Origin of the sequence: Pseudomonas sp. LG1E9, from assembly GCF_003290225.1 — a bacterium.
GTDB lineage: Bacteria > Pseudomonadota > Gammaproteobacteria > Pseudomonadales > Pseudomonadaceae > Aquipseudomonas > Aquipseudomonas cyclaminis.
Genome location: NZ_CP029983.1, coordinates 1,597,997 through 1,654,965, shown reverse-complemented (window position 1 = coordinate 1,654,965; position 56,969 = coordinate 1,597,997). Strand labels below are relative to the sequence as shown.

Here is a 56,969-nt window from a genome sequence, read left to right as displayed (position 1 = left end):
CACCCAGGCGCTGCTGTCGGCCACCCCGACCATTCATCCGGATCCGAACAAACCGAAGATCAAAATCGTCGGCGAGTTGCCCAACCCACTGAACCCGCCGTCGGGTTGCGCATTCCACAAGCGCTGCCCGTATGCGACGGCACGCTGCAGCACTGAGGAGCCGCAGTTGCGCGCCTTGGATAACCGGCAGGTGGCGTGCCACTACGCGGAGCAGTTCGTCGCTTGAGTAACCCCCGTAGACGTCACCGGACAAGCGCAAGTTTTGGTTCGTAGCAGCTGCCGAGCCTTGGCGAGGCTGCGTAGCGGACGCATTGACACCCTGCGATCTGCGGGGCGCCAACGCAGCCTCGCTTGCGCTCGGCAGCTGCTACAACCCGAAAATTGCAGTTGCCCGGTGAGAGTCAAGACGGTATCTACCGGGGGCATTACATTGGAGTGATAACGCGTTCTACAGCCCTTCCCGCCAGGTTGCGCATCAGCCTGGCAGGAGGGGTTTTCTTTTTTTCGACTCAGGTGTCACCGTCGTCGTAGGTGTCGCTGGCTTCGCCCTCGTTGAGGGGGTTTTCCGGATCTTGCTCGTCCGTGGGCTGCGGTTGCGGCTGCCAACTGCCGGAGTTGACCTCGTTCTGTTTTTTCTTGGTGACCGGGCCGGTGTCTTTCCATTGGGGGGAGCCTGAGCCCGCCACTACCGGAAGAGCCGTCAGTCCCAAGGCTACGAGCAACACCAGGGGGATGGCGCGTTGAGCGTTTCGCACGGTGGTCTCCTTCTATAGTCGGTGCGTAAACGCTAGACCCGATGCAGGGTTCTCGCCAATTCCCCAGTCTTATGCAAAAAAAAGTGTGGGAGGGGGCAAGCCCCTCCCACACTTTTTCTGCGACGCTCAGGAATTAATGGTGCTCGCGCGTCGCACGGAATTTCACATCCGGCCAACGCTCTTCCATCAGCGCCAGGTTCACCCGTGTCGGCGCCAGGTAGGTCAGGTGACCGCCGCCGTCGACTGCCAGGTTTTCCACAGCCTTGTTGGAGAACTCTTCCAACTTCTTCTTATCGCTGCAATCGATCCAGCGCGCGGAGTACACGGTGATCGGCTCATACGAGCATTCGACCTTGTATTCCTCTTTCAGGCGGCTGGCCACCACATCGAACTGCAGCACACCCACGGCGCCGAGGATGATGTCGTTGCTGCGCTCGGGGAAGAACACCTGGGTGGCGCCCTCTTCCGCCAACTGCTGCAAGCCCTGGCGCAGTTGCTTGGATTTGAGCGGGTCGCGCAGGCGTACGCGGCGGAACAGTTCCGGGGCGAAGTGCGGGATGCCGGTGAAACCCAGCGCTTCGCCTTCGGTGAAGGTGTCGCCGATCTGGATGGTGCCGTGGTTGTGCAGGCCGATGATGTCGCCGGCGTAGGCTTCTTCGAGCTGTTCACGCTCGGAGGAGAAGAACGTCAGGGCGTCGCCGATGCGCACGTCCTTGCCGGTGCGCACGTGGCGCATCTTCATGCCTTTTTCGTATTTGCCGGAGCAGATACGCATGAAGGCGATACGGTCGCGGTGCTTGGGGTCCATGTTCGCCTGGATCTTGAACACGAAGCCGGTGAATTTCTCTTCGACCGGCTCAACCGTACGCTCGTTGGCCACACGGGCCAGGGGCTTTGGCGCCCAGTTCACGACGGCGTCAAGTACGTGGTCGACACCGAAGTTGCCCAGCGCGGTCCCGAAGAACACCGGGGTCAGTTGGCCGTCGAGGAATTCCTGCTGGTTGAACTCATGGCAGGCGCCCTGCACCAGTTCAAGCTGATCGACAAAACGGTCGTACTCGTCACCCAAGTGGGCGCGGGCTTCGTCCGAGTCGAGCTTCTCGATGATTTTCACATCGGTGCGTTCGTGACCGTGGCCGGCGGTGTAGACAATGATGTAGTCCTCGGCCAGGTGGTACACGCCCTTGAAATCGCGATAGCAACCAATCGGCCAGGTGATCGGCGCGGCCTTGATCTTCAGGACCGCTTCGATTTCATCCAGCAACTCGATGGGGTCGCGGATGTCGCGGTCGAGTTTGTTGATGAAGCTCACGATCGGCGTGTCACGCAGGCGGCACACGTCCATCAGCGCGATGGTCCGTGGCTCGACGCCTTTACCGCCGTCGAGGACCATCAAGGCCGAGTCCACCGCCGTCAGGGTGCGATAGGTGTCTTCGGAGAAGTCTTCGTGGCCCGGGGTGTCGAGCAGGTTGACCATATGGTCGCGATACGGGAACTGCATGACCGACGTGGTAATGGAAATACCCCGTTGCTTCTCCATCTCCATCCAGTCGGATGTGGCATGGCGGTCGGATTTGCGGGATTTCACCGTGCCGGCCACCGCGATTGCCTTGCCCATCAGCAGGAGCTTCTCGGTGATGGTGGTTTTACCGGCATCGGGGTGGGAAATAATGGCGAAAGTGCGGCGTTTCGCGACTTCGGCGGCCTGGTGGGTCATGGGAAATCGCCTGGCAGGTGAGTCAAAAAAGGGCGGCGAGTATAGCGCAAACCCCGGGGGCCGGACCACCGTTCACCCGATTGGGGGTGGCTAAATGCTGCCAAGTATGGAACCTTTTAAAAGGTAGAGACGTCCACTCCCCTGCTACCGCACTCGGAACAGGGGCTGATAAATCAGCAAGTTAGCCTGACGAGGCTGCGCTCATGGCTCGATTTGATACCGCGTTGCCGGTATTGGCGAGCTGCTTTTCGCGACCACATTTGCCGACAGCCAGGAATGGCATTGCCGCTCGGAAATGTGTTCGCCGACAAAAGAAAAAAGGAGTCCGCCTGTGGCTATTCGCTATGGCAAAGGGCTGATAGGAGGCGTGGTTGTCGTCGCGCTCCTGGCCCTGCTGGTCCACTGGATCGGCATCAACACGATCGAACTGTACCGCGACGATTTGTTGTTTTACCTGCAAGCACACCTGATCCTCGTTCTAGTCTCCATGCTGGCGGCCCTCGTTGTGGGCATCCCTGCCGGTATCCTGCTCAGCCGACCAAACATGGTCGGGCGTGCAGAACGCTTCATGCAGATCTTCAACATCGGCAACACCGTCCCGCCCCTGGCCGTACTGGCCATCGCCCTCGGCGTCCTCGGCATCGGCAGCGGCCCGGCCATCTTCGCGCTGTTCCTCGCCTCCCTCCTGCCCATCGTGCGCAACACCTACGAGGGCCTCAAAAACGTTCAAGGCTCACTCAAGGAAGCCGCCACCGGCATCGGCATGACGCCGCGCCAGGTGCTGTTTCGTGTGGAATTGCCCAACGCCGTGCCAATCATCATCGGCGGTGTGCGCGTGGCCCTGGCGATCAACGTGGGTACTGCACCGCTGGCGTTCCTGATCGGCGCCAACAGCCTGGGCAGCCTGATCTTCCCCGGCATCGCCCTGAACAATCAGCCGCAATTGCTGCTCGGCGCCGCGTGCACCGCGTTGCTGGCATTGCTGCTCGACGGTCTGGTGACCATGGCCAGCCGCCTCTGGCTGGAACGCGGGTTGCGTCCGTCTTAAGGCCTGGCAAAGGAATTCACATGAAAAAACTGACATTGATATTGAGCTGCGTCCTGCTGTTCGCAGGTTTTGCGCAAGCCGCCGAGAAACCGGTGATCCGCATCGGCGCCCGAGTGTTCACCGAGCAGACCCTGCTCGCCGAAATCACGTCCCAGTACCTGCGCGCCAAGGGCTACGACACCCAGGTGACCGGCGGCCTGGGCAGCAACCTGGCGCGCAGTGCCCAGGAAAGCGGGCAACTGGATCTGATCTGGGAGTACACCGGCGTGTCCCTGGTGGCTTACAACCATGTGGACGAGAAGCTCGACAGCGAACAGTCCTACGCTCGGGTGAAAGAACTCGACGCGAAAAAAGGCCTGGTCTGGCTCTCGCCGTCGCGCTTCAGCAACACCTACGCCCTGGCATTGCCGGAGAAGGTCGCCGAAGAACATCCTGACATCAACAGCATCAGCGACCTCACCAAAGCCATGGCCCAGGAGACCAAAGAGCATCGCCTGGTCGCCCTGGACACCGAGTTCGCCAACCGCTCCGACGGCCTGGCCGGCATGGTCAAGCTGTACGACATGAACCTCACGCGCAAAAACACTCGGCAGATGGACGCGGGCCTGGTCTACACCGCCTTGCGCAATGGCCAGGTGTTTGCCGGCCTGGTCTACACCACCGACGGTCGCCTCAACGCCTTCAAGCTCAAGCTGCTGGCGGATGACATGCACTACTTCCCGGACTACACCGCAGCACCCGTGGTGCGTCAGGAATACCTCGACAAGCATCCGCAACTGGCTGCCGAACTCAAGCCACTGGCCACGCTGTTCGACGACGAAACCATGCGCCAGCTGAATGCGCGGGTCGACGTCGACCATGAGAGCCCGTCCGCTGTTGCCGCCGATTTCCTGCGCCAACATCCGATCAACTAAAGAAGGAGAAGACATGGAATTCCTGAACGCCTTTTCCCATCTTGATTGGGCACAAGTCCTGCACCTGACCTGGCAGCACATCACCCTGGTTGGCATTGCCGTGATCCTGGCGATTGTCGTGGGCGTGCCCCTCGGCGTGCTGATGACGCGCTTTCCGACCTTGGCCGGCCCGCTGCAAGCCAGCGCCACGGTGCTGCTGACCGTGCCGTCCATCGCCCTGTTCGGCCTGCTGCTGCCGTTCTACTCCAAATTCGGCCAGGGCCTGGGCCCGATGCCGGCGATCACCGCCGTGTTCCTCTACTCCCTGTTGCCGATCATGCGTAACACCTACCTCGCCCTGACCGGCGTTGAACCGGGCATTCGCGAGGCCGCCAAAGGCATCGGCATGACTTTCGGCCAGCGCCTGCGCATGGTCGAACTGCCGATTGCGGTGCCGGTGATCCTCGCCGGTGTGCGCACCGCCGTGGTGATGAACATTGGTGTGATGACCATCGCCGCCACCATCGGTGCCGGTGGCCTGGGTGTACTTATTCTGGCTTCCATCAGCCGCAGCGACATGTCGATGCTGATTGTTGGCGCCGTGCTGGTCAGTCTCCTGGCCATCTTCGCCGACCTGCTTCTGCAATGGCTGCAACGCTCGCTGACTCCAAAAGGATTGCTCAAATGATCGAACTTCAAAACCTGTCCAAGACCTTTCAAAGCAACGGCAAGACCATTACTGCCGTCAACGATGTCAGCCTGACCGTCAATGAAGGCGAGATTTGCGTGTTCCTCGGCCCGTCGGGCTGCGGCAAAAGCACCACGCTGAAGATGATCAACCGCCTGATCAAGCCTTCCTCGGGCAAGATCCTGATCAACGGCGAAGACACCACCGACCTGGATGAAGTGACCCTGCGTCGCAACATCGGCTACGTGATCCAGCAGATCGGCCTGTTCCCCAACATGACCATCGAGGAAAACATCGTGGTCGTGCCCAAGCTGCTGGGCTGGGACAAACAGAAATGCCACGACCGCGCCCGCGAGTTGATGAGCATGATCAAGCTGGAACCCAAGCAGTACCTGCATCGCTACCCCCGTGAGTTGTCCGGTGGCCAGCAGCAGCGGATCGGCGTGATCCGCGCACTGGCGGCCGATGCGCCGTTGCTACTGATGGATGAGCCGTTCGGCGCGGTCGACCCGATCAACCGCGAGATGATCCAGAACGAGTTCTTCGAGATGCAGCGCGCGCTGAACAAGACCGTGATCATGGTCAGCCACGACATCGACGAAGCCATCAAGCTGGGTGACAAAATCGCGATCTTCCGCGGCGGCAAGCTGCTGCAGATCGACCATCCAGACACGCTTTTGGCGCACCCGGCTGACGAGTTCGTCAGCAACTTCGTGGGCCAGGACAGCACCCTCAAGCGCCTGCTGCTGGTGAAGGCCGAAGACGCGGCAGACAACGCCCCGTCGGTGAGCCCGGAAACCCCGGTGGCCGATGCCCTGGAACTGATGGACGAAACCGACCGTCGCTATGTGGTGGTCACCTGTGCCGAGAACAAGGCACTGGGGTATGTACGACGTCGCGACCTGCACCGTCAGACCGGTACCTGCGGCCAATACCTGCGCGAGTTCAACGCCACGGCGGCGTATGACGAGCATTTGCGCATCCTGTTGTCGCGCATGTACGAATTCAACCGCTCGTGGCTGCCGGTGATGGATGCGGAGCGGGTGTTCCTGGGGGAAGTGACGCAGGAGTCGATTGCCGAATACCTGAGCTCCGGCAAGTCCCGTGGCGGCAAGACCAGCATCGTGTCGCCTGCCGAGACCGCACTGGCGTGATGAGAGCTGTCGCCGCCGCACGACCGGCGGCGACAGTCCTTAGGTTACGTCCTGATATTGACGCTATTGGGGTTGCACCGACTGTCCCCCTCCAGCTTCATGATCACGTCATGAGCCACATACGGACGTGCAGGCTCAAGGCTCCAGGTCTCTTTGTTCGCGGCAATGAACGGAGAGTCCAAATGGCATGCCAGTTGGCGACGCATGCTGCTGCCCATATTGTCGAAGTTCCAGGGTTTACTCATGTCGTGGGCTGCCAGATTGGCCAACTCCGCGTACACCACATCGGTTTTACCGACGCCGGCCTTCCTGCCGCATTCAGTAGGGGTGACTTTGAGTGATGCGATGGTGCCCAACACGGGTTCTACGTAATTGTCCGTCCATTCGACGCTTTCGATGTACTTATCACATGACCGTGGATCGTCCGGCTCGGGGGCCTCTGGAGACTGGTCATCGCTAATGTAGATAAACGTGGCGTCCTCTCCTGTGTTTTTAGGCATTTCCTGATGGATGACCGGCTTCCAGGTATTCCCTTGCGCCAGCCACCTGCGCTGATCATCCCGGGCAAGCTCTCGAGCCTCAAACACCCTGCCATCGGAATGAATAACCCCCACCCAACTGACGTAGATAAAGGCCATGATCGGCAGTTGCTTATAGGTTTTATTGACCTCCAGCGACGGATTAAGAGGCGCATCAAACTGAGGTCGGGTTGCCGCCCAATCGCGGTTCCAATACTTATTATCGGGCCAAGTCAACAGGCGCAACTCTGTTTGCGTCACTTGTGCATCAACCTTGTCAGCAGCCTCATTGGCCAATAACTTTCGAGCCTCGACAAATGTATTAAAAGCATCCGCCTTATTATAAGTACCAAAATAGTCATTCACCGTATCAAAGCCACACTGATACTGATGAGATTTAAGACTCGGCTGAGTGGGCTGACGATGAAAGTGCTCCAACCACGCACTGGCATTGCTGATACCCAATTTTTGGCAATAGTCTTCGACAGCCTCAAGTGTATTAAGATTTTCCTGATAGTCCGCGCACCCGGCGTCAGTCCGATTACCCGTCCATGAGTCAATTGGAAAGGCACACAGCACTTTTAGTTTAAATTCAGTCTTAGTGTCGACAAAGTCATTTGGCTTCAAGGCAAACCCGTTGAATTTGTTAAGACCGAGGCCGTCATAGCTGGTATCCGTCCTCAGATAGGAAACCGACACCCCTCTGTTCGAGAGATTGGGCGGCCCTAAGCCGCCGGCTTCGAGACTATGGGAGTAAGGGCTTGGGTCCCATGGAAGATAACTTTGCTTGCTGGCGATTCCTCGCAACATGATGCCAGAACATTCCGATGCCAACCTGCCGCTACCACAATCGCGGGCGGTAAAGTTGTATAAATACTTCATCATTTTCGCCGCATCAGTGCCTGGACTCGCATACACATAAGTCGAACTCATTGACAAACCACAGACCAGCCACAATATGACGGTGGTTCTTTTTCCTTTGTTGTTCATGGCCAATACCTCGCCGTTAATGGATGAGATACCAGCCTTAAAACAAAAAAACACTACTATTGCGCGCACATTTTCACACACGCACATAACCACGATTCGTAAAAAACCTGCTTTAGGACCGGCTACTTTCACAGTCGACTAACTGCAAACTCAGTATTCACTGGGTATGCAAATCTGGCTACTGTCATACCTTACAGGTCACCGTCATTACTTATATTTTTTCTGGATAACCGAAGGATCCTCCATCGCGCCAATGACTATGCCCACTGCACCGCCAGTGCAAGCTACGCAACGATCATTTCGCGGCCCCATGCCTGAGGAGGGGAACATCTGCCTGTCATGAGGGTCGGTTAAAACGTACCTCAGCCACGCACCGCGACGAACGCGTGCAAAAACGCGACATTTTTAGTTGATCTCAAGCCCCTCACGCCCTAAAGTTCGCGCCGAACGTCCATGCTGGAAACGATCCATCCGGCTCAAGTACTGACGACGAGACAGCAAGGCCAAGGGAAGCGTCTATTCCCATGGCCTTTTTGCTTTCGGCGACATGCCTTGGGAAGTAGGCGAACCAAAGTGGGGATACGGAGGACGTTCATTTGCACCCATTGCTAATTTCAGTTTGCCCTTAGGAGTCCCCAGCATGTCGATCAACGTCGAAGATTATTTCGCGCGCGCCACTTTTGACAAAATGAAGGCGTTCGCCGACAAGCAAGAAACCCCGTTCGTGGTGATCGACACCGCGATGATCAGCCAGGCCTACGACGACCTGCGCGCCGGTTTCGAATTCGCCAAGGTGTATTACGCCGTCAAGGCCAACCCAGCCGTCGAGATCATCGACCTGTTGAAAGACAAGGGGTCGAGCTTCGACATCGCGTCGATCTACGAGCTGGACAAGGTCATGGACCGTGGCGTCAGCGCCGACCGTATCAGCTACGGCAACACCATCAAGAAATCCAAGGACATCCGCTACTTCTACGAGAAGGGCGTGCGTCTGTTCTCGACCGACTCCGAAGCCGACCTGCGCAACATCGCCAAGGCTGCGCCGGGTTCGAAAGTGTATGTGCGTATCCTCACCGAAGGCTCGACCACGGCTGACTGGCCTTTGTCGCGCAAATTCGGCTGCCAGACCGACATGGCCATGGACCTGCTGATCCTGGCGCGCGACCTGGGCCTGGTGCCTTACGGCATCTCGTTCCACGTGGGTTCGCAGCAGCGCGACATCAGCGTGTGGGACGCGGCGATCGCCAAGGTCAAAGTGATCTTCGAACGCCTGAAAGAAGAAGACAACATCCATCTCAAGCTGATCAACATGGGCGGCGGCTTCCCGGCCAACTACATCACCCGCACCAACAGCCTGGAAACCTACGCTGAAGAAATCATCCGTTTCCTCAAGGAAGACTTCGGCGACGACCTGCCGGAAATCATCCTGGAGCCGGGCCGTTCGTTGATCGCCAACGCCGGTATCCTGGTCAGTGAAGTGGTGTTGGTCGCACGTAAATCCCGTACCGCCGTCGAGCGTTGGGTGTACACAGACGTGGGTAAATTCTCCGGCTTGATCGAAACCATGGACGAAGCCATCAAGTTCCCGATCTGGACCGAAAAGAAAGGCGAGATGGAAGAAGTGGTTATCGCCGGCCCAACCTGCGACAGCGCCGACATCATGTACGAGAACTACAAGTACGGCCTGCCGCTGAACCTGGCCATCGGTGACCGTTTGTACTGGCTGTCGACCGGCGCCTACACCACCAGCTACAGCGCGGTTGAGTTCAATGGCTTCCCGCCGTTGAAGTCGTTTTATGTTTAACAGCAGCCGCAAGTTTTAAGCTGCAAACCGCAAGAAAAACCCATGACGTGTCATGGGTTTTTTTATGCCTCCGGAAGGCTGGCGGCGCGTTGTCGGTAGGCCTCGGCCATCGCGCGAATCGGCGGGTCGTTGGCCGCCGCCAGCGCCTTGTGGGCCACCCGCAAAAACTTCAGATTGCCGCCGGCAAGCGCTTTGTGCAGCCACTCCAGCGCCGTCTCGACCTGGCCTCTATCCGCCAGCACCGCCGCATAACTGAACTGCCCACGGAAATCCCCGCCTTCGGCTGAGCGGCGATACCAGTCCACAGCGGCCTGCGGGTCCCTCGGGCAATACTGACCGTCTTCCAGGTAGCGCCCCAGCAGGTTCATCGACTTGGCGTGGCCCTGCTCCGCCGCCCGACGATAGAAGGACAATGCTTGCGGCTGATCCTCAGCAACACCGCGACCGGTCGCCAGCAGGTTTGCGTAGTTGTATTGCCCCCAATCCAGCCCCGCCTCGGCGGCCAGACGGTATTGCTGCGCCGCCGCGGCCGCATCCGCCGGGCAGCCCCAGCCATGCTCCAGGCAACGCCCGGCCATATTGCGCGCCATCAGATGACCGCCCTGCGCCACGATGCGGAACCAGCGCAACGCCAGCGCTTCATCGCGGGCAATGCCGCGCCCTTCCAGCAGGATTTGCCCGAGCAGGGCCTGGGCATCCACCACGCCCTCCTTGGCCGCGATCAGGATCGCTTGGGCGGCGCGCACTGGCGCGTCGTCGAGCATGTTCTGCAATTGTTCGACATTGAGCACTTCCTGGCGGCGTAACAAAAAGCCCATCTCAGACCTCGACCCAGCGACGCAACAGGTTGTGGTAAGTGCCGGTGAGCTGGATCAACGCGGGGTGGTCGGGTACATCCGCGGTCAGTTGCCGGATCGCGCCGTCCATCTCGAACAGCAACGTGCGCTGGCTGTCTTCGCGCACCAGGCTTTGGGTCCAGAAGAATGAGGCATAACGCGCGCCACGGGTCACGGCGTTGACTTTGTGCAGGCTGGAGCCGGGGTACAGCACCATGTCGCCGGCGGGCAACTTGACCCGTTGCACGCCAAAGGTGTCCTGGATCTCCAGTTCGCCGCCGTCGTACTCATCCGGATCGCTGAAGAACAGGGTGGACGACAGGTCCGTACGCACCCGTTCGTGGCTGCCTTTGGGCTGGCGCACGGCGTTGTCGATATGGAAGTCGAAACTGCCGCCTGCGGTGTAGCAGTTGAGCAACGGCGGGAACACCTTGTGGGGTAACGCCGCTGACATAAACAGCGGGTTCTGCCACAACCGTTCGAGCATCGCCGCACCGATTTCCTTGGCCAACGGGTGGCCTTCGGGCAATTGCAGATTGTGTTTGGCTTTGGCGGATTGATGCCCGGCGGTGAGTTTGCCGTCGGCCCAATCGGCGTCTTCCAGGGCTTGGCGGATGCGCTGCACTTCCTCGCGAGAGAACAGGCCGGGAATGTGCAGCAACATGAGGCAATACCTGTAGGCAAGGAGGCGCTAATGGTATTGATTCTTATCCGACCTGTAAAACGCCGTGACGGACGAGTTCGTAAAAACCGTAAGCAAAAAGTGTAAAGAATGTAAATTCAGTGCAATTAGCAATGTATCGCAATTGATATGAAGTCTTGTTCACCCTATATTCCGCGGCCTCACATCCTTGGGGAAAGGACACGTCATGTCGCGCACCATTATAAAAACATCTGCCAGTTCACCGCGTTTGCTGGCCTCGGCCATCGGCGTGGCCCTCGGTGCCAGCTCCGTCGCCCATCTGGCGCAAGCGGCCGAAGACACCGAACAGAAAGGCCAGCGCGACAGCATCTCCCTGGGTGCCACCAGCATCACCGGGGAAGAACAGGACGCCACGTCCTACCAAGTCGAAAAAGCCTCTTCGCAGAAATACACCGCGCCGCTGGTGGACACGCCGCGCTCGGTCACCGTCGTGCCGCAACAAGTGCTCAAAGACACCGCCGCTACCTCGTTGCAGGATGCCCTGCGCACCGTACCGGGGATTACCTTCGGCGCCGGCGAAGGCGGCAACCCCCAGGGCGACCGACCGTTCATCCGGGGTTTCGACGCCCAGGGCGACACTTACCTGGACGGCGTGCGCGACACTGGCGGCCAGAGTCGTGAGATTTTCGACATCGAGTCCATCGAAGTCAGCAAAGGCCCGAACTCCTCGTTTGGCGGTCGCGGTTCGGCCGGTGGCAGCCTCAACCTGGTGAGCAAGACGCCGCAAGCCCGAGACTTCACCAACGGCGGCTTCACCTACGGTTCCGACCAGACCCGTCGCTACGTGCTCGACGTGAACCGCCAGTTCCTCGACGACAGCGCCGCGTTCCGCCTGAACCTCATGACCCACGAGCAGAACGTGGCCGGCCGTGACGCCGTCAATTACGACCGTTGGGGCGTGGCGCCATCGCTGACCTTTGGCCTGGGCACCCCAACCCGCGTCAACCTCAGCTACTACCACATGGAAAGCAACGACCTGCCGGACTCGGGCATTCCCTACGGCTACAGCTCGTCGACCGCCACCACCCACGGGCACGACAAACCCAATGACGGCGGCGACAGCAACAACTTCTACGGCCTTAAAGATCGGGATTTCCGCAAGACCCGCGCCGATATCAGCACCGTCTCCATCGAGCACGACCTGAACGACAGCATGACGCTGAAAAACACCCTGCGTCATGGCAGCACCGGGCAGGACTACATCCTGACCCAGCCGGATGACAGCAAGCTCAACGTCAACCGTTTCGGCACCGTATGGCGTCGCGCCAACAGCCGCGTCTCCACAACGACGACGACCACCAACCAGACCGATCTGTTTGGCAGTTTCCAGGCACTGGGCTTCAAGCACAGCTACTCCACCGGCCTGGAATTCACGGGTGAAGAAACCCGCGTGAGCAGCTACACCATCAGCCCGAACGCCAACCCCACCGGCGGCTGCACCGTGGCCGGCGGCAGCCAAGGCGGCCAGTGCACCTCGCTGAGCAACCCGAACCCGGATGACGCCTGGAACGGCAGCATCGCGCGCAACTACAACGGCACCAATACCAAGGCCACCAGCCGCGCCGCCTATGTGTTCGACACCATCGAACTGGACCCGAAATGGCTGCTGAACGTCGGCCTGCGCTACGACACCTTTGACACCGAAGCCAACACCAACGCCGTCCCTAGCGCGACCGTGAAGGCGCGGAGCAAGATCAAGGAAGACAGTCAGTTCTTCAACTGGCAGGCCGGCCTGGTCTGGAAGCCGGTGGAAAACGCCAGCGTCTATGCCTCGTACGCCACCTCGGCCACCCCTGCCGGCGGCCTGGTCGGCGAAGGCTCCGATGGCAACCCGCTGTCCGCTGGCGCGGCCAGCAGCGATCTGCAACCGGAAGAAACCGTCAACTACGAACTGGGCACCAAGTGGGATCTGTTCCACGACCGCCTCTCGCTGACCGCTGCAGTGTTCCGTACCGAGAAGAAAAACACGCGCATCCTGGTGGACGCCCTCACCTACCAGAACGCCGGTGAATCCCAGGTAGACGGTATCGAGTTGTCCGCCAGCGGCAAAATCACTGATCAGTGGCAAGTGTTCGCGGGCTACAGCTACCTGGACAGCGAGCTGGTCAAAGCGGGCCGTAACGGGCGCAACGGTGTCATCAGCGCCGGTTCCAACGAAGGCAACCAGATGCCCAACACGCCGAAGAACAGCTTCAGCCTGTGGACCACCTACGCCATCACACCCAAGCTGACCATCGGTGGCGGCGCGTTCTACGTCGATGACGTCTACGGCGATGTGGGTAACACGGTCTACGTGCCGTCCTATACCCGCTACGACGCCATGGCCAGCTACAAGCTGACCAAAAACATCGACCTGCAATTGAACGTGCAAAATCTCACGGACAAGACCTATTACGACAAAGCGTTCTCAACGCACTTCGCCAACCAGGCGGCTGGGCGCACGGCGCTGGTGTCCACCAGCTTCCACTTCTAGACACCGCTTCACGTAGCACAAAGCCCCACGCATCGGATGCGTGGGGCTTTTGCGTGTAAAACAGAATGTTTCTCGAAAAGCCACGGCATAATGCGCGCCGTGCCCTACATACCCAGATAGACGAGGCGGTCAGACGTGTTGAAGAAAACCCTGTTCCAGTTGCACTGGTTCTTCGGCATCACTGCCGGGCTGGTGCTGGCCTTGATGGGGATCACCGGGGCTGCGGTCTCGTTTCAGGATGAACTACTGCGGGCACTCAACCCCAACGTACTGAGCGTTGAAAAACGCGAAGCCGGTGTGCTGCCGCCCGCCGAACTGGTGCGCAAGCTCGAAGCCTGCGAAGGCAAGACCGTCGCCATGCTGTTCGTGGAAAGCGAAAGCGGCAATGCCGCACGCGTGTTCTTCACCCCGCCGCCGGGTGAGCGACGCGGCCAACTGCGCTACTTCGATCCCTACACCGGCGATTACATGGGCGATGTGGTCGGCCAGGACTTTTTCGGCTTTATCCTGCAACTGCACCGCTTCCTCGCCATGGGCGAAACCGGGCGCAACATCACCGGCGCGTGCACGCTGATCCTGGTGTTTTTCTGCCTGTCCGGTTTGTACCTGCGCTGGCCGCGCCAGGTGGCAAGTTGGCGTGTGTGGCTGACCCTGGACTGGCGCAAAAAGGGCCGCAGTTTCAACTGGGACCTGCACTCGGTGTTTGGCACCTGGTGCCTGCTGGCTTACTTGTTGGCGGCGCTGACCGGGCTGTCCTGGTCATACGACTGGTACAGCCAGGGCTTGACCAAACTGCTGTCCGACGCGCCGCAAAATGAACGCATGCGCAAGCGCGGCCCGCCGCCGGCAGGCCCGGCGCTGGTGGCCAACTATCACGCAATCTGGAGCAGCATCTACAGCAACGCAGGCCCGGGATTGAGCGCCTACAACATCCGCATGCCGGCCGTCGCCGGGCAACCGGCGACCGTCTACTACCTGTTGAAAGACTCACCCCATGACCGCGCCCTGAACCAGATCAACCTGGACCCGGCCACCGGCGAGGTCAAATCCCATGATCAATACGCGAGCAAAAGCTTCAAGGCGCAGCTACTGACCAGCCTCTACGCGCTGCACACCGGCAGTTACTTCGGCCTCGCCGGGCGGATCATCCTCACCGTCAGCTCATTGCTGATGCCGCTGTTCTTCATCACTGGCTGGTTGCTGTACCTGGACCGTCGCCGCAAAAAACGCCAGGTGCGCGACGCCCGTAAAAGCCTCGGCGCCAACCACAGCAATGCCCCGGCCTGGCTGATCGGCTTTGCCAGCCAGAGCGGTTTTGCCGAGCAACTGGCCTGGCAGACCGCCGGGCAATTGCAGGCGGCCGGCCTGCCGGTGAAGGTGCAGTCCTTGGGTAGCGTCAGCCAGGACGATTTGCTCCAGTCAGAAAATGCGCTGTTTGTGGTCAGCACTTTCGGCGACGGCGAAGCCCCCGACAGCGCCCGTGGCTTTGAACGCGCAGTGCTCGGCCAGGACCTGTCCCTCAAAGGCCTGAATTACTCGGTGCTGGCCCTGGGTGATCGTCAATACGAACACTTCTGCGGCTTTGCCCGGCGCCTGCATTTCTGGCTGACCAACCAGGGCGGCAACCCACTGTTTGCTCCGGTGGAAGTGGACAGCGGCGACACGGCCGCGCTGCTGCATTGGCAACAACAGCTTGGGCAGTTGACCGGTCAGGCACCGGCCGTGGCATGGCCTACCGCCCAGTACGAAACCTGGACGCTCAGCCAGCGCCACCTGCTCAACCGCCACAGCGCGGGCTCGAACGTTTACCTGCTCGGCCTCACCCCGGCTTCGCCACACACCTGGCAAGCCGGCGACCTGGCGGAAGTGTTGCCCCGCAATTGCCCATGGGCCATCGAGCACTTCCTGAGCGGCCTGGGCCTGACCGGCACCGACGGCGTGTTGATCGACGGTTTGGCCACCCCCCTCAACCAAGCCCTGGCGACTCGCCAACTGCCGGAAAACCGCGCCCATCTGGTGGGCATGCATGCCCAGGCATTGGTGGACGCACTGGCGCCCTTGGGCATGCGCGAATACTCCATCGCCTCGGTTGCCAGCGACGGCGTGCTGGAGTTGATCGTGCGCCAGGAACGCCACCCAGATGGCAGCCTGGGCCTGGGCTCGGGTTGGCTCACCGAACACGCGGCCTTGGGCGCAGGCATCAGCCTGCGGCTGCGTCGCAACAGCGCCTTCCACCTGCCGCAAGCGCCTGTGCCATTGATCCTGCTGGGCAACGGCACCGGCCTCGCGGGCCTGCGCAGCTTGCTCAAAGCGCGGATTGCCGATGGCCAGCAGCGCAATTGGCTGTTGTTCGGCGAACGCAATATCGCCCACGACTACCTGTGCCAGGACGAGCTGCAAGGCTGGCTGGCCAGCGGTGATCTGGCCTTGCTGGACCTGGCGTTTTCGCGGGATCAGGAAGAGAAGATCTACGTGCAGGACCGCCTGCGTGAATCGGCCGATGTGCTGCGTAAATGGCTCGCAGACGGCGCGGCGATTTATGTGTGTGGGAGCTTGCAGGGGATGGCGGCGGGGGTGGATCAGGTGCTGCACGACGTGCTGGGCAGCGAGGCGGTGGAGCGTTTGATCGAACAAGGCCGCTATCGCCGGGATGTCTACTGAGGCGACCTATGTGAGAGAGGGCTTGCCCCCGATGAGCATGGGTCTCAACACAACTCTCAAAGGCTTATACATAACGCTGTGGTGAGCGGGCTTGCCCCGCGCTGGGCTGCGAAGCGGCCCCAAAACGTCCACCTCGATTGATTCTGGCACTCTGCGGTGACCTTATTGGGGCTGCTTCGCAGCCCAGCGCGGGACAAGCCCGCTCACCACAACAGCCCAGTTGCCATACATTCAATACCTATGCCCCGATGAGGGGGTGTCAGCTAATACATCTGTGACTGCCCCACCGCTATCGGGGGCAAGCCCCTCCCACATTTGGACCGCATGCCAAATGATTAGACTGGTTGTAGTTTTTGCTCGAACACCGAGACGCCATCCAGGTCGCGCAATATCACCGTCAACTCTGCCGTTTGCCCATCGATATTCACCTCGCCAAAAAACTGAAACCCGGCAAACGGCGAGGTGTTCTGCGCCGGCGGCGCCTTCTCGAAGACCACCTCTGGCCCAAAGGTTTTATCCAGCGGATTAGGCCCGAAACTCCCCGCATTCAGCGGCCCGGCAACGAACTCCCAGAACGGCTCAAAATCCTGGAACGCCGCCCGATCCGGGTGGTAGTGATGCGCTGCGCAGTAGTGCACATCCGCCGTCAGCCATACGTGGTTACGCACCTTCTGCGCACGCAGGAATGCCAACAGTTCGGCGATTTCCAGCTCGCGCCCTTGCGCCGGGCCGGGGTCGCCATTGGCGATCGCTTCCCAGCGCGGCACGCCGGGGCTGACTTCACCGTCAGGCACACCCAGGCCAATCGGCATGTCGGCGGCGATCACTTTCCATTGCGCCTTCGAGGCCTTGAGTTCGCGCTTGAGCCAGTCCAGTTGCTCACGACCGAGGAAGGGCTTGGCGCCGCCCAGATTGTCATCGTTGCCGCCGCGATAGCTGCGCATATCCAGCACAAACACATCCAGCAGCGGGCCGTAGCTGAGCTTGCGATAAATCCGCCCGCCGCCGTCTGCGCTTTGGCGGCGCATCGGTGAATATTCGAGCCAGGCCTGGCGCGCACGACCCACCAGCATGTTGATGTCTTTGGTCTGGTAACGCTCGTCGAGCTGCTTGCTGGGCGACCAGTTGTTCACCACCTCATGGTCGTCCCACTGCCAGATCTGCGGCACTTCGGCATTGAAGCGGCGCACGTTTTCGTCCAGCAGGTTGTAGCGGTAATTGCCGCGATACTCATCAAGGGTTTCGGCGACTTTGCTCTTGGCTTCGGTGGTGATATTGCGCCAGATGCGCCCGCCTTCAGTCGCCAGTTGCGCCGGCACCGGGCCGTCGGCGTAGATGGTGTCGCCGCTGTGGATAAAAAAGTCCGGCAGGCGCAGGCGCATGGCCTCGTAGATGCGCATGCCGCCGATGTCCGGGTTGATGCCGAAGCCTTGGCCGACGGTGTCGCCGCTCCACACAAAGCGAATGTCACGACGCTGCTGCGGCACGCTGCGCAGGTGGCCGAACCACGGCTCACTGGCGATGCCGGTCTGGGCGTCTTCGAAGTGCACACGGTAGAAAACCGCCTGGTCGGCGGGCAGCCCGGTGAGTTCGACGCGGGCGGTGAAGTCGCTACGGTTGTCGGCCAAAGGCGAGACGAATCGGCGTGGGTTGCTGAACACGCTGCGGGTGTCCCACTCCACCACCATCCGCGCCGGGCGGTCGCTGCGGCTCCAGATCATGGCGCGATCGCCGAGCAGGTCGCCGGACTGCACGCCGTCGGTGAGTTGCGGCCGGTCCTTGACCGAAGCAATCACCGCCGGCGCCAGGCCCGGCAGCAAAAGGCCGGCGCCGACGACTTGCATCACACGGCGACGGCCCAGATCGAAATGGCTCATGCAGGTGCCCTCTTGAGTATCAAAAGGGCCACTTAAGCACGCGCTTATGACACCGGTGCGACAGCCAGCTCCACGGTTTCGGGACGCTTGATCACGGCATATACCAGACCGGTCAACAGGCTACCGGCGACGATGGCCAACAGGTACAACAGCGCGTGGTTGATCGCACCCGGAATCACCAGCACGAACAGCCCGCCATGGGGCGCGGCGAGTTTGCAGCCGAAGTACATGGACAGGGCGCCCGTCAACGCGCCACCGGCGATAGCGGCCGGGATCACCCGCAGTGGGTCTTTGGCCGCGAACGGGATCGCGCCTTCAGAGATAAAGCACAGGCCGAGGATCATCGCAGCCTTGCCGGCTTCGCGCTCGGTCTGGGCAAATTTGCGCCGCGCCAGGAACGTCGCGATGCCCATGCCAATCGGCGGCACCATGCCGGCGGCCATGGTCGCAGCCATCGGCGCGCCGCTGGACGCAGCCAGCAAACCCACCGAAAACGCATAGGCCGCCTTGTTGATCGGCCCGCCCAGATCCACACACATCATGCCGCCCAGCAGGATGCCCAGCAGCACCGCGTTGGTGGTGCCCATGGTGCTGAGGAAGTCGGTCAGGCTGGTCAGCATGCGCGCGACAGGCGGGCCGACCAGGTAGATCATCGCCAGGCCGGTAATCAGGCTGGCCAGCAACGGGATGATCAGGATCGGCTTGAGCGCCTCCATGCTTTGCGGCAATTGCACGGCACGGGTGATCAGTTTGACGCAGTAGCCCGCCAGGAAACCGGCCAGGATGCCGCCGATAAAACCCGCCCCCAAGGTGCCGGCCAACAGGCCGCCGATCATGCCCGGCGCAATGCCTGGGCGGTCGGCAATCGAGTACGCGATGTAACCTGCCAGCAGCGGCACCATCAACATAAAGGCGCTGTTGCCGACGGTTTTCAGCGCGGCCGCCAAGGTGCCTTCCTGTTCGAACGCGTGAATGCCGAAGGCAAACGACAAGGCGATCAACAATCCGCCCGCCACCACCATCGGCAACATGAACGACACGCCGGTGAGCAGGTGTTTGTACACGCCGGTTTTTTCTTTCTTGGCCACCGTCGCGGTGCCTGTGCTTTCGACGGCGCCTTCGGCCAAGGCCTTGTTGAGGGTCGCTTCGGACTGCTTGAGGGCAATGCCGGTGCCGCAACGGTAGATCTTCTTGCCGGCGAAGCGCTCGGTGGTGACTTCTATGTCTGCCGCGAGCAACACCACGTCGGCGTTGGCGATGGCCTCCGGGCTCAATGGCGTACGTGCGCCAACTGAACCTTGAGTCTCGACCTGCAAGTCATAACCCAGGCGCTTGGCCGTCTGCTGCAAGGCTTCGGCGGCCATGAAGGTGTGGGCCACGCCCGTGGGGCACGCGGTCACCGCGACGATACGCGGGGCCTGTTTCGACACCGCTGGCGCTTGGCTGGCGACCTGCACCTGGGCTTCTTCAGCGCCACGGCGCAACACTGCTTCGACATCCGCCAGCGCTTGCGCCGGGGTGCTCTGGAAGACGCGCTTGCCGACAAAGCGTTGCATATCCACCGGGGTGCTGCTGACCAGCAACACCCATTCGGCGGCGTCGATTGTCGCTTGGGACAGTGCGCGTTCCGGATGCTGCACGTCGACGACTTCGACGCTGGTGCTCCAACCTTGGCGTTGCGCGGCGGCGTCCAGCAGGCGGGCGCACAGCACACTGGTGACCATGCCGTTCGGGCAGGCAGTAACAATGGCTAACTTCATCACAAACCCTCTTATTGTTCTGTCAGCGGGCGCACAACAACGCCGCTTTCGAGGTGCGCCAACTGCGCGTCATCGCTGATGCCAAAACCGATTTGCGTCACCGCCATCGCGGCAATCGCGGTGGCACGGCGCAAGGTCTGCTCGGGCGCTTCGCCGCTGAGCAGACCGTGGAGCATGCCGGCCAGCAGCGAATCGCCGGCGCCGACGGTGCTGGCCACGGTGACCTTGGGCGGCGTCGCATGCAGGGTCACGCCCGAGCTGTACCAGCTCACGCCCGCGGCGCCGTCGGAGACCACCACATGTTCCACACCCTGTTGATGCAGTTGGCTGACGGCATCCGTGGCATTCGCCAGGGCGTCGGCCAGCTCTTCGGTGTTGGGTTTGACCAACCACGGGCCCGCCTGCAATCCGGCACGCAACGCTTCGCCGCTGGTGTCCAGGGCGACTTTCAAACCGAGCTTCTTCAGTTGCACCAACAAATCCTGCAACCACTGCGGGCTGACGCCACGGGGCAAGCTGCCAGCGACCACCACCGCGTCATGCCCGGGGGCGATCTGCGCGAGTTGATCGAGGAGCGCCTGTTGCGCCTGTTCACTGACCCACGGCCCCGGCGCGTTGATGTCGGTGACCCGGCCGTCCTGCTCGGCAATCTTGATATTGCTGCGGGTTTCGCCAGGCACGCGGATAAACGCGTCGGCAAAACCACGGCGCACGATCAGCGCCTCAAATGCCTGAGGATTGCCCTCCCCCAGAAATCCGCCAACGGTCACCTGATGCCCAAGATCCGCCAACACCTGCGCCACATTCACGCCCTTGCCGGCGGCATGGGTGAGCATGGCGTCGCTGCGGTTGACTTCACCCGGTTCCAGGCGCGCCAGGCGCACCGTAAGGTCCAACGCCGGGTTGAGCGTCAGGCTTAGAATTCTTGCCATTTACACGGCCTCCACTAGGGCACGCACTTCGGCGGGAGACCCCACCGCCAGTGCCTTTTGCGCCAGGCCCTGGGCCTCGCTCAGACTGAATTCACGCACCCGCGCCTTCACTTCGGGAATGCTGCGGGCCGACACGCTCAACTCATCCACACCCAGCCCGATCAGCACCGGCACCGCCAGCGGGTCTGCCGCCAGTTCGCCGCACACGCCGACCCATTTGCCATGGGCGTGGGCCGCACGCACGGTGATGTCGATCAGTTGCAACACTGCCGGGTGCAGGCCATCGGCCTGGGCCGACAAGGTCGGGTGGCCACGGTCGATGGCCAGGGTGTACTGGGTCAGGTCGTTGGTGCCGACGCTGAAGAAGTCGACTTCCTTGGCCAGCACCGGCGCCAACAGCGCAGCCGACGGCACTTCGATCATGATGCCCAGTTGCAGGTCGGCCACCGGGATTTCCAGGCGCAGGCGCTCGGTCATGTCACGGGCGGCGCGCCATTCATCCACACTGCCGACCATGGGAAACATGATGCGCAGCGGGCGGTTATCCGCCGAGCGCAACAGGGCGCGCAATTGCGCTTCCATGATCTGCGGGCGTTGCAGGGTGAGGCGAATGCCGCGCACACCGAGGAAAGGGTTTTCTTCCTCTGCAATCGGCCAGTAAGGCAACGGTTTGTCGCCGCCTACGTCGAGGGTACGCACCACCAGCGGGCGCCCGTCGAGGCCGTCGAGGACGCGGCGGTATTCGGCTTCCTGGGTGGCTTCGTCCGGCGCTTGCGGGTGGGCCATGAAAATCAGCTCGGTACGCAGCAGGCCAATGCCTTCGGCGCCCTGCTCGACCGCTTTGGCGACACCCGCGCTCTCGCCGATGTTGGCAAACACTTCCACGGCGTGGCCGTCACGGGTGACCGCCGGTTCATGGCGCTGGGCCGAAGCGGCTTGCAGGCGCTGTTCGCGGGTGTCGCGCTCGACGGTGGCGCGTTGCAAGGTGGCGGCGTCGGCGTCCACATGCAGGCGACCGCGCTGGCCATCGAGCAACAATGGCGTGCCGGAGGCCAGCAGCAACACGGCCGGACCGGCACCGACCAACGCGGGGATGCCGAGGGCACGGGCGACGATAGCGCTGTGGGCCGTGGCGCCACCACGGGCGGTGAGGATGCCGGCGACGCGGGCCGGGTCCAGGCGGGCAACATCGGACGGGCCGACTTCATCCATCACCAGAATGTAGGGCTCGCTTGGCTCCTGGGCGGTTTCGACGCCGCACAGTTGGGCCAGCACCCGCCGACCAATGTCTCGCAGGTCGGCGGCGCGCTCGGCGAGCAGAGCATCCTGCAAAGACTCCTGCTGCCTGGCGGCGGCTTCGATCACGCTCATCCACGCGGCTTCGGCGCTTTCGCCTTGTTTGAGGCGGGTGTCGACTTCGTCGGTCAGTTCCGGGTCGTCGAGCATTTCCTGGTGGGTGATGAAAATCTCGCGAATCGCCTTGGCTTGGCTGCGCTCGATCAGGCCCTGGATATCGCGGCGTACTTCACCGAGTGCCTCTTGCAGGCGCTGGCGCTCAATAGCCGAGGATTCACCGCGCAACGGGTAATCGAAGACTTGCTGGATCTGCACGTGCGCTGGGCCAATGGCAATGCCCGGCGCGGCGGCGATGGCCTGGACCTGGCTACCGGCCAGCGGTGCGCTGAGCGCGGGCTCGGCCTCAACGATGGCAGGCTGGGCGCTCGCGGTCGGCAGCGGCTCGACCTCTTCTCCCAGGCCCTCTTGCACCGCCGCCAACAGAGCGGGCAGCGCATCACCGGCAATGCTCGGCTCGGCAACAAATTCCAGCACTTGACCGCGACGGGCGCCCAGGCTCAGCAACTTGCTCAGGCTCTTGACCGACACCGCGCCCACAGGACCGTCGACGATGCGTACACGGATGTCACCTTCAAAACTTTTTGCCAGTTGCGCGAGGATCTTCGCCGGTCGCGCATGCAGCCCGTGGGCGTTGGCCAGGGTAATGCGTGCGCTCGGCCAATCCGGCGGCAGTTCACCGCCCAGCACTTCGAGTACCGCACGGCTGCTGGTGGCACGGCCCAGTTCCTGGCCGCGGCCTTCGATCAATAAGGCGCACAGGCGCTCAAGCAACGCCTGATGGGCTTCGCCCAGGCTGGCCAGGCAGAACAGGCCGTTAAGCGGCTGGCCGAGGTAGCGCATGGGTTTATCCGGCGTGACAAACGCCAGGCCGGGACGCTTGACCGTCTGTTCGCTGTGCAACCACCACAGGCCATCGCCCAGCGGGAGCGCGTCGACCTGCTGCAATACAGCGGCGAAACCATTGCTCACACAATCGGCCTGGCGCAGCAGGCGTGCGCCTCGCCAGACCAGCTCTTCAAAGTCATCGGCGGACACGCCCAGGCTGATCATCTGCGCATCCAGCGCCAGCTCCTGCGGCGCGCCTTGCAGCAGTTTGAGCAACGCTTCGGCGCTGCCGGCACGGCGCAGTGCCTGGCCCAGGTCGGTTTCACCGAGGGCGCGGGTGAGCAGTTGCAGCAGGCGCAGGTGTTCATCGGATTTGGCGGCAATGCCGATGGCCAGGTACACGATCTGACCGTCGCCCCAGTCCACCCCTTCGGGGAACTGCAACAGGCGCACGCCGGTGGAAAATACCTGGTCGCGGGTTTCGGGAGTGCCGTGGGGGATGGCAATACCCTGGCCGAGAAAGGTCGATCCTTGGGCTTCACGGGCTTGCAAGCCGCTGAGATACCCTTCGGCGACCAGGCCATCGACCACCAGTTTGTCAGCGAGCAGGTGCAAGGCAGCAGACTTATCCACAGCCACTTGGCCCATGGATATCTGCTCTACGGTGAGCTCAAGCATGCCGTTCTCCTAGTTAGTGCAAGGGGTGCACTAGGTATTGTTTTGAATAATTCAGTGTAAATGTGTTCAGAATTTACTGACTGAGCGGTCAATTGGCAGTAGCCACTCAGTAGCGAACGTCGTAAAAATACGCTGGCTGAAACGTTTAATCTAGAATTTAAGGCAGATTACGCGTTAATTGTGCATCCTTGAAGGACCACTCGGCACTTGAGCCAGGACATGGGTCGTACCCAGGAATCGGTTACGATTGGAAAAAATGTCGGGGCAAGCTCCAAAAAACAAGGAAATCCCGGTTTGAAACTCAGTGATATCGCACGTCTGGCCGGTGTGTCCGTGACCACCGCCAGCTATGTCATCAATGGCAAGGCCGAACAGCAACGCATCAGCAGCGCCACCGTCGAGCGGGTGCGTGCCGTGGTCCAAGCCCATGGCTTTACCCCCAACCCACAGGCCGCCGGGCTGCGCAGTCGGCACACGCGCACCTTGGGCTTTATCCTGCCCGACCTGGAAAACCCCAGTTACGCACGAATCGCCAAGCTATTGGAACAGGGCGCCCGTGCGCGCGGTTATCAGTTGCTGATTGCCAGTTCCGACGATGAGGCGGACAGCGAGCGCCAATTGCTGCAACTGTTCCGTGCACGGCGTTGCGATGCGTTGTTCGTGGCCAGTTGCCTGCCCGCCAGCGATGACAGTTACCGCGAGCTGCAAGCCAAGGGCTTGCCGGTGATCGCCATCGACCGGGTGATGGAGCCCGAGCAGTTCTGCTCCGTGGTCAGCGACGACCGCCAGGCGTGCCAGCAACTGACCAGCAGCCTGTTGCAGCCGCTGCCCAAGCAGATCGTGCTGATCGGCGCACGGCCCGAGTTGAGCATCAGCCAGGAGCGTGCCGCCGGTTTCCGTGAAGCGCTGCAAGGCTTCACGGGTGAAGTGATCGTCGAACACGGCGAATCCTTCAGCCGTGATTGCGGCCGACAGTTGATGGAGCAACTTCTGCAACAACTGGGGCATTTGCCTGACGCACTGGTGACCACGTCCTACGTGCTGTTGCAGGGTGTGTTTGACGCGCTGCATGACTTCCCGCTCAAGTCGCGCCCGCTACGCCTGGGCACCTTTGGTGACACGCAACTGCTGGATTTCCTGCCGCTGCCGGTCAACGCAATGGCCCAGCAACATCAACTGATTGCCGACACCGCCTTGCGCCTGGCCCTGGCCGCGATTGAAGAAGAACAGTACCAGCCGGGCGTGCACGCCATCGGCCGGACCTTCAAACAGCGAATCCACGAGGCCTGAACGTGGAGCTGATCGACACCCACACCCACCTGGACTTTGCGGACTTCGACAGCGATCGCGCACAAGTCCTCGCCCACAGCCGCTCACTCGGGGTGCAGCGCATGGTGGTGTTGGGGGTCTATCAGCAGAATTGGCAGCGCTTGTGGGATCTGGTGCAGGCAGATGAAGGTTTGTTCGCAGCCTTCGGCCTGCACCCGGTGTACCTGGATGACCATCGCCCCGCCGACCTAACGGAACTGGGCGACTGGCTGAGCCGCCTGCACGGCCATCGGCAACTGTGCGCGGTGGGCGAGATCGGCCTGGATTACTTCCTCGAACACCTGGACCGCGAACGCCAGCAAAGCCTGTTCGAAGCGCAGCTCAAACTGGCCGTGGACTTCCAGCTTCCGGCCCTGCTGCACGTACGCCGCAGCCACGCCGCCGTGATCGCGACCCTCAAGCGTATCCGCCTGCCACGGGGCGGTATCATCCACGCGTTTGCCGGCAGCCGGGAAGAAGCCCGCGAGTACATCAAGCTGGGCTTCAAACTTGGCCTGGGCGGCGCCGCTACGTGGCCCCAGGCGCTGCGCATGCACAAGGTGCTCACGCAACTGCCGCTGGATGCGGTGGTACTGGAAACCGACGCCCCCGACATGGCACCGGCCATGTACCCCGGCCAGCGCAACAGCCCTGAGCACCTGCCGGCGATCTGCACCGCCCTGGCCGAGCGCATGGGCACCAGCCCGCTATTGCTGGCCGAGGCGAGCACACGCAATGCGTGCGAGCTGTTCAATTGGTAGCACAGGTGTCACCGCTTGCAGATTCAGGGTCATGCGTTGCCGATGCCGGGCGTAGCGCAACACCAGAAAGTGCACCAACAGCACCACCAGTGACACGTTGAGCTGCCCGATCACGCTGATCAGCCCCACCCATTCCGTCACCAACGCCACGATCAGTACCATGCTGGTCAACACCGCCATGCTCGGGCGGACCAGCGACCAGTGGTCCAGCGCCTTGAAGTGACGCAATTGCCGGGGGCAGTTCAGCTCCAACACCCGCTGACAGTAAGGGCAGTCGAAGGGCTCTTCGATAGCGATGGCGTTGAGCTGCCAAGGCTTGAGTTCAAACGTGATATCGCAATGGGCGCAGTGCCCTTTGATGCCGACGGCAGTGGTCATCGTCATGCCTCCCCTGGATCATGAATGAGTGAAATAAATTCTCACTCATTCCCGCGAGCGAAAAAGGCACTCAGGGAAATCCAGACAGGCACTACATCCACAAGAGACCAATCCTACCCCGCCGCCCTACACACGAAACGCGCCGATCAATTGCTTCAGCTCGATCACCTGCACTGAAAGCTGCCGGCTCGCCGCCTCGGTCTGATGTGCGCCTTGGGCCGCATGTTCGCCGGCCCGGTTGATTTCGACGATGTTCTGGTCGATATCGTGGGCGACGGCGGTCTGCTGCTCCACAGCGGCAGCAATCTGCTGGTTCTGGTCGACGATCATGCCGACGGCACCGAGGATATTTTCCAGCGCCTGCTGGACCTTTTCCGATTCGCCCACGGTGCCGCTGGCCATTTCATGGCTGGTACCCATGGCCTTCACGGCTGCGCCGACACCGGCGTGCAGACGGCTGATCATTTGTTCGATTTCTTCAGTGGAATGCTGGGTCCGCCGGGCCAGGGTGCGCACCTCATCGGCCACCACCGCAAAACCACGCCCCTGCTCACCGGCGCGGGCGGCCTCAATCGCCGCATTGAGCGCCAGCAGGTTGGTTTGCTCGGCGATGCTTTTGATCACTTCCAACACACTGCTGATGGCCTGGCTGTCGCTGGCCAATTGGTTGATCACCCGCACCGACGCATCGATCTCCGAAGCCAGCCGCGCAATACTGCCCTGCTGGGATTGCACCAGGCCACGGCCATTGACGGTTTCGTCGTTGACGCTGTGCGCACTGCTGACCGCTGCCGCCGTACTGCGCGCCACTTCCTGGGCGGTGGCCGACATCTGGTTCATGGCCGTGGCGACCTGTTCGATTTGCATGCGCTGGCCAGAGACCGCCTCATTGCTGCGGGCCGACACCGTTTCCACTTGGCCGGCCTGGAGTTCGACCTGGCTGACGGTGTGCCCGACGCGTTCGATCAAGTCATGGATTTTCGCCACAGTGCCGTTGAACACCTGGCCGAGATCGCCCAGCTCGTCACGGCTCTGGGCGACAAACGTGACGGTCATGTCGCCGGCCGCCACCTTGTCCATCATCGCCCCCAGGCGGCGCAGGGTGGTGCGCGTCGAGGCGTAGAAGCCGGCGTACAGGTAGAAGATCAGCAGAAACACCGCCGTCAGCGCCGAGACCAGTACCACCATGTGCGTGCGATTCTGCGCCAGGCGCTGCTCCAGTTGCTGCCCGAGGAACATCAGGGTGGCGTCATCGAGCTGATAGGTCTGGGCCATCAATTGGCTGACGCTGTCGTAGAAAGCCTGCCAGGGTGCGTCGAGTGTTTCAGCCATCACCACTTGCTCTTCAAACAGCTCGCTGCCTTGCTTGAGGCTGGCGTTACTGGCCTTCGCCAGCCCCTCCAGGGCGGCGTGGGCGGCGGTGCTGGAGCCGAGGGCATCGTGCAATTTCAAGCCGTATTCGGCTTGGAGTTTTTCCAGCTGTTGCAGCAGCTCGTCAAAACGCGTGCTGGAGGAGGAATTGAGGAAGCCCTGGCCCAGGGAATAAGCGCCCATCGCCCGACCTTCTCCCAAGACTTGGGTGACTTGGGGCGTGACACTGGTGATCAGTTCGCTGAGTTGGCGTAAATCGCTCTGAGAGTCGCGGCTCAAGCCGGATTGGCTGGCGATGATCTGGCTGAGTATCTGTGCCTTGTTGAGCAACTTGCCGATCAGCGCACTTTTGCTCAGCAACGAGGTTTCCTGTTGCTGGGTCTTGAAGGCCGCGATCAACTCGTCGCGCTTGCCTTCAAACACGGCGATTTGCTCAGGCTCGGTGGCCATCGGGTTGAGGCCCTGCAGACGGGCGAGCACGCTCTGCTCCAAGCTGCCAATCCTGGCCTCAAGGTCTGCGGCCTTAGCGGACTGACCAAGGGTTGCGTTGATCTGCACTTGGTTATTCAGGGTTTCCAGATCACGGCGCAAGGCCAGGCTACTACCAAGCAGATCGAGGCTTTGCAGTTCGACACGGGTGCCCTGGAATTCGCGCCAGGAATCACGCACCAGGTAATAGTTGGTCGCCAGCATCGGCAGCAGGAACAACACGCTGATCAGGCTGAACTTCATGCCGAAGCTCAGGCGATTCATCAGCGCGATGGCGGGATAGAGCAAGCTCTTCACAGGTGAACTCCCTTTTCTTTTATTTTTATTGAGGCGCAGGGCGGCGGCAGAAAGCCACTATTTGGCGTTCTGTCTGTATAGCTCAATTTGAAAGGGAGTTTTGTAACTTAAGGTTAACGACAGGAGCGAAGGACTCGCTCCTGTCCGGGGGGTCAAGGCAGCACGGTCCAGATGGCGAACCCGGCATACCACAGTACCGCCGCACGCAGCAGCAGCTCCCACAAGCGATCCAGGCTGTTGATGCCGTCTGCACCGACCACCGGCGGTGGGATTTCGGCGGCGACCAGGCCGACTTTCTCCACCAGTTGCGCGGCGCTGATGTCCCAGTTCAGCAACTCGTGAAGCATCACACGGCTGACCGCAACGAAGTTGCCCACCAAGGCAAAGCTGGCCGCCAGCAGACGCACCGGCAACCAGTCAAATGCGTGACGTAACTGCCCAGCGCGCTCGGCCACCAGTGGGTTCTGGCTGTATTCACTGGCCAGGGCCAACAGCCGGTAGGCCAGTGCGGCGACCGGGCCCAACAGGAAGTACCAGAAGATCACTGCGAAAAAACTCTGGTAGGCCTGCCATAACAGATGGCCCTGGACGCGTTCCAGCAGCTGCTCACCGCTGTCGGCGCCGATTTTCAGATCGCGTTCAGCCACATGTTCGGCGGCTTGCAGATCGCCCCGGCGCCACGCATCGCGAAACGGCCCAAGCCCGGCCAACAGGTCGCCACGGCCCAGGCTGTAGATCACCACCAGCAGGTGCACCGGCAACGCCAACAAACCATAGGCCACCGGTTCCAGCACCAGCAGCAACAACGCCAGCAACGCCACTGGCAGCAGCACCAGCAGGGCCAGAATCAGCCAAGGTTGTTTGCCCAGGCGCGGGCTCGATTCCAGCTTGGCCAATTCGCGCAACCAGCCGCCATCACGCTGCAATCGCTGGCGCATGGCCGAAAACTTCTCGATCCACACCGCCAGCACCAACACCAGAAAACTCATCGTGCGTGTCCTCCATCCTGCAGAGCGCTGCGAAAGCGCGTCCAATCAAAAGCGGGGCCGGGATCGGTCTTACGCCCCGGGGCGATATCGCTGTGACCACAGATACGCTGCGGCGTAATACTGGGGTAGGTCGCCAGCAACTGACGAGTCAGGCCGATCAGCGACACATATTGGGCGTCGGTGAACGGCAGGTCATCCGTGCCTTCCAGCTCTATCCCCAAAGAAAAGTCGTTACAGGTTTCACGCCCCTCGAAACATGAAACCCCGGCGTGCCAGGCCCGGTCGATGCAGGACACAAACTGCGTCACCGCACCGTCGCGCTCAATCAGAAAATGCGCAGACACCCGTAGGTCGGCAATCCCTTCAAAGTAGGGATGTTCCGTGACATCCAGGCGATTCTGGAAAAATTCCTGCACCTTGCCCGTGGCGAACTGCGCCGGTGGCAGGCTGATGTTATGCACCACCAACAGTGAGATTTCGCTTGCGGGGCGCTCGTTGAAGTTGGGGGACGGGCAATGGCGAATGCCCTGGCACCAACCGCTGACGGGGTCCAACTGCATACAGGATCCTTGAACGTGACTAAGTGTGACCAGTATGCCGCGTTCGACCCCGCGGTTGCGATCACTTGCCGCGATTGAGTTGACGCAACTGGCCCACCACCGCCGCCAGTGCCCGTTCGAACAGCGGACCATCGTCCAGGGTGTGCAGCGCGCCACGCTTGAACGCCAGTGCAAGTTGGCCGACGCTTTTGTGCATGGTTTTGAGCCCGGTGCGGCCGACGAAAACATAGGTATTGGCCGGCGCCATGATCGCCATCAACTTGCATCGCAGGGCACTGCCCTGATCTGGCTGGAACACGACCCAGCCACCGATACGCAGCTGGTACACCTTGAGCAGGTCCGGATCATCCGCCGGCAGCTCCTGGGCTGAATCGGGCGGCGTTGCACTGAGCACAAAAGGCTCGCGCACTTCGATCAAGCCATCGACACCTTCGGGCGGCTGGACATGCAGGGCCTGCAAGCGAACAAAAAAATCTCGGGTGCTGAAGGGGTCGAAGGCCGCGCTGGTCAACCCGTCGCGCAGGGCCTTGAGCAAGCCCGGCAACTGCACCAACAAGTGGCCTGCGGCGTCGGTGTCTTGCGGCAGGCTCACACTCCAGATCAACTCATCCATGGTGCGCAGCGCTGCCTGCCACTGCACCGACTGCTCGCCGTGCTTGAGGCTGGCCAGCAACAGCACCTGGCTCCAGGCTTGTTGCAGAAACTGCACCACCGCTCGCGGTAACACCTTGCCCAACAGCCGTCGGTTGAGCACCTCGGCCACCCGTGCACGCGCCGCTTCAGTTCGTACGCGCCCGTCTTCAGTGTCGCGGGTGTGCTGTTCGAGCAACTCGCGGCGCCGACGCTCATCGGCGGTGAACGCGGTGAACTCGGTCAGCAATTGGGAAAAAATCGCCGGGTCCTCGGCAAACTCATTGAGCAAACGCTGAACCACCTGCTCAATGCGCAGATACAGGCTGTCGTGCGCGTAGTCATCGACCGGGCTCCAGCCCATGGCGGACGCCGCGATTTCATTCAACAGGCGCCGCGCCGGGTGGCCGGAGGGACTGAAAAAACTCTTGTCCAGCACCGCCACTTTCAGCAGCGGGATCTGCAGGCGGCCGATCAAGGCCTTGAAGGCGTCCGGCACGGTGCGGTCATTGAGGATAAATTCGAACAGCAGGGCGATCAGGTTGATCACGTCTTCGTCCGCTTCCTCCACCACCCGCGATTTGCCACTCTTGACGCTGACCCGCGTGAGCAATTGCTCAAGCTGGTTACGCAGGTCGAAATCATCCTCGACCTGCGGCTCCGGTACGTACTGCTGCAAATGCGACAGCAGCCGCAACAGGTCACGGGTGGCGATGGGCTGGGGTTCGGCGCTGGCCTCAAGGGTAGGCGACACGCTACCGCGCACGGCGGTCAACAGCGCCTGCAAGGCAGTGAAGGCTTGCTGGCCATTTTCGTCGACGGGTTGCTCGGCGCTGGGCAGTGCCGCCTCACGCGGGTAATCACGGGTGGCGCGCTCGCCGGGGCGGCGGGACGGCGCGGCCTTGAGGTCCGGCAACACGCCGGTGGCGACCAGCAACTGGTTGGCTTCACCGTACAGTTGGTCCGCGTCGCTGAGTACGTACTTCTCAAACAGCTTGAGCATGATCAGCTTGACGCGGATCTCAACGCCCAGACTGCGCCCCGCACGCAGGAAAAACTCGCACAGCAGCGCCGGGCCCAAGGGGTTTTCACGGTCATCCAGGTGATTGCCCAGCAAGGCACTCAAGCGCGCGGTCAGTTGCCCCAGCGCCAGCCCGTCACGGTGATGCACGCGGCCGAGCATGGTCTCAAGTGCAACGGCTTTTTCCAGCTCATCCTTGGATGAACCTGGCGCCGCGTCATAGGACACCACCGGCACCATCTGCAGCTCGCCGCGTCCCGCCTGGCCCAGGCCGCCGAAGGCTTCGAACAGCCGCTCCATGAACACACGCTCGAAATTCTTGCGTTTGAGGCGCAAGTCGCGCATGGCTTCAAAGAAAATATGATGGTCCACGTTGCTGCGGGCCTTGTCGGCCATCTCGAACAACGTGTCGTCGGCGTTATCGAACAGCTCCTGCAGCCCGTGCTGCAACTGCTGCGCGGCCTTGTCGCGAACCTGCAGCAATACCACCGGCAGGCGCGCGAGCGGCGATGGCGTGGCGTGTGCCCTGTTGATTGGCACCACCTTTCCGTCATTGTGCATCCTGGCCTCCTGAAACGGCGGTATTGGTTGGGAAAGATCGGGTACAGGCCCATGAGGCGCTGTCGAAACCGGTACTCACCAGCACGTCAAAGCTATGACGCCAATTGCAAGGCGCGAGATTATCTTGCAAATGAGCCCCGTTGCGCCAGCAAACTCTGAGATTGCGCGGTAAATCAGCGGTGAGTCTGGGTTCGAGTGCACGCTGCCCCTATAATCGGGGCACTTTGTTTGTGGAGCCTGTTATGCCGAATCTCCGTCTTGCCGACCTCACCGCCGAAATCGAAGCCAACGTGCGCCGTGCGCTGCTGGAGGACATCGGCAGCGGCGACATCACCGCGCAGTTGATCCCGACCGAACGCCTGGCCACGGCCACCATCATTACCCGCGACAGCGCGGTCATTGCTGGTACGGCCTGGGTGGACGCCGTGTTCCGCCAACTGGACCCACGGGTCGCCGTACACTGGCAAGTGGCCGACGGCGAACGGGTCAGCCCCGACCAAGCCCTGTTCCACCTCGAAGGCCCGGCGCGCTCGCTGCTCAGCGGCGAACGCTCTGCCCTGAACTTTCTGCAGTTGCTGTCCGGCGTCGCCACGCGCGCGCGGTTCCTCGCAGATTTTGTTGCCAGCACCCAGGTCAAGCTGCTGGACACCCGCAAAACCCTGCCCGGCCTGCGCCTGGCGCAGAAATACGCCGTGACCTGCGGCGGCTGCCACAACCACCGCATCGGTTTGTATGACGCGTTTCTGATCAAGGAAAACCATATCGCGGCCTGCGGTGGTATCGCCCAAGCCATTACTGCCGCGCACAAGATCGCACCCGGCAAGCCGGTGGAAATCGAAGTGGAAAGCCTGGAAGAACTGCGCGAAGCACTGGCGGCGGGCGCCGACATCATCATGCTTGATGAGTTGAGCCTGGAGGATATGCGTGAGGCCGTACGCCTGAACGGCGGCAAGGCGAAGCTGGAAGCCAGCGGCGGGATCAATGAAAGCACCCTGCTGCCCATCGCTGAAACCGGCGTGGATTACATCTCCATCGGGGCGATGACCAAGGATGTGAAGGCGGTGGATTTGTCGATGCGACTCAGCATATGAGGCGCTGCAAGCGATGAGCGTCAAGCTGCAAGAGGCCGTATGACCACTTGCAGCTTGAGACATGCCGCTGCTTTCAAACCACCAGATTATTCATTTCGCAATACTCTTCCCAATCAACACCCAGCACCTCGGCCGCTTCCTTGTGCAGGACCAGCCGTGCCGCTTCGAATTCTTCAGGTGTCGAGGTGTACTTGAGGGACAACTCCCAAGGCTGGAGACCCTGGCTCTCGGCCTCGTCCTCGAATGCCCACTGGATCTGGTTACACTGATCATCGGCGCTCAGGTCCTTGATCTCTTCTTTAAGCTGCGGCGTTGCCTCAAGGTACTTATCAAGGGCTGCTTGATGCTGAACTTCCTGGGTCATTTCAGTCGTGGTCATGTCGTTCTCTTAGATCGAGGAATGGGGATGCATCTGGGTCATCAAGGTTGCGCAGATACAAAAGAGCGGGCACGAATGCCGACTCGCCTGGCCTTCAGAACCATTCTGGGATCATCTGAAAACATTGCCTTTGAAACATTGCATCTAAAACAAGCAGTAGTGCCTTTATGCCCGAGACAGGAGTCGAACCTGCGACCTTCGCGTTACGAGTGCGCTGCTCTACCAACTGAGCTACACGGGCGGTGGGCTAAAGCTAGCACCGCATCGGGCGTCCGGCAACTTACGTCCCTTAGCGGGCAATGACGCCTTGAGCCCAGAAGCGCGGTTGCAGGTGATCGCCCTCGGCGCCCAGGTATTGCTGCTGGGCTTGCGCGATGTGAGGCACGTCACGCAGTGCAATCACGATCAACAGACCAACGGCCAGCACACTCAGGCCTTTCCATATCTCCCAGCCCAGTGGCAGTGCAGGCGTTGCCGGGGCACGCCACACATGCAGGGCCATCAGCCAGCCTATTAGCAACGCCAGCCAGACCTGGGAATTAGGCATCACGGTCACACCGTCGACCATGGACTGCACTAACGCGCCGACCAACGCGGCAAACAGGCACAAGCGCATCAGGTCAGCGCGCTCGGCGGACAGAGCCCTCTCACGCAATACGCCAAACGTGGCCCAGCCAGCGCGCCACGCCAAAGCAGCAACGATCAAGGTCGATGGCCCACCCCACTCGCTGGCCCATTGCAAGACAGACTGATGTGGATGGGCGGCGATCTTGTTGGCAATATCGGCAAAATGCATCGGCCCGAACCCCAGCCACGGACGTTCGACAAGCATATGCCACGCCTGCCACCAGATCGGACCGCGACCCGACAGCGAGGTGGTGAGGCGATCACCAGCACCACTGGAGAGCACAATCCCCAAGTGATCGGCCAGTACTGTAAACGCCAGCCAGTACAGCAACAGCCCGCCGACAACAGCGGCCAACTGCCATCCGAGCCAGCGTCGCCCCCAAGGCCCCAGCAGCGCCAGCAGCAAACCCGCCGCGCCCATCCCCAGCCATGTGCCGCGCGTCCCCCCGCTGATCGCGATCAGCCACCAGACGCACAACAACGCAAACACTGCGCCTCGCACAGCGCGGGAGACTTTGGGTATCAGCAGGGGAAGCGCCAGTAACGGCAGCGTGAATGTCTGGAATTGACCGTAGAAGCGCTTGTTGGAAAAGCCGGACAGCAACAGGTCTGGGTCCAGCGTCAGCGCTCCGCTGGTCAGCACCAGCGCGCCGGCGTACAGATATTGAATGGATTTGATCAGGCAGAGCAGCAGCACAACCAGGATCAGCACACGATCCATCGCGCGCCCACCGTGACGGCGGAGCAAGGCAAACGCTACGGCGATTGCCGCGCAGCTGACCAGCAACGCCACTTCGGTGAATGCCCAGAGCGGCTGATGGGCCTGCGCCGAAGACAGCAGGCCCAGCGCAATAATCAGCGCCAGGCCCCAGGCCGTGTGCCTGTCCACCAAGGGTTCAAGCGGCGAAACCGACAACCCGTACAGCACCGCGCAGAGCCCAATGGCAATCTGCATTACACGCTGCAGATCATGCCCACCGAACGGTGCGCAAACCCCAATCGTCAGCAAGCACACCACTGCTACCAGGAAAGCCCCGCCTCGCTGCCGTACGGATAACGCCATCGGCCACCTCTGGTCCCTGTGGATGGTTCAGCAGTTATGCACCGCCAGCGCTGCAACCCTTGCTGGCATATTTCTCTTCAGCGGTTGTAGTGCACTTCCAACCGGTGGTGGCGCTGCGCGTCAGGTTGATGGTCTTGCCCAGCACCGGCGCGGGCGCGTCGAGTATTTCGCAACTGATGGAGCCCGCGCCCGTAGCAACGTCGCCTGCCACATCGATTTTGCAGTTGGCGGTGGGGCTGGTGCCACCGATCAAGGTCACGGTGGGTACGGTGCCCTGGTTGATAGTGTCCTCATAACCGGCCTTCAACGCGGTAATTTCAGCCAGGCCGGCAGTGAACTTGGCCTTGGCCTGGTGTGTGGTGTACATCGGCAGGCCGATGGTGGCCAAAATGCCGATGATTGCCACGACGATCAACAACTCGATCAAGGTAAAGCCTTTCTGACTCATCACATTCACTCTCCAGAATAAAACTCATGACAAGGCGCGTCCTGCACCCCGTTTTTTTCAGCGGCGCCAGTGTACTCACCCGCAAGCGGTCAATCGCGCACAAGACGCACATTCTGACATTTTATCCGGCGCCATCGGCATGCCCGGATCCGTCACCTGACTACGCTATAAATCTTCGATGACTTGTATGCGGAACCGCGACATGAACAACCCTTCAACGATCTACGCTTGGGAAGGCATCAACCGCAAAGGACGCAGGGTGTCCGGGCAGACCAAAGGGCACAACCCTGCCCTGGTCAAGGCACAACTGCGCCTGCAAGGGATCAGCCCAGGTCGGGTGCGCAAGCAATCCCCGATGCTGCCAGGCCTGGCCCAGTCGGCCAAGGCGGCTGACATCACCCTGCTCACTCGCCAACTGGCCACGCTACTGAACGCCGGAATCCCCCTGCTGCAAGCCTTCGACATCATCAGCGAAGGCTTCGACAACCGCGCCGTGCGTGAGCTGGTGCAGGGGCTCAAACAGCAGGTCGCAGCTGGCGCCAGCCTGGCCGACGCACTGCGCAAACAGCCGCGCTACTTCGATGAGCTGTACTGCAACCTGGTAGCCGCCGGCGAGCAGGCCGGCGCATTGGAGACCCTGCTGGAGCGTGTGGCGATCCACCGGGAAAAGAGTGAGCAACTCAAGGCCAAGGTCAAAAAGGCCATGACATACCCCATTGCGGTGCTGGTGGTTGCCAGCCTGGTCACCGGCGTACTGCTGGTCCACGTCGTGCCGCAGTTCCAGACGCTGTTCGCCGGGGTCGGCGGCAAACTGCCGGCGTTTACCTTGCAGGTGATCGCCCTGTCGGCATTCATGCAGCAAGCCTGGTGGATGCTGGTCTTGGGCATTGCCTTCGCAGCCATGGGGCTGCGTAAGGCCTATCGGTCATCGCCGGGTTTCAGCTATTGGCTGGACACCGGTTTGTTGAAAGCGCCCCTGGCAGGCAAACTGCTGACAAAATCCGCCGTGGCCCGCTACGCCCGCACGCTTTCCACCACCTTTGCCGCCGGTGTTCCACTGGTACAGGCATTGGACTCAGTCGCCGGCGCCGTGGGCAATGCTCCGTTCAAACAGGCAATCGAACATATGCGTCACGATGTATCCACTGGCATGCAGTTGAATCAATCCATGACCAACAGCGGTCTGTTTCCCGGCATGGCGATCCAGATGACGGCAATCGGCGAAGAATCGGGCATGCTGGAACAGATGCTGGAAAGAGTCGCCAACCACTATGAGACCGACGTGGACAACCAGGTCGATAGCCTCACCAGCCTGATGGAGCCGCTGATCATGGTGGTTCTGGGAGGCATCGTCGCAGCACTGGTCATCGCCATGTACCTGCCGGTCTTCCAACTGGGGAGCGCATTTTGAACCTGCTGTTGAGTGAGTCCCCCTGGGCATTTGTGGCGATAGCATCGGTACTGGGGCTGATCGTCGGCAGTTTTCTCAATGTGCTGGTGTGGCGCCTGCCAAAAATGCTCGAACGGGAATGGCGCGCCCAGGCCCATGAAGTGCTCAGTTTGCCTGCCGAGCCTGCAGGGCCGACCTACAACCTGATGCGCCCAAATTCCTGCTGCCCGCACTGTGATCAGCCAATTCGGCCCTGGGAAAATATCCCCGTGCTCAGCTACCTGATACTCCGGGGACGCTGTGCTCATTGCCAAGGCGCCATCAGCGCCCGCTACCCGTTAACCGAACTTGCGTGCGCGCTGATCTCGGCCTGGGTCGCCTGGCATTTCGGCTTTGGCTGGCAAGCGGCAGCGGTACTGCTGTTGAGCTGGGGGCTACTGGCGATGAGTTTGATCGACGCAGACCACCAGTTGCTCCCGGATGTGCTGGTGCTGCCGTTGCTGTGGCTGGGGTTGATCGTCAACAGTTTTGAATTATTGACCACATTGCCCGATGCCCTTTGGGGCGCGGTGATCGGCTATCTGAGCCTGTGGAGCGTGTTCTGGCTGTTCAAGCTGGTCACCGGAAAGGACGGCATGGGCCACGGTGACTTCAAGTTACTGGCCTTGCTAGGCGCCTGGGGTGGCTGGCAGATTTTGCCGATGACGCTGTTTATGTCGTCGCTGGTAGGCGTGTTTAGCGGGCTGATCCTGATGCGCGTGCGCAAGACCCAGGCGTCGGCACCGATGCCATTTGGTCCGTATCTGGCAATTGCCGGCTGGATTGCATTGCTCTGGGGTGGTCAAATAACCGACTTCTATTTGCAGTCTGTCGGTTTCAGATGACCACTTCTGTTGCAACACCCTGGATTCTCGGCCTCACCGGCGGCATCGGCAGCGGTAAAAGCGCGGCGGCCCAGCACTTTATCGACCTGGGCATCGACCTGGTCGACGCCGACCACGCCGCCCGCTGGGTAGTCGAGCCTGGCCGGCCGGCGCTGGCCCGCATCGTCGAACACTTTGGCGGCGGCGTGCTGCAGCACGACGGCCAGTTGGACCGCGCCGCGTTGCGCAAGCTGATCTTTGAAGTACCCGAAGAGCGCCTATGGCTGGAAGGCTTGCTGCACCCGCTGATCGGCGAGGAGATTCGCAGCCACCTGGCGCGCGCGCGCTCGCCATACGCGATCCTGGTGTCGCCGCTGCTGATCGAATCCGGCCAATACAGCATGACCCAGCGCATCCTGGTGATCGACGTGCCGCAATCGCTGCAGATTCAGCGTACCCTGCAGCGCGACGGCATCAGCGAGCAACAGGTGCAGGCGATCCTCAAGGCTCAGTCCAGCCGTGAAGACCGCCTGAACCATGCCGATGACGTGCTGGTCAATGACCGGGACCTCGCCTGGCTGCACAGCGAGGTCGAGCGACTGCACCACTTTTACCTTACTTTGCGTGGAGGCCGATCATGAGCCAACCCTTGACCGTCGACTGCCCAACCTGCGGCGCACCCGTGGAATGGAAAACCGACAACCTCAACCGGCCGTTCTGCTCGGACCGCTGCAAACTCATCGACCTGGGCGCCTGGGCCGCTGAAGAGCACAAGATTCCCGTGGCCCCGGATGCCGAAGACGAGCTGTTTTCCGAAGACCTGTCGCCGCGCCATTAAGGCCGCATAAAGGCGTATTCCTGCTGGTCGTCGAGGTTCTCTGCAAGGTATTGCAGCTCGTCGGCCAAGTCTTCAAAACTGCGCACGCCCTTGCTCTGCTGCACCACCGCACTGAGCATGGCGCGCAGGGTCAAGCCTGGGTCAAAACCGATTTCCTGCGCCGAATCCTGGCTTTTGCGCAACTCCTGCCGTGCCCACTCATACACACCCATGATCCGTGCTCCCGCCTTACTCATCTAAAATTTGGCTGAGCATGGGCCTGCTTGCTTGTACTGGATTTGATCTGGATCAACGCTGCGATTCGTCATCCTTCCAGGGCGCAGAGAGGTAGCGGGTGCGGTTGAAAGTCTCCAGCCATTCCGGACAGAACACCACCAGAGCGCTGACGACCACGCCGTTGATAAATGCCTCGGGGAAGATGATGAGCCACAGGTAGCCGACAAAATCTTCCAGCCATTCGGGCATTGCAAACCGTCCGTCAAACCACAGTAGACCCAGCCCCAGCAGAAGACAGAGCAAGGCCGACAGCGCGGCGGCAAAAAAACCCGAACAGAAGATATACACAAAAGGATTACGCGGTTGCGCACGCTCGACCAGCACCGCGCAACCTTCGGTGACCAGCACCGGCAGCACGATCAGCAGCAGGCCGTTGATACCAAGGGCTGCCAGATCCTGACGCCCCAGCAGCATCAAACCGAACTGGGCGGCAAAGCCCCCTACGATTGCCAAGGGCCAATCCAGCAGCAGGGTCACGGCGGTCATGCCGATAAAGTGGTAAGACACACCGGTATCGAAATCGCGCCGCACCAGCCACAACATGAACAACGCGAACACCGTACCGAACAGCAGATGCTGGCGCCGCCGGTCGGCGAACAATTCAACCCATGGCGAACGCACAGCGGCCCACAGCAGTACCGGCGCGTACAGCAGCCAACCGATGCCGAGGGTTGCAGGCGCCAACACTGCGGCACTGATCATGGGTGAACTACCAGGGCAAAAAAGCTCACCGCACACCTCTTTGCAGGAGTTGAAGTCGAGTCGTCAGTCTACACCGCCCTTTTGCAGCGAGACTTCCTGCAGTCATCATTTGGACGCTAAGCTGCAAGCATGGATGACTCAGATTATTTGCGCCTGCTCACCGTAGCAGCCGAACAAGCCAACGCATTCCTGTCCAATGCCCGCAAATGGGAGCGTGAGCGTTGGGTCTGCCAGCGCCTGCTACAAGGCTTGAACGTGCCCTACCGCGCCGAAGAGTTTCACGCTGCGGGGCAAGAGCCGCCGGATGTATTGTTTCGTGATGCCAGTTTCGAGGTGTTTTTTGTGCTGGATGAAGGGCGGCGACTCAACGACGAATGGCGCGATGAATTGCTACGCCGACGTAGTGCCTTTTCCCTCAGCCAACTGGTTCGGCGCGAAGCCAAGCCGCGACGCATTCCCGCCCATGAATTCCTGCTGCGCCTGGGGCCCACACTGCGCAAAAAAGCGCACAACTATAAAGAGCGCGGGATGGATCTGGGCGAGCTGGATATCGTCGCCTTCACCAGCCTCAAGCGCGAAGTGCTGGACCTCAACAGCCACTTTCCACCGCCCACCGAGTATCTGCGCCAGGGGTGGCGCTCGCTGTCGCTGGTCGGGCCGACGTTTGCACGGGTGCTGTTCGCTCACCCGGACGCGCCGGATTTCTTGCGCAACAACCTGGGGCGCAGCATAGTGTTCGACGTGGGCATCAGCCTCTGATCCCACCCCGACTGTAACGTGGCGCCCTTTTGCAACGTCTACCTGACGAGGCCTTCTATGACCAGCCGCCTGAACCCCGACGACCAACAGCATGTCGAAGAGTACCTGCAACTCTCCCAGAACCGAGTCGAGCGCAAGCCTTTCCGGCCGTGGCTGCTCCTTGGTGTGGTGCTGGTAGTGGTGATCGGGCTCGGTCTGCTGAGCCGCCTTTTGAGTTACCTGACGCTATGAGCTGCCTGGCGCTCGCGGGGGTAACTGCTCCGATTTCTTTTAGCCTTGCGAGATATCCCCATGACCCATCGTATTATTATCGTCGGCGGCGGCGCCGGCGGCCTGGAGTTGGCTACCCGCCTGGGTAAGACTCTGGGCAAGCGCGGCACCGCCAGCGTCACGCTGGTGGACACCAACCTGACCCATATCTGGAAGCCGCTGCTGCATGAAGTGGCTGCCGGCTCGCTTAACTCTTCGGAAGACGAACTCAATTACGTCGCCCAGGCCAAATGGAACCACTTCGAGTTCCAACTGGGGCGTATGAGCGGGCTCGACCGTGAGCAGAAGAAAATCCAACTGGCCGCCACCCTCGACGAAGAGGGCCGCGAACTGGTGCCTGCGCGCGTGCTGGGCTATGACAGCCTGGTGATTGCGGTCGGCAGTACCACCAACGATTTCGGCACCGAAGGCGCGGCGCAGCACTGCCTGTTCCTCGATACCCGCAAACAGGCCGAGCGCTTTCACCAGCAACTGCTCAACCACTACCTGCGTGCCCATGCCGGGCAGACCGATGCCGTTGAACAGATCAGCGTCGCCATCGTCGGCGCTGGCGCCACCGGCGTCGAGCTGGCCGCCGAGCTGCATAACGCCGCCCATGAACTGGCAGCCTATGGGCTGGACCGGATCAAGCCGGAAAACATGCACATCACTTTGATCGAAGCCGGTCCACGGGTGCTGCCTGCCCTGCCGGAGCGTATCGGCGGGCCCGTGCATAAAACCCTGGAGAAGCTCGGCGTGACCGTGCTGACCAACTCGGCTGTCAGCGAAGTCACCGCCGATGCACTGATTACCAGCAGCGGCCAGGTGATTCCGGCCAGCCTTAAGGTGTGGGCTGCCGGGATTCGCGCACCAGGCTTCCTCAAGGACATTGATGGCCTGGAAACCAACCGTATCAATCAGCTGCAAGTACTGCCGACGCTGCAAACCACCCGCGACGAAAATATCTTTGCCTTCGGCGACTGCGCCGCCTGCCCGCAACCGGGCACCGACCGTAACGTGCCGCCACGGGCCCAGGCGGCTCACCAGCAGGCCTCGTTGCTGGCCAAGTCGTTGAAGCTGCGCATCGAGGGCAAGGAGTTGCCGTCGTACAAGTACACCGACTATGGCTCGCTGATCTCGCTGTCGCGCTTTTCGGCGGTGGGTAACCTGATGGGGAACCTGACGGGCAGTGTGATGCTGGAAGGCTGGTTGGCGCGGATGTTCTATGTGTCGCTGTATCGCATGCACCAGATGGCGCTGTATGGCTTCTTCCGCACCGCGATGTTGATGCTGGGCAGCAAGATTGGACGCGGGACTGAGCCGCGCCTGAAGCTTCACTAACACCATAAAACCATGTGGGAGGGACTTGCTCCCGATAGCGGTGGGTCAGCCAAGTATTTGGTAACTGAACCACTGCATCGGGAGCAAGCTCCCTCCCACATCAGCTTTTCAGGGCACTTGAGTTTTGCGCACGCAAAAAAAATCCCCGTATCTTTCGATACGAGGATTTTTAATATGGTCGGGGTAGGGGGATTCGAACTCCCGACATCCTGCTCCCAAAGCAGGCGCGCTACCGGACTGCGCTATACCCCGGTAAAAAAAAGGCGACCTTTCAGTCGCCTTCTTCGATCAGCGCTTTTGGCCTCTGATCTTAAGATTCGATTCCAGCGTTAACTGGTCTCAAAAATGGTGGGTCGTGTGGGATTCGAACCTACGACCAATTGGTTAAAAGCCAACTGCTCTACCAACTGAGCTAACGACCCAAATATGGTCGGGGTAGGGGGATTCGAACTCCCGACATCCTGCTCCCAAAGCAGGCGCGCTACCGGACTGCGCTATACCCCGGTTTGAAATTGGCTCCGTGACCAGGACTCGAACCTGGGACCCAATGATTAACAGTCATTTGCTCTACCGACTGAGCTATCACGGAACTACATATTTCAAAGTACAACTTTTACTGCTCTGTAACCTTCCTCTTCGACCCTGTCCGTATCGCTACGTTAGCGTCTCTGAGGCGCGCTATTCTACAATCTTAAAAACCCCTGTCAACCCTTTAAATTGCTTTTAAGACAATGATTTGCGCTTCTTTCTGATTTCTTCTTGGGGAGAAGAAACCCGTGGGCTGACGTTGCTGCGGGGCGCACTTTACAAGCCTTTTCCTTACAGTTCAACGTCCTAACGAAAAAAAAGGCCCCGCGATGCGGGGCCTTCTCTTATTTGCCTGCTGTTCAGGCTCAGTGGAAGACGATTTCGTCGTTTTCCACAGTGGCTTCGACGCTGGTACCCGGCATAAAACTGCCCGAGAGGATCAACTGCGCCAGCGGGTTCTCGATCCAGCGCTGAATCGCACGCTTCAAAGGCCGTGCGCCATACACCGGGTCGTAACCAACCGCGATGAGCTTATCCAACGCCTCGCGGCTCAGCTGCAGCGACAGTTCGCGCTCAGCCAGACGACTGCGCAGGCGCCCCAACTGGATCTCGGTAATGCCCGCAATCTGATCCCGCGCCAAGGGCTCGAAGATCACCACTTCGTCGACCCGGTTGATGAATTCCGGGCGGAAGTGCGAGGTCAACGCGTCCATGACAGCAGCGCGCTGAGCCTCACGGTCCCCTACCAGCTCCTGGATCTGCGACGAGCCCAGGTTGGAGGTCATCACGATTACCGTGTTGCGAAAGTCCACAGTACGCCCGTGGCTGTCCGTCAACCGACCATCTTCCAGCACTTGCAGCAGGATGTTGAACACATCCGGATGCGCCTTCTCGACCTCATCCAGCAGGATCACCGAGTAAGGCTTGCGTCGCACGGCTTCGGTCAGGTAACCGCCCTCCTCGTAGCCCACATAGCCTGGTGGTGCGCCGATCAGACGGGCCACCGAGTGTTTCTCCATGAACTCGGACATATCGATCCGCACCATGGCCTCTTCAGTATCAAAGAGGAATTCGGCCAGCGCCTTGCACAGCTCGGTTTTACCCACGCCGGTCGGGCCGAGGAACATGAACGAGCCGCTCGGACGATTCGGGTCGGACAACCCGGCGCGCGAACGTCGTACCGCGTTGGACACTGCCACAACCGCCTCTTCCTGGCCGATCACGCGCTGGTGCAACAGATGCTCCATCTTCAACAGCTTGTCGCGCTCGCCTTCGAGCATTTTCGACACCGGAATGCCGGTCCACTTGGAGACGACTTCGGCGATTTCTTCCTCGGTCACCTTGCTGCGCAGCAGCTGGTTTTCAGACTTGCCGTGCTGGTCGACCATTTGCAGGCTGCGCTCCAGGTCCGGGATGACCCCGTACTGCAACTCGGCCATGCGGTTCAGGTCGCCCTTACGGCGAGCGGCTTCCAGTTCCTGGCGGGACTGCTCGATCTTTTGCTGGATCTGCGCAGAGCCCTGCACTTCGGCTTTTTCCGAGGTCCAGATTTCTTCAAGGTCCGAGTACTCGCGTTCCAGGCGCACGATTTCTTCCTGGAGTTTTTCCAGACGTTTCTTCGCCGCGTCGTCCTCTTCTTTCTTCAGGGCCTGGGATTCGACTTTCAGTTGAATCAGGCGCCGATCAAGGCGGTCGAGCACTTCCGGCTTGGAATCGATCTCCATACGAATGCGGCTGGCCGCTTCGTCGATCAAATCAATGGCCTTGTCCGGTAACTGACGGTCGGTGATATAGCGATGACTCAATTTGGCCGCCGCAATGATCGCACCATCAGTAATCGCCACCTTATGGTGGACCTCATAGCGCTCTTTCAGGCCGCGCAGGATCGCGATGGTGTCTTCTTCACTAGGCTCTTCTACCAGCACTTTCTGGAAGCGCCGCTCAAGAGCTGCGTCCTTCTCTATATACTGGCGGTACTCGTTGAGCGTCGTTGCACCGACGCAATGCAACTCGCCCCGCGCCAAGGCGGGCTTGAGCATGTTGCCAGCATCCATGGAGCCCTCGCCTTTACCGGCGCCGACCATGGTATGCAGTTCGTCGATGAACAGAATGATCTGCCCGTCCTGCTTCGACAGTTCATTGAGCAGGGATTTGAGGCGTTCTTCGAACTCGCCACGGAACTTGGCACCGGCGATCAACGCGCCCATATCCAGGGACAACAGGCGCTTGCCTTTAAGGCCGTCCGGCACTTCACCATTGATGATGCGTTGGGCCAGGCCTTCAGCAATCGCGGTTTTACCCACGCCAGGCTCACCGATCAACACCGGGTTGTTCTTGGTGCGACGCTGCAGGACCTGGATAGTGCGACGAATCTCATCGTCACGGCCGATCACCGGGTCAAGCTTGCCTTCTTCGGCGCGTTTGGTCAGGTCGACGGTGTACTTGTCCAGGGCCTGGCGCGACTCCTCGTGGTTAGGGTCGTTTACTGCGTCGCCGCCACGCAGGTTGTTGATGGCGTTCTCCAGGGCTTTCTTGCTCACGCCCTGGCCCAACAACAATTTGCCGAGCTTGCTGTTCTCGTCCATGGCGGCGAGCAGTACCAGTTCGCTGGAGATGAACTGGTCACCCTTCTGCTGGGCCAGGCGGTCGGCCTGGTTGAGCAGGCGCGCCAAGTCCTGCGACATGTTCACGTCGCCGGTTGGGTTTTGGATTTTTGGCAGTTGGTCGAGCTCCTTGCTCAATTCCTTGCGCAGGCTGCTGACATCAAAGCCCACCTGCATCAGCAAGGGCTTGATAGAACCACCTTGCTGCTCCAGGAGTGCCTGCATCAAGTGCGCAGGCTCGATGGCCGGGTGGTCGAGACCTACCGCCAACGATTGGGAGTCCGATAAGGCCAACTGTAATTTGCTGGTTAAACGATCAATACGCATTAGTCACCTTCCTTTTGAGCAGGCCGGAGCTATAAAACATTCCTGAATGAAGAAACCTGCCAGATACCCTTATAGATGGGGTGGATTCTGGAAGATTCAAGCCACGGACAGTTGACGTAAGTCAGGAGAGTCTAGCGTTCGAGCCAGATAAGGGAGGCAAATCGACCGGTGCGCGGGCTGCGCCGGTAAGAAAAGAATTGCGGGTCGGTCACCGTGCACAAACCGCCACCGTAGACAGCCGTGACACCCCGTGCGGCGAGGCGCAGGCGGGCCAGTTGGTAGATGTCGGCCATGAACTTGCCAGGGTTATGGCTCGGCACAAAAGCTTCGGCCGTGATCGGCAGTTGCTGCATGAACGCTTCACGCACTTCCGGGCCGACTTCAAAGGCTTTCGGACCGATTGCAGGACCCAGCCAGACCAATACGTCGGCAGGTTCAGTCTCCAGGCTTTCGAAAGCAGCCTCCAACACACCGGCCGCCAACCCACGCCAACCGGCATGGGCCGCAGCGACGCGAGTCCCGGCACGGTTGCAGAACAACGCGGGCAGGCAATCGGCAGTCATAGCGGTACAGGCGATGCCAGGGGTGCTGGTCCAACTGCCATCAGCTTCAGCCGTGTGACCAGGATCGGCCTCGACCACGCTCACCCCATGGACTTGGCGCAGCCAGGCCGGCTGAATAGCAAAGGCTTCGCTAAGACGACGGCGGTTTTCAAGGACAGCCTCCAGGCTGTCCTCGACATGATCGCCCAGGTTGAGGCTGTCGAATGGCGCCAGGCTGACGCCACCCGCACGGGTGGTGACACAAGCCTTTACCCGAGCCGGCGCGGGCCAGTCAGGTATCAGCCAGTCACTCATCCGACAAACGCCTCGCGGTCCTGTTTGAGCAGCGACAGCAACCAGACAAAATCGTCCGGCAGTGGCGATTCCCAACTCATGCGCTTACCGCTCGTCGGATGATCCAGTTCCAGGAAACGTGCATGCAGTGCCTGGCGCGGGAACGTCTTGAGCGATTCGACCATGGTCTGGCTGGCCGCAGGCGGAATGCGGAAGCGGCCACCGTAGGCAGGATCGCCGACCAACGGGAAGTTGATGTGGGCCATGTGCACGCGAATCTGGTGAGTACGACCGGTTTCCAGCTTGACCCGCACGTGAGTGTGGGAACGGAAACGCTCCAGCACACGGTAGTGGCTCACGGCTTGCTTGCCGCCTTCCATTACCGCCATGCGCTGGCGCTGCTGGCCGTGGCGACCGATGGGGGCGTTGATCTTGCCACCCGCGACGACCACGCCGATCACGATGCACTCATAGATCCGGCTGACGCTACGGCTCTGCAACTGCGTAACCAGCTGCGTCTGCGCCTGAATGGTCTTGGCGACTACCATCAGGCCGGTGGTGTCCTTGTCCAGACGGTGCACGATCCCGCAGCGCGGCACGTTGATGATGTCGGGGATATGGTGCAACAGGGCATTGAGCAAGGTGCCATCAGCGTGCCCGGCCGCCGGGTGAACCACCAGGCCTGCGGGTTTGTTGATGACCAGGATGTCGTCGTCTTCATAGACGATATCCAGCTCGATGTCCTGGGCGACCCATTCTCCCTGGGCTTCCTGCTCGGCAGTCAGCTCAAGAATCGCACCGCCATGAACTATGTCTCGCGGGCGGATAACCGCTCCATCCACAGTCAGGCGGCCGTCTTTGATCCAGGCGGAAAGGCGCGAGCGCGAGTGCTCAGCGAATAATTGTGCGGCGACTTGATCGAGGCGTTGGCCGCCCAATTCGGACGGCACCTCTGCGCGAAGTTCAATTTTATCGGACATGCTCAGACTAGGCGTGGCACAGCCTTTGGTTTCGGCTGCGCGCTTGTGGTTAAATACGGCGTCTTTTGCCCCGAGGCTTTCAACGGGGCGCTCATCATAACAGGACGGCCCCGCCCAAGACAGCGGCCGTCATAGGGACGCAAGCCGCCATGCAAGTGAAACACCTGCTGCTGATCGCCATCCTCGCCATGACTGCTGCTTGCTCGTCAACAAAGGACGTCGTCGACGAAAACCTGAGCGAAGTCGAGCTGTACCAACTGGCACAGAAAGACTTGGACAATAATAGCTACACCAGCGCCACAGCGAAGCTGAAGGCACTGGAGTCGCGTTATCCGTTCGGGCGCTACGCCGACCAGGCTCAGCTTGAGCTGATCTACGCCAACTACAAGAACGCCGAGCCGGAAGCTGCCAAGTCCGCCGCCGAGCGCTTCATCCGCTTGCACCCGCAACACCCGAACGTGGACTACGCCTACTACCTCAAGGGCCTGACCTCGTTCGACCAGGACGTTGGCCTGCTGGCGCGCTTCCTGCCGCTGGACATGACCAAGCGTGACCCAGGTGCTGCCCGCGACTCCTACAACGAGTTCGCCCAGTTGACCAGCCGCTATCCGAACAGCCGCTACGCGCCGGACGCCAAGCAGCGCATGATCTACCTGCGCAACCTGCTGGCGTCCTACGAAATCCACGTAGCTCACTACTACCTGACCCGTCAGGCGTACGTGGCTGCCGCCAACCGTGGCCGCTATGTCGTAGAGAACTTCCAGGAAACCCCTTCCGTGGGTGACGGCCTGGCAGTGATGACCGAGGCTTACCAGCGGCTGCACCTGGACGATCTGGCCAACACCAGCCTGGAGACCCTCAAGCTCAACTACCCGGATCACCCTAGCCTGAAAGACGGCCAGTTCGTGCCTCAGGTTGCCGAAGCCGACAACCGTTCGTGGCTGAGCAAGTACACCCTGGGCCTGATCGAGTCGCGCCCTCCGTTGCCGCCGGGCGAAACCCGCGCCAATCAGGACGTGATTAAACAATACCAGGACGCCAAGGAAGCCATTCCGTCGGAGCTCAAGCCGCACGACGAGAACGGCGACGTGATCGAAGAAGAAGAGCCAGAGGCTCTGGGCAACAACCAGGACCGCTCGTGGTTCAGCTACATGACCTTCGGTGTGTTCGACTGATCTGTCGATGCAACGCAAAAAAGGAGCCCCTCGGGGCTCCTTTTTTATGGGCAGTATTATTGCGCTGTGCGTCTGCCACGTCCTTGGCTAAACTGGCGCATTCCTTATCGAGAAACCGCCCATCATGCTTCGTCTTCTGTTCTGGATTGCCGTTATTGCTGCCGCGGTATGGTTCTGGCGCAAATTCAAAAAACCGGCCGCCAAGCAGCAACGCAACAACGAGCCTGACGCTGCGTTGATGGTGCGTTGCGCCCACTGCGGCGTGCACCTGCCACAGGATCGCGCCCTAAGGTTGCGCCAGGAGTGGTATTGCACTCAGGCGCATCTGGAGCAGGGACCGAAGTCTATACAGCGCTGATGCGACCTTCAGGCAAGTAAGGCGCAGGATCGATGATCGGCGCATGCCCCAGCAGCAAGTCTGCAAACAACTGACAGGACGCCGGCGCCAGTACCAGGCCGTTGCGGTAATGCCCGCAATTGAGCCACAGCCCTTTAAAGCCGGGAACCTGGCCGATATAGGGAATACCTTCCGGTGAGCCTGGGCGCAAACCGGCCCAATGCCCCACTACTTCGGCGTCTGCCAGGGCGGGAATCAGCTCCACAGCCGAGGCTTTGAGACTTTCCAGCGCAGTATCGGTGGGGGTCTTGTCGAAGCCCTCGTGTTCCAGGGTACTGCCAATGAGAATATGCCCGTCGCGCCGGGGGATGGCATAACGGCCCTTGGCCAGGACCATGCTCGACAAGAAGTCCGAGGCGCATTTGTACAAAATCATCTGCCCCTTGACCGGTTCCACCGGCAGCACCAAGCCCAGCGTGCCGAGCAACTCACCGCTCCACGCGCCTGCTGCCAGTACCACTTGCTCCCCGACAATCGCCCCCACTGCCGTGTTTACGCCCACTACATTGTCGCCTTCCATGACAAATCCAGTGACTTCACACTGTTCGTGAACAGTTACGCCAGGCAGTGCCAACAACGCAGCCTTGAGGGATTTGACCAAGCGAGGGTTGCGCACATTGGCCACGTCAGCCATATAGATCGCGCTGGAATACCCGCCACCCAGCACCGGAACCGCATCATGGGCGGCCGACACATCCACTTTGCCTAGAGGCCGACCTTCACGGACCGCCCACGCCAGCGCCTCGGCCTCATCTTCCAAGTCCAGCCAGTACAAGCCGGTGGTATGAACCTCAGGGTCGATGCCGGTGGCGGCAAACAGGCGCTCAGCCAGTTGCGGATAAAAATCCTGGGACCAATGGGCCAATGCAGTGACCGACGGGCTGTAGCGCCAAGGATACAGCGGAGACACAATGCCACCGCCCGCCCATGAAGACTCCTGCCCCACATCGGCCCGCTCCAACAGGACCACCGCCTGCCCCTGGCTCGCCAGGTTGTACGCCGTCAGCAGGCCAATGACTCCGCCGCCGACAATCACCACTTGCTGTTGCTTAGCCATCATTCGATCCAGCCGATAAATAGGAACAAGCGCACCTGGCGCCCAATCATCCAGCACCCACATCATTGCCCCCAGCATGTCTGGCGCGACATTTCAGGTGCTGCCCCCGGATTGGCCCGCACACCCGTGCTGCTAAGGCTGAAGTCACCACAGGGGTCACCCACCATCAACGAATCGACGCCCGGCGTAGCGACCAGGTAGAAATCCTGAGGGTTCAACGCAGCGGTGATTCTATAGCGATCATTGCCGGTGCTGACGCCGCTGGCGTCAATAAAAGTGCCGTTCCTCGTATAAAAACGCTCAAGGTGCTGAGCTTGCTCGGTCAGTAGCGCGACAATTTCCGCGCGATAGACCTTTTTTACATGACGGGTGTAGCCGGGGTAAGCGATCCCGGCCAGAAACGCGATGATCGCTACGCAGATAAGTAACTCGATCAGGGTAAAGCCCCGGCAGTCCATGCCCATGCCACTGTTCCTCATTGAAGCTGTCGCCATGACACCCGCCGAAACCGCGGGCCACTTTCCAATTCCACCCGCGCATATACAGTCTCCAATACCGTGCGCGACTGGCCGCTGAACCCGACCGCCGTCACCCGGTAGACCGCCGCCGAGGCATGAGGCGGCAGATGCGCCAGCCCTACGCCAGGACCCAAGGCTTGAATGCCGTAGAGCCCTCCCCTGACGGCAACCCAGGTCACTGCCGAAACAGGGTTCGTCCCTGCAGCCACCAGCAAAAACGCCTCGTCCGGCGGCGCGCAGGTAACGATCGACCAGCACTGCGGCCACCCGACACCCGCTCGCTGCACCGCCTGCTCTCCCAGCCTCAAGCCGCTTTCGGCGTTTTGAAGCGACTGGTTTCGTTGCCACAGGCTGCCGCTGATCTTTTGCTGGGCCACCGCACCTTGGATTGACGACAAGCCAATCAGTGACAACAGCAGCAAAAACACCAGGCTTATCAGCAGCACCATTCCCCTCTGCTGCGAAGAAATACCGTCAGTCAGCACCATGACCGTCCTACCCCACACGGTTACGCAGCGCCGCCACGACGCTATAGGTTTGATCTTTCACCCGGCCCGTCGGGTCTCGCAGCGTCATGCGGATGCGTACGCTGCGGATCAACGACTCGTCAGACGGCATGGCGTCGTAGCGCACTACCTGCGCCGATGTCGGCCCGGCCGCCACACCGAAACTGAGATCGAACGCCCCCACGTTATCCACCAACACTGCCCTGGCCGGCGCAGCAGGCGTGCTGACCTTTAACTGGCCGGCCTCGAAGGTGTAGGTGAGTTGGCGAATGGCAAAGCGAATCTGCCCGGGAACTGGCGACGGTGAGGTCCCGCCGTATGCATAGGCCGTACCCGTGCAGTCGGACAACACCGTCCAGTCAGGTTTGCCACCGCCATCACCCACGTCCGCAGTCAACAGTGTCAGCGACGTTGAACCGCCCCCGGCACTCCAGCCAACCGGCCGATCAAAGGCCGGTGGGGCATTGTCGATAAACGCAGTAGCCATACAGCCAAACATGCCCGCCTGACGGATGTCCTGGAGCATCTTGCCCAGCGCAAACCGCGCGTCGTCCTGCAGCAACATGGCTGCCTGCTGGCTGGCGTGGGTCATTCGGGAACCGATCACCACTTGGCTGCCCCCAAGCACCAGCACCAAACCGACTGCCAGGGCCAGCAGCAACTCCATCAAGCTGAACCCCCTCGCCACAGGCCTCATTGCGCCACCTCTGGCCCTGGGTCGATGCGACTGGTCAGGGTAAAGGTTTCCCGCGCATCAGGGATGCTTGAACTCGATCGGTCATCCCAACTGATACTGACCGTCACCTCATTTCTACTGACCACCACAGAGCCTTTGGCACTTTCCCCGGCAAAACCGCGAATATTGGCCTCGAAATCATGCAGGTCCAGGTCACGCACACTGGCAGTCGCGGTGTTGGCCGGAGCCCTTACCCTCCCTGGCGATGAGTAGTCGGCGCCGGAATTGGCGCGGATTCGGTCGAGCATATCGTAGGCAATGAAACTGGCCTGACTGGTCATCCTCGAACTGTCGGTGTATTTGAGGGCATTGAGCTGGAGCACCACCGCGCCTAACAGGCCGACCGCGAGAATCAGCACCGCTACCAGCACCTCAATTAACGTCATGCCGATTTGATGTCGCGCTACAGCGTGGGGAAAACAGGTATTCAGGCAGGCAAGCATTACCGTCGTCATCCGTGTCGAAGGGCAAAAAAGCAGGAAAATCCTGCGGTGCGGCCCAAGACTAGCGTCGGTTTTTCGCCCGCGCTGCCGATGGAACAAAGGGAAATACTTTGGACATGAAGGCCATCATTCGGCACTCCGCGCCGGGCGCTATACCTATGTCTCAACCTGCTTTCTGCACACGTCCACGGAGGGACGACCAATGGGACAACGAGGTTTTACCCTGATCGAACTGCTGCTCGGACTGATCGTGAGCGGCATCCTGGCGCATCTGGCAGTGCCGGGTTTCGCGGGGCTGCTGGAGTCACAGCAGCGACAAAGCGCGGCGCAATCGCTGACCAACGGACTTCGCTTCGCACGCACCGAAGCCATCACGCGTAACCGCGCGGTGGTCATTCACGCACTGGACGATGACTGGAGTCGAGGTTGGCGGGTGATAGTGGACATCAGCGGGCGCGGCCATCTGGACGACAACAACCCGGTGCTGCTGGAGCGCCAGGACAGCGGTCGTGTGCCGATAGTGGGAAATGGCCCGGTCAAAAGCCAGGTGCGGTTCAGCGGGTTGGGCGAACCGGTATTTTCAGGGGGAGGTTTTCGTGCCGGCACTGTGCACGTATGCGCCAAGGACTCGGCGCAAAGCGTGCACCAAGTGGTGCTGGCGCCCAGTGGGCGCATCAGCCTGCGCAGCGATAAAGCCGAACAGGCGTTGTGCCAGAGTACCTCCGGCCCCCTGGTATTCAGAGCAGTGAGCGAACCCGCAGTTCCTTGGGCATGGAGAAAGTGATGTTCTCTTCACGTCCCGCCAACTCATCAGCGCCGGTAGCCCCCCAGGCGTGCAGTTGCTGGATAACACCGCGCACCAGTACTTCTGGGGCAGAAGCACCCGCTGTGATGCCGATACGCTGGACGCCATCGAACCAACTGCGCTGCATGTCTTCAGCCCCGTCGATCAAGTACGCCGGGGTAGCCATGCGCTCAGCCAGCTCACGCAGACGGTTGGAGTTGGAGCTGTTGGGGCTGCCGACCACCAGAACCACATCGCACTCGTCAGCCAATTGCTTGACCGCGTCCTGGCGATTTTGGGTGGCGTAGCAGATGTCATCCTTACGCGGGCCGCCGATGGCCGGGAAACGGGTGCGCAGGGCATCGATCACACGGCTGGTGTCGTCCATGGACAAGGTGGTCTGGGTGACGAAGGCCAAACGATCTGGGTTGTGCACCTGCAGGTTGGCGACGTCTTTCTCGTCTTCCACCAAGTAGATGGCGCCGCCATTGCTGGCGTCGTATTGGCCCATGGTGCCTTCGACTTCCGGGTGACCGGCATGACCGATCAGGATGCATTCCCGACCGTCGCGGCTGTAGCGCGCGACTTCGATGTGCACCTTGGTGACCAGAGGGCAGGTGGCATCGAACACTTTGAGGCCACGGCCTGCTGCTTCGGTACGCACGGCCTGGGAAACACCGTGGGCACTGAAGATGACGATCACGTCGTCCGGCACCTGGTCTAGCTCTTCGACAAAGATCGCGCCGCGTGCGCGCAGGTCTTCGACCACAAACTTGTTGTGGACGACTTCATGACGCACGTAGATCGGCGGACCGAAGACTTCCAGGGCGCGATTGACGATTTCGATCGCACGGTCCACGCCGGCGCAGAAGCCACGGGGGTTGGCGAGTTTGATTTGCATGCTGTGCCTCGTGTCTGGCGCGGGGGGTCAGAGTTGATGCTACTGAACTGACAATAGAGATCAAAAGTGGGAGAGGGCTTGCCTCCGATGGCTGCGTGTCAATTGATACATCTTTGACTGAGCCGCTGCCATCGGGGGCAAGCCCCCTCCCACATTTTAGACCGGGGCGTTGATCAAAGTGCTTTAACGTCGATGATTTCAACGTCAAAGGTCAAGGTTTTACCGGCCAACGGGTGGTTGAAGTCGATCGTCACTTGCGCGTCATCGAAGGTTTTCACCACGCCAGGCAGTTCGGTATTCGCCGCGTCGTTGAAGATCACCAGCAGGCCTTCCGACAGGTCCATGTCCTGGAACTGCGAACGCGGGATGATCTGCACATTTTGCGGGTTGGGCTGGCCAAAGGCGTTTTCCGGCAGAATCTGCAGGGTGCGCTTGTCGCCGGCCTTGAAACCGAACAGGGCCGCTTCAAAACCCGGCAGCAGGTTGCCGTCACCGACCTTGAAGGTCGCAGGGGCTTTGTCGAACGTGCTGTCGACCGTGTCGCCATTCTCCAGGCGCAATGCAAAGTGCAAAGTGACTTCCGTGTTCTGGCCGATGCGTTGCTCAGCCAATACCTGATCAGTCATTGACGGTCTCTCCGGTTTTCTTACTTTTGAACATATCCAGCGCCAACATGATTGCGCCGACGGTGATGGCGCTGTCGGCGAAGTTGAACGCCGGGAAGTAATGACGGTTCTGCCAATGCACCAGGATGAAGTCGATCACATGGCCAAGGGCAATGCGGTCGTACAGGTTACCCAGCGCACCACCCAGCACCAGGGCCAAGGCAACGGCCAGCCAGGTGTCATCGCGACCCAGGCGCTTGAGCCACACCACCAGCACCGCACTGACCACCAGCGCGATAACGGCAAACAGCCAGCGCTGCCAGCCACCGCCATCAGCGAGGAAGCTGAACGCGGCGCCGGTGTTGTAGGCCAGGGTCCAGCTGAAGTAATCGGGGATCACCACGATCTGCTGGAACATTTCCAGGGAGCCCTCGAAGTGAGCCTTGCTGACCTGGTCAATGACCAGGACCAGCAAACTCAACACGAGCAAGCCCAGGCGTCCGAAACGACTGGCGTTAGGCATAGTGGCGAACCTCGCCTTCACCGGAGATGTTGTCGACGCAACGACCACAGATTTCCGGATGCTCAGGGTTCACACCCACATCTTCACGGCAGTGCCAGCAACGGGCGCACTTGGCAAAGGCGGACTTCATCACTTTAAGCTTGAGGCCCGGCACTTCGGTAGCCACGGCATCAGCCGGTGCTTGAGCGAATGGCGCCAGGCTCGCCGTGGAGGTGATCAACACGAAGCGCAGCTCGTTGCTCAGTTTGGCCAGGTCGGCGGTCAGGCCTTCCTCGGCAAACAGGGTGACTTCAGCTTGCAGGTTGCCACCGACGGCCTTGGCCGCACGTTGAACTTCCAGCTCCTTGTTCACCGCAACTTTGACGGCCATCACGCCTTCCCAGTACTCGCGGCCCAGTTCGAAGTCGGCAGGCAGTTCGGTCAGGCCTTCGTACCAGGTATTGAGCATCACGGATTCGTTGCGCTCGCCCGGCAGGTATTCCCACAGTTCGTCGGCGGTGAACGCAAGGATCGGCGCGATCCAGCGCACCAGCGCTTCGCTGATGTGGTACAGCGCAGTCTGCGCCGAACGGCGTGCTTTGCTGTTAGCGGCGGTGGTGTACTGGCGGTCCTTGATGATGTCGAGGTAGAAACCACCCAGTTCCTGCACGCAGAAGTTGTGGATCTTCGAGTACACGTTCCAGAAGCGGTATTCGCCGTAGTGTTCCTGCAACTCGCGCTGCAGCAACAGGGTGCGGTCCACGGCCCAACGGTCCAGGGCGAGCATGTCCTCGGCCGGCAGGATGTCGGTGGCCGGGTTGAAACCGGTCAGGTTCGACAGCAGGAAGCGCGCGGTATTGCGGATGCGACGATAGGCATCGGCGCTGCGGGCCAGGATCTGGTCCGATACGGCGATCTCGCCCGAGTAATCGGTCGAGGCCACCCACAGACGCATGATGTCGGCGCCCAGGGTGTCGTTGATCTTTTTCGGCTCGATCACGTTTTTCAGCGACTTGGACATCTTGCGACCCGTCTCGTCGACGGTGAAGCCGTGGGTCAGCAATTCGCGGTACGGGGCGTGATCGTCGATGGCGCAACCGGTCAGCAACGAGGAGTGGAACCAGCCACGGTGTTGGTCCGAGCCTTCCAGGTACAGGTCGGCACGCGGGCCGGTCTCGTGGCCCATCGGGTGCGAGCCACGCAGCACGTGCCAGTGGGTGGTGCCCGAGTCGAACCACACGTCGAGGGTGTCGCTGATCTTGTCGTACTGCGGCGCTTCGTCGCCAAGCAGTTCGGCGGCGTCCAGTTTGAACCAGGCTTCGATGCCCTCCTGTTCAACGCGCTGGGCCACGACTTCCATCAGCTCGACGGTACGCGGGTGCAACTCGCCGCTTTCCTTGTTCAGGAAGAACGGGATCGGCACGCCCCAGTTACGCTGGCGGGAGATGCACCAGTCCGGACGATTGGCGATCATCGAGTGCAGGCGCGCCTGGCCCCAGGCCGGGACGAACTTGGTGTCTTCGATGGCCTTGATCGCGCGGTTGCGCAGGGTATCGCCGCTGGCTGGCTCTTTGTCCATGCCGATGAACCACTGCGCGGTGGCGCGGTAGATCAGCGGAGTTTTGTGGCGCCAGCAGTGCATGTAGCTGTGCTTGATGGTGTCGGTTTGCATCAGTGCGCCGACTTCACGCAGCTTTTCGATGATCAGCTGGTCGGCCTTGAAGATGAACTGACCGCCGAAGAACTCCAGCGAAGGCACGTACACGCCGTTGCTTTGTACCGGGTTGATGATGTCATCGTTGACCAGGCCGTACTTCTTGCAGATCACAAAGTCGTCAACGCCATAGGCGGGCGAGCAGTGGACCACGCCAGTGCCCGAGCCCAGCTCGACATAGTCAGCCAGGTACACCGGCGACAGGCGGTCATAGAACGGGTGACGGAAGTTGATCAGTTCCAGCGCGGAGCCGGTAGTGGTGGCGATGACCGAGCCTTGCAGCTCGTAACGCGCCAGG

At 60.8% G+C, this 56,969-nt stretch carries 52 protein-coding genes and 5 tRNA genes (2 of these 57 running past the window's edge); 21 read left to right on the top strand and 36 right to left on the bottom strand.

Annotated elements, in window-relative coordinates; translation table 11 throughout:
* On the top strand, positions 1-226 hold the 3' portion of the coding sequence (locus DNK50_RS07765; protein WP_112193443.1) for a peptide ABC transporter ATP-binding protein. The gene continues 746 nt to the left of window position 1, outside the view; 226 of the gene's 972 nt are visible here — the last part of the coding sequence; its start codon lies off the left edge, out of view; the stop codon is at positions 224-226.
* 283 nt (positions 227-509) lie between these two features.
* Here the strand turns inward: DNK50_RS07765 and DNK50_RS07760 are convergent, their stop codons facing one another.
* Positions 510-755, bottom strand: a complete 246-nt coding sequence (locus DNK50_RS07760; protein ID WP_112193441.1) for a hypothetical protein — start codon at positions 753-755, stop codon at positions 510-512.
* A gap of 133 nt (positions 756-888) precedes the next feature.
* Positions 889-2,472, bottom strand: a complete 1,584-nt coding sequence (locus DNK50_RS07755) for a peptide chain release factor 3 (protein ID WP_099587071.1) — start codon at positions 2,470-2,472, stop codon at positions 889-891.
* A 331-nt stretch (positions 2,473-2,803) separates the two neighbouring features.
* Here DNK50_RS07755 and DNK50_RS07750 point away from each other — a divergent pair, with 331 nt between their 5' ends.
* Genes DNK50_RS07750 through DNK50_RS07735 form a run of 4 tightly spaced genes read left to right on the top strand, consistent with a single transcriptional unit; the run spans position 2,804 to position 6,255 of the window.
* Entirely contained in the window at positions 2,804-3,520 is a 717-nt protein-coding gene (locus DNK50_RS07750) for an ABC transporter permease (protein ID WP_027604862.1), read from the top strand.
* A 20-nt stretch (positions 3,521-3,540) separates the two neighbouring features.
* A complete protein-coding gene (locus DNK50_RS07745; RefSeq protein ID WP_112193439.1) occupies positions 3,541-4,434 on the top strand; it encodes a glycine betaine ABC transporter substrate-binding protein in 894 nt (297 codons plus the stop codon).
* 13 nt (positions 4,435-4,447) lie between these two features.
* Positions 4,448-5,101 (top strand): ABC transporter permease, encoded by a 654-nt coding sequence (locus DNK50_RS07740; protein WP_027604864.1) that lies wholly within the window; start codon positions 4,448-4,450, stop codon positions 5,099-5,101.
* Positions 5,098-6,255, top strand: a complete 1,158-nt coding sequence (locus tag DNK50_RS07735; RefSeq protein WP_112193437.1) for a betaine/proline/choline family ABC transporter ATP-binding protein — start codon at positions 5,098-5,100, stop codon at positions 6,253-6,255. Before DNK50_RS07740 ends, DNK50_RS07735 begins: the two co-directional genes overlap by 4 nt.
* Before the next feature lie 44 nt (positions 6,256-6,299).
* Here DNK50_RS07735 and DNK50_RS07730 read toward each other — a convergent pair whose 3' ends face one another.
* Positions 6,300-7,763, bottom strand: a complete 1,464-nt coding sequence (locus DNK50_RS07730) for a DUF2599 domain-containing protein (protein ID WP_112196904.1) — start codon at positions 7,761-7,763, stop codon at positions 6,300-6,302.
* A 640-nt stretch (positions 7,764-8,403) separates the two neighbouring features.
* Between DNK50_RS07730 and DNK50_RS07725 the strand changes: the two genes are divergently transcribed.
* Positions 8,404-9,567 (top strand): type III PLP-dependent enzyme, encoded by a 1,164-nt coding sequence (locus DNK50_RS07725; RefSeq protein WP_032886216.1) that lies wholly within the window; start codon positions 8,404-8,406, stop codon positions 9,565-9,567.
* Between the two features lie 62 nt (positions 9,568-9,629).
* Here the strand turns inward: DNK50_RS07725 and DNK50_RS07720 are convergent, their stop codons facing one another.
* Both DNK50_RS07720 and DNK50_RS07715 read right to left on the bottom strand, forming a co-directional pair.
* Positions 9,630-10,385, bottom strand: a complete 756-nt coding sequence (locus tag DNK50_RS07720) for a tetratricopeptide repeat protein (RefSeq protein ID WP_112193436.1) — start codon at positions 10,383-10,385, stop codon at positions 9,630-9,632.
* Position 10,386: 1 nt separating this feature from the next.
* Complete coding sequence (locus DNK50_RS07715) at positions 10,387-11,067, bottom strand: Fe2+-dependent dioxygenase (protein WP_112193435.1); 681 nt, start codon at positions 11,065-11,067, stop codon at positions 10,387-10,389.
* A 205-nt stretch (positions 11,068-11,272) separates the two neighbouring features.
* Between DNK50_RS07715 and DNK50_RS07710 the strand changes: the two genes are divergently transcribed.
* Both DNK50_RS07710 and DNK50_RS07705 read left to right on the top strand, forming a co-directional pair.
* The gene (locus DNK50_RS07710; RefSeq protein ID WP_112193433.1) at positions 11,273-13,579 is read left to right on the top strand and encodes a TonB-dependent siderophore receptor; all 2,307 of its coding nucleotides are present in this window, start codon (positions 11,273-11,275) and stop codon (positions 13,577-13,579) included.
* Positions 13,580-13,714: 135 nt separating this feature from the next.
* On the top strand, positions 13,715-16,240 hold the full coding sequence (locus DNK50_RS07705; RefSeq protein ID WP_112193431.1) for a sulfite reductase flavoprotein subunit alpha: 2,526 nt from the start codon (positions 13,715-13,717) through the stop codon (positions 16,238-16,240).
* Between the two features lie 335 nt (positions 16,241-16,575).
* Here the strand turns inward: DNK50_RS07705 and DNK50_RS07700 are convergent, their stop codons facing one another.
* The 4 genes from DNK50_RS07700 to ptsP are packed head-to-tail and all read right to left on the bottom strand — an operon-like array spanning position 16,576 to position 23,668.
* The gene (locus DNK50_RS07700; RefSeq protein WP_112193429.1) at positions 16,576-18,117 is read right to left on the bottom strand and encodes an alkaline phosphatase; all 1,542 of its coding nucleotides are present in this window, start codon (positions 18,115-18,117) and stop codon (positions 16,576-16,578) included.
* A 44-nt stretch (positions 18,118-18,161) separates the two neighbouring features.
* On the bottom strand, positions 18,162-19,877 hold the full coding sequence (locus DNK50_RS07695) for a PTS fructose-like transporter subunit IIB (RefSeq protein WP_112193427.1): 1,716 nt from the start codon (positions 19,875-19,877) through the stop codon (positions 18,162-18,164).
* Positions 19,878-19,888: 11 nt separating this feature from the next.
* Positions 19,889-20,809 carry a 1-phosphofructokinase gene (gene pfkB, locus DNK50_RS07690; protein ID WP_112193425.1) on the bottom strand — a complete coding sequence of 307 codons (921 nt, stop codon included), beginning with the start codon at positions 20,807-20,809 and terminating at the stop codon, positions 19,889-19,891.
* Positions 20,810-23,668, bottom strand: a complete 2,859-nt coding sequence (ptsP, locus tag DNK50_RS07685) for a phosphoenolpyruvate--protein phosphotransferase (protein ID WP_099587060.1) — start codon at positions 23,666-23,668, stop codon at positions 20,810-20,812.
* 294 nt (positions 23,669-23,962) lie between these two features.
* On the opposite strand from ptsP, the gene cra reads away from it, so the two are divergent.
* Positions 23,963-24,958: a catabolite repressor/activator gene (gene cra, locus DNK50_RS07680; RefSeq protein ID WP_099587059.1), complete on the top strand. Its 996-nt coding sequence runs from the start codon at positions 23,963-23,965 to the stop codon at positions 24,956-24,958.
* Between the two features lie 2 nt (positions 24,959-24,960).
* A complete protein-coding gene (locus DNK50_RS07675) occupies positions 24,961-25,737 on the top strand; it encodes a TatD family hydrolase (protein WP_112193424.1) in 777 nt (258 codons plus the stop codon).
* Here the strand turns inward: DNK50_RS07675 and DNK50_RS07670 are convergent.
* The 5 genes from DNK50_RS07670 to DNK50_RS07650 all read right to left on the bottom strand — a co-directional run bounded on the left by DNK50_RS07670 (position 25,684) and on the right by DNK50_RS07650 (position 32,033).
* Complete coding sequence (locus DNK50_RS07670) at positions 25,684-26,115, bottom strand: hypothetical protein (RefSeq protein WP_099587152.1); 432 nt, start codon at positions 26,113-26,115, stop codon at positions 25,684-25,686. The genes DNK50_RS07675 and DNK50_RS07670 overlap by 54 nt on opposite strands.
* A gap of 126 nt (positions 26,116-26,241) precedes the next feature.
* Positions 26,242-28,272, bottom strand: a complete 2,031-nt coding sequence (locus DNK50_RS07665; RefSeq protein ID WP_112193422.1) for a methyl-accepting chemotaxis protein — start codon at positions 28,270-28,272, stop codon at positions 26,242-26,244.
* 152 nt (positions 28,273-28,424) lie between these two features.
* Entirely contained in the window at positions 28,425-29,261 is an 837-nt protein-coding gene (gene ampE / locus DNK50_RS07660; protein WP_112193420.1) for a regulatory signaling modulator protein AmpE, read from the bottom strand.
* Positions 29,258-29,821 (bottom strand): 1,6-anhydro-N-acetylmuramyl-L-alanine amidase AmpD, encoded by a 564-nt coding sequence (ampD, locus tag DNK50_RS07655; RefSeq protein ID WP_112193418.1) that lies wholly within the window; start codon positions 29,819-29,821, stop codon positions 29,258-29,260. Before ampD ends, ampE begins: the two co-directional genes overlap by 4 nt.
* A gap of 61 nt (positions 29,822-29,882) precedes the next feature.
* Positions 29,883-32,033, bottom strand: a complete 2,151-nt coding sequence (locus DNK50_RS07650; protein ID WP_112193416.1) for a DUF1631 domain-containing protein — start codon at positions 32,031-32,033, stop codon at positions 29,883-29,885.
* A 242-nt stretch (positions 32,034-32,275) separates the two neighbouring features.
* Between DNK50_RS07650 and nadC the strand changes: the two genes are divergently transcribed.
* The gene (nadC, locus tag DNK50_RS07645; RefSeq protein ID WP_112193414.1) at positions 32,276-33,124 is read left to right on the top strand and encodes a carboxylating nicotinate-nucleotide diphosphorylase; all 849 of its coding nucleotides are present in this window, start codon (positions 32,276-32,278) and stop codon (positions 33,122-33,124) included.
* Between the two features lie 73 nt (positions 33,125-33,197).
* On the opposite strand, the gene DNK50_RS07640 is transcribed toward nadC, so the two are convergent.
* The 4 genes from DNK50_RS07640 to DNK50_RS07625 all read right to left on the bottom strand — a co-directional run bounded on the left by DNK50_RS07640 (position 33,198) and on the right by DNK50_RS07625 (position 35,641).
* A complete protein-coding gene (locus tag DNK50_RS07640; protein WP_112193413.1) occupies positions 33,198-33,503 on the bottom strand; it encodes a DUF6388 family protein in 306 nt (101 codons plus the stop codon).
* 168 nt (positions 33,504-33,671) lie between these two features.
* A tRNA-Thr gene (locus DNK50_RS07635) sits at positions 33,672-33,744 on the bottom strand.
* A 48-nt stretch (positions 33,745-33,792) separates the two neighbouring features.
* Positions 33,793-35,193 (bottom strand): O-antigen ligase, encoded by a 1,401-nt coding sequence (locus tag DNK50_RS07630; RefSeq protein ID WP_112193411.1) that lies wholly within the window; start codon positions 35,191-35,193, stop codon positions 33,793-33,795.
* A gap of 34 nt (positions 35,194-35,227) precedes the next feature.
* On the bottom strand, positions 35,228-35,641 hold the full coding sequence (locus tag DNK50_RS07625) for a pilin (protein ID WP_112193410.1): 414 nt from the start codon (positions 35,639-35,641) through the stop codon (positions 35,228-35,230).
* A 202-nt stretch (positions 35,642-35,843) separates the two neighbouring features.
* Between DNK50_RS07625 and DNK50_RS07620 the strand changes: the two genes are divergently transcribed.
* Genes DNK50_RS07620 through yacG form a run of 4 tightly spaced genes read left to right on the top strand, consistent with a single transcriptional unit; the run spans position 35,844 to position 38,732 of the window.
* The gene (locus tag DNK50_RS07620) at positions 35,844-37,052 is read left to right on the top strand and encodes a type II secretion system F family protein (protein WP_112193408.1); all 1,209 of its coding nucleotides are present in this window, start codon (positions 35,844-35,846) and stop codon (positions 37,050-37,052) included.
* Positions 37,049-37,915 (top strand): A24 family peptidase, encoded by an 867-nt coding sequence (locus DNK50_RS07615; RefSeq protein WP_112193406.1) that lies wholly within the window; start codon positions 37,049-37,051, stop codon positions 37,913-37,915. The genes DNK50_RS07620 and DNK50_RS07615 overlap by 4 nt, the downstream gene beginning before the upstream one ends.
* A complete protein-coding gene (gene coaE / locus DNK50_RS07610) occupies positions 37,912-38,535 on the top strand; it encodes a dephospho-CoA kinase (protein WP_099587047.1) in 624 nt (207 codons plus the stop codon). The genes DNK50_RS07615 and coaE overlap by 4 nt, the downstream gene beginning before the upstream one ends.
* The gene (yacG, locus tag DNK50_RS07605; protein WP_099587046.1) at positions 38,532-38,732 is read left to right on the top strand and encodes a DNA gyrase inhibitor YacG; all 201 of its coding nucleotides are present in this window, start codon (positions 38,532-38,534) and stop codon (positions 38,730-38,732) included. The genes coaE and yacG overlap by 4 nt, the downstream gene beginning before the upstream one ends.
* Here the strand turns inward: yacG and DNK50_RS07600 are convergent.
* Both DNK50_RS07600 and DNK50_RS07595 read right to left on the bottom strand, forming a co-directional pair.
* Positions 38,729-38,944 (bottom strand): hypothetical protein, encoded by a 216-nt coding sequence (locus tag DNK50_RS07600; RefSeq protein ID WP_099587045.1) that lies wholly within the window; start codon positions 38,942-38,944, stop codon positions 38,729-38,731. The genes yacG and DNK50_RS07600 overlap by 4 nt on opposite strands.
* Positions 38,945-39,020: 76 nt before the next feature.
* Positions 39,021-39,710 (bottom strand): energy-coupling factor ABC transporter permease, encoded by a 690-nt coding sequence (locus DNK50_RS07595; protein WP_112193403.1) that lies wholly within the window; start codon positions 39,708-39,710, stop codon positions 39,021-39,023.
* Positions 39,711-39,839: 129 nt separating this feature from the next.
* On the opposite strand from DNK50_RS07595, the gene DNK50_RS07590 reads away from it, so the two are divergent.
* The 3 genes from DNK50_RS07590 to DNK50_RS07580 are packed head-to-tail and all read left to right on the top strand — an operon-like array spanning position 39,840 to position 42,059.
* Positions 39,840-40,469 (top strand): DUF1780 domain-containing protein, encoded by a 630-nt coding sequence (locus DNK50_RS07590; protein WP_099587043.1) that lies wholly within the window; start codon positions 39,840-39,842, stop codon positions 40,467-40,469.
* Between the two features lie 57 nt (positions 40,470-40,526).
* Entirely contained in the window at positions 40,527-40,700 is a 174-nt protein-coding gene (locus tag DNK50_RS07585) for a DUF3094 family protein (protein WP_016976295.1), read from the top strand.
* 60 nt (positions 40,701-40,760) lie between these two features.
* A complete protein-coding gene (locus DNK50_RS07580; RefSeq protein WP_112193401.1) occupies positions 40,761-42,059 on the top strand; it encodes an NAD(P)/FAD-dependent oxidoreductase in 1,299 nt (432 codons plus the stop codon).
* A gap of 175 nt (positions 42,060-42,234) precedes the next feature.
* Here the strand turns inward: DNK50_RS07580 and DNK50_RS07575 are convergent.
* The 7 genes from DNK50_RS07575 to rluD form a co-directional block, all read right to left on the bottom strand.
* Positions 42,235-42,311: transfer RNA gene (locus DNK50_RS07575), tRNA-Pro, on the bottom strand.
* Between the two features lie 94 nt (positions 42,312-42,405).
* Positions 42,406-42,481: transfer RNA gene (locus tag DNK50_RS07570), tRNA-Lys, on the bottom strand.
* A 5-nt stretch (positions 42,482-42,486) separates the two neighbouring features.
* Positions 42,487-42,563 (bottom strand) — tRNA-Pro (locus DNK50_RS07565).
* A 9-nt stretch (positions 42,564-42,572) separates the two neighbouring features.
* Positions 42,573-42,648 (bottom strand) — tRNA-Asn (locus DNK50_RS07560).
* A gap of 304 nt (positions 42,649-42,952) precedes the next feature.
* A complete protein-coding gene (gene clpB, locus DNK50_RS07555) occupies positions 42,953-45,517 on the bottom strand; it encodes an ATP-dependent chaperone ClpB (protein WP_099583991.1) in 2,565 nt (854 codons plus the stop codon).
* A gap of 131 nt (positions 45,518-45,648) precedes the next feature.
* Positions 45,649-46,374, bottom strand: coding sequence for a peptidoglycan editing factor PgeF (pgeF, locus tag DNK50_RS07550; RefSeq protein WP_112193399.1), 726 nt, complete (start codon positions 46,372-46,374; stop codon positions 45,649-45,651).
* Positions 46,371-47,333, bottom strand: coding sequence for a 23S rRNA pseudouridine(1911/1915/1917) synthase RluD (gene rluD, locus DNK50_RS07545; protein ID WP_032886184.1), 963 nt, complete (start codon positions 47,331-47,333; stop codon positions 46,371-46,373). Before rluD ends, pgeF begins: the two co-directional genes overlap by 4 nt.
* 149 nt (positions 47,334-47,482) lie before the next feature.
* Here rluD and DNK50_RS07540 point away from each other — a divergent pair, with 149 nt between their 5' ends.
* Together DNK50_RS07540 and DNK50_RS07535 are read left to right on the top strand one after the other, a co-directional pair.
* Complete coding sequence (locus DNK50_RS07540) at positions 47,483-48,508, top strand: outer membrane protein assembly factor BamD (RefSeq protein WP_099583989.1); 1,026 nt, start codon at positions 47,483-47,485, stop codon at positions 48,506-48,508.
* Between the two features lie 124 nt (positions 48,509-48,632).
* The gene (locus tag DNK50_RS07535) at positions 48,633-48,866 is read left to right on the top strand and encodes a PP0621 family protein (protein WP_112193397.1); all 234 of its coding nucleotides are present in this window, start codon (positions 48,633-48,635) and stop codon (positions 48,864-48,866) included.
* Here the strand turns inward: DNK50_RS07535 and thiO are convergent.
* From thiO to pilV, 5 genes are all read right to left on the bottom strand, one after another.
* Positions 48,853-49,962: a glycine oxidase ThiO gene (gene thiO, locus DNK50_RS07530; RefSeq protein WP_112193395.1), complete on the bottom strand. Its 1,110-nt coding sequence runs from the start codon at positions 49,960-49,962 to the stop codon at positions 48,853-48,855. The two genes, DNK50_RS07535 and thiO, sit on opposite strands and share 14 nt — an antisense overlap.
* 62 nt (positions 49,963-50,024) lie before the next feature.
* The gene (locus tag DNK50_RS07525) at positions 50,025-50,426 is read right to left on the bottom strand and encodes a type IV pilin protein (RefSeq protein WP_112193393.1); all 402 of its coding nucleotides are present in this window, start codon (positions 50,424-50,426) and stop codon (positions 50,025-50,027) included.
* Positions 50,427-50,437: 11 nt separating this feature from the next.
* Entirely contained in the window at positions 50,438-50,968 is a 531-nt protein-coding gene (locus DNK50_RS07520; RefSeq protein ID WP_099583996.1) for a PilX N-terminal domain-containing pilus assembly protein, read from the bottom strand.
* A gap of 7 nt (positions 50,969-50,975) precedes the next feature.
* Positions 50,976-51,683: a PilW family protein gene (locus DNK50_RS07515; protein ID WP_112193391.1), complete on the bottom strand. Its 708-nt coding sequence runs from the start codon at positions 51,681-51,683 to the stop codon at positions 50,976-50,978.
* Complete coding sequence (gene pilV, locus DNK50_RS07510; protein WP_112196903.1) at positions 51,680-52,165, bottom strand: type IV pilus modification protein PilV; 486 nt, start codon at positions 52,163-52,165, stop codon at positions 51,680-51,682. The genes DNK50_RS07515 and pilV overlap by 4 nt, the downstream gene beginning before the upstream one ends.
* Positions 52,166-52,367: 202 nt before the next feature.
* On the opposite strand from pilV, the gene DNK50_RS07505 reads away from it, so the two are divergent.
* A complete protein-coding gene (locus DNK50_RS07505; RefSeq protein WP_112193389.1) occupies positions 52,368-52,949 on the top strand; it encodes a GspH/FimT family pseudopilin in 582 nt (193 codons plus the stop codon).
* Here the strand turns inward: DNK50_RS07505 and ispH are convergent.
* The 4 genes from ispH to ileS form a co-directional block, all read right to left on the bottom strand.
* Entirely contained in the window at positions 52,903-53,850 is a 948-nt protein-coding gene (ispH, locus tag DNK50_RS07500; RefSeq protein ID WP_099583983.1) for a 4-hydroxy-3-methylbut-2-enyl diphosphate reductase, read from the bottom strand. The genes DNK50_RS07505 and ispH overlap by 47 nt on opposite strands.
* 173 nt (positions 53,851-54,023) lie before the next feature.
* Entirely contained in the window at positions 54,024-54,461 is a 438-nt protein-coding gene (fkpB, locus tag DNK50_RS07495) for an FKBP-type peptidyl-prolyl cis-trans isomerase (protein WP_010213263.1), read from the bottom strand.
* A gap of 7 nt (positions 54,462-54,468) precedes the next feature.
* Entirely contained in the window at positions 54,469-54,978 is a 510-nt protein-coding gene (gene lspA / locus DNK50_RS07490) for a signal peptidase II (RefSeq protein WP_099583982.1), read from the bottom strand.
* On the bottom strand, positions 54,971-56,969 hold the 3' portion of the coding sequence (gene ileS, locus DNK50_RS07485; protein WP_112193387.1) for an isoleucine--tRNA ligase. It continues 833 nt past the right edge of the window; 1,999 of the gene's 2,832 nt are visible here — the last part of the coding sequence; the start codon falls outside the window, past its right edge; its stop codon occupies positions 54,971-54,973. Before ileS ends, lspA begins: the two co-directional genes overlap by 8 nt.

What these genes read in the sequence shown, in the direction of transcription:
- DNK50_RS07535 (WP_112193397.1), top strand. Translation starts at nt 48,633, where the DNA reads ATGCTTCGTCTTCTGTTCTGGATTGCCGTTATTGCTGCCGCGGTATGG.
- DNK50_RS07505 (WP_112193389.1), top strand. Translation starts at nt 52,368, where the DNA reads ATGGGACAACGAGGTTTTACCCTGATCGAACTGCTGCTCGGACTGATC.
- DNK50_RS07725 (WP_032886216.1), top strand. Translation starts at nt 8,404, where the DNA reads ATGTCGATCAACGTCGAAGATTATTTCGCGCGCGCCACTTTTGACAAA.
- rluD (WP_032886184.1), bottom strand. Translation starts at nt 47,333, where the DNA reads ATGTCCGATAAAATTGAACTTCGCGCAGAGGTGCCGTCCGAATTGGGC.
- ptsP (WP_099587060.1), bottom strand. Translation starts at nt 23,668, where the DNA reads ATGCTTGAGCTCACCGTAGAGCAGATATCCATGGGCCAAGTGGCTGTG.
- DNK50_RS07600 (WP_099587045.1), bottom strand. Translation starts at nt 38,944, where the DNA reads ATGGGTGTGTATGAGTGGGCACGGCAGGAGTTGCGCAAAAGCCAGGAT.
- DNK50_RS07520 (WP_099583996.1), bottom strand. Translation starts at nt 50,968, where the DNA reads ATGGTGCTGACTGACGGTATTTCTTCGCAGCAGAGGGGAATGGTGCTG.
- DNK50_RS07620 (WP_112193408.1), top strand. Translation starts at nt 35,844, where the DNA reads ATGAACAACCCTTCAACGATCTACGCTTGGGAAGGCATCAACCGCAAA.
- DNK50_RS07700 (WP_112193429.1), bottom strand. Translation starts at nt 18,117, where the DNA reads ATGAGCCATTTCGATCTGGGCCGTCGCCGTGTGATGCAAGTCGTCGGC.
- DNK50_RS07720 (WP_112193436.1), bottom strand. Translation starts at nt 10,385, where the DNA reads ATGGGCTTTTTGTTACGCCGCCAGGAAGTGCTCAATGTCGAACAATTG.
- DNK50_RS07640 (WP_112193413.1), bottom strand. Translation starts at nt 33,503, where the DNA reads ATGACCACGACTGAAATGACCCAGGAAGTTCAGCATCAAGCAGCCCTT.
- nadC (WP_112193414.1), top strand. Translation starts at nt 32,276, where the DNA reads ATGCCGAATCTCCGTCTTGCCGACCTCACCGCCGAAATCGAAGCCAAC.
- DNK50_RS07595 (WP_112193403.1), bottom strand. Translation starts at nt 39,710, where the DNA reads ATGATCAGTGCCGCAGTGTTGGCGCCTGCAACCCTCGGCATCGGTTGG.
- DNK50_RS07540 (WP_099583989.1), top strand. Translation starts at nt 47,483, where the DNA reads ATGCAAGTGAAACACCTGCTGCTGATCGCCATCCTCGCCATGACTGCT.
- DNK50_RS07710 (WP_112193433.1), top strand. Translation starts at nt 11,273, where the DNA reads ATGTCGCGCACCATTATAAAAACATCTGCCAGTTCACCGCGTTTGCTG.
- yacG (WP_099587046.1), top strand. Translation starts at nt 38,532, where the DNA reads ATGAGCCAACCCTTGACCGTCGACTGCCCAACCTGCGGCGCACCCGTG.
- DNK50_RS07585 (WP_016976295.1), top strand. Translation starts at nt 40,527, where the DNA reads ATGACCAGCCGCCTGAACCCCGACGACCAACAGCATGTCGAAGAGTAC.
- DNK50_RS07695 (WP_112193427.1), bottom strand. Translation starts at nt 19,877, where the DNA reads ATGAAGTTAGCCATTGTTACTGCCTGCCCGAACGGCATGGTCACCAGT.
- DNK50_RS07755 (WP_099587071.1), bottom strand. Translation starts at nt 2,472, where the DNA reads ATGACCCACCAGGCCGCCGAAGTCGCGAAACGCCGCACTTTCGCCATT.
- DNK50_RS07580 (WP_112193401.1), top strand. Translation starts at nt 40,761, where the DNA reads ATGACCCATCGTATTATTATCGTCGGCGGCGGCGCCGGCGGCCTGGAG.
- DNK50_RS07630 (WP_112193411.1), bottom strand. Translation starts at nt 35,193, where the DNA reads ATGGCGTTATCCGTACGGCAGCGAGGCGGGGCTTTCCTGGTAGCAGTG.
- ampD (WP_112193418.1), bottom strand. Translation starts at nt 29,821, where the DNA reads ATGCAGTTGGACCCCGTCAGCGGTTGGTGCCAGGGCATTCGCCATTGC.
- DNK50_RS07515 (WP_112193391.1), bottom strand. Translation starts at nt 51,683, where the DNA reads ATGAGGCCTGTGGCGAGGGGGTTCAGCTTGATGGAGTTGCTGCTGGCC.
- pgeF (WP_112193399.1), bottom strand. Translation starts at nt 46,374, where the DNA reads ATGAGTGACTGGCTGATACCTGACTGGCCCGCGCCGGCTCGGGTAAAG.
- pilV (WP_112196903.1), bottom strand. Translation starts at nt 52,165, where the DNA reads ATGCTTGCCTGCCTGAATACCTGTTTTCCCCACGCTGTAGCGCGACAT.
- DNK50_RS07730 (WP_112196904.1), bottom strand. Translation starts at nt 7,763, where the DNA reads ATGAACAACAAAGGAAAAAGAACCACCGTCATATTGTGGCTGGTCTGT.
- DNK50_RS07650 (WP_112193416.1), bottom strand. Translation starts at nt 32,033, where the DNA reads ATGCACAATGACGGAAAGGTGGTGCCAATCAACAGGGCACACGCCACG.
- DNK50_RS07590 (WP_099587043.1), top strand. Translation starts at nt 39,840, where the DNA reads ATGGATGACTCAGATTATTTGCGCCTGCTCACCGTAGCAGCCGAACAA.
- lspA (WP_099583982.1), bottom strand. Translation starts at nt 54,978, where the DNA reads ATGCCTAACGCCAGTCGTTTCGGACGCCTGGGCTTGCTCGTGTTGAGT.
- ampE (WP_112193420.1), bottom strand. Translation starts at nt 29,261, where the DNA reads ATGAGTTTTCTGGTGTTGGTGCTGGCGGTGTGGATCGAGAAGTTTTCG.
- DNK50_RS07715 (WP_112193435.1), bottom strand. Translation starts at nt 11,067, where the DNA reads ATGTTGCTGCACATTCCCGGCCTGTTCTCTCGCGAGGAAGTGCAGCGC.
- DNK50_RS07525 (WP_112193393.1), bottom strand. Translation starts at nt 50,426, where the DNA reads ATGGGCATGGACTGCCGGGGCTTTACCCTGATCGAGTTACTTATCTGC.
- thiO (WP_112193395.1), bottom strand. Translation starts at nt 49,962, where the DNA reads ATGGCTAAGCAACAGCAAGTGGTGATTGTCGGCGGCGGAGTCATTGGC.
- clpB (WP_099583991.1), bottom strand. Translation starts at nt 45,517, where the DNA reads ATGCGTATTGATCGTTTAACCAGCAAATTACAGTTGGCCTTATCGGAC.
- DNK50_RS07625 (WP_112193410.1), bottom strand. Translation starts at nt 35,641, where the DNA reads ATGAGTCAGAAAGGCTTTACCTTGATCGAGTTGTTGATCGTCGTGGCA.
- ispH (WP_099583983.1), bottom strand. Translation starts at nt 53,850, where the DNA reads ATGCAAATCAAACTCGCCAACCCCCGTGGCTTCTGCGCCGGCGTGGAC.
- pfkB (WP_112193425.1), bottom strand. Translation starts at nt 20,809, where the DNA reads ATGGCAAGAATTCTAAGCCTGACGCTCAACCCGGCGTTGGACCTTACG.
- DNK50_RS07670 (WP_099587152.1), bottom strand. Translation starts at nt 26,115, where the DNA reads ATGACCACTGCCGTCGGCATCAAAGGGCACTGCGCCCATTGCGATATC.
- DNK50_RS07740 (WP_027604864.1), top strand. Translation starts at nt 4,448, where the DNA reads ATGGAATTCCTGAACGCCTTTTCCCATCTTGATTGGGCACAAGTCCTG.
- DNK50_RS07735 (WP_112193437.1), top strand. Translation starts at nt 5,098, where the DNA reads ATGATCGAACTTCAAAACCTGTCCAAGACCTTTCAAAGCAACGGCAAG.
- DNK50_RS07745 (WP_112193439.1), top strand. Translation starts at nt 3,541, where the DNA reads ATGAAAAAACTGACATTGATATTGAGCTGCGTCCTGCTGTTCGCAGGT.
- coaE (WP_099587047.1), top strand. Translation starts at nt 37,912, where the DNA reads ATGACCACTTCTGTTGCAACACCCTGGATTCTCGGCCTCACCGGCGGC.